57 protein-coding genes and 3 tRNA genes (1 of these 60 cut by a window edge) are annotated in these 56137 nt (G+C 70.5%); 29 read left to right on the top strand and 31 right to left on the bottom strand.

Features of this window, described 5'->3' with window-relative positions; genetic code table 11:
- On the top strand, nt 1-523 hold a 523-nt coding region (locus ABD213_RS10320; RefSeq protein WP_344327751.1), incomplete at its 5' end, for a hypothetical protein.
- A 250-nt stretch (nt 524-773) separates the two neighbouring features.
- On the opposite strand, the gene ABD213_RS10325 is transcribed toward ABD213_RS10320, so the two are convergent.
- A complete protein-coding gene (locus tag ABD213_RS10325) occupies nt 774-1820 on the bottom strand; it encodes a serine/threonine-protein kinase (RefSeq protein ID WP_344327756.1) in 1047 nt (348 codons plus the stop codon).
- Between the two features lie 83 nt (nt 1821-1903).
- Between ABD213_RS10325 and ABD213_RS10330 the strand changes: the two genes are divergently transcribed.
- Complete coding sequence (locus tag ABD213_RS10330; RefSeq protein ID WP_344327762.1) at nt 1904-2302, top strand: hypothetical protein; 399 nt, start codon at nt 1904-1906, stop codon at nt 2300-2302.
- 2 nt (nt 2303-2304) lie between these two features.
- Here the strand turns inward: ABD213_RS10330 and ABD213_RS10335 are convergent, their stop codons facing one another.
- On the bottom strand, nt 2305-2736 hold the full coding sequence (locus ABD213_RS10335; protein ID WP_344327767.1) for a hypothetical protein: 432 nt from the start codon (nt 2734-2736) through the stop codon (nt 2305-2307).
- Between the two features lie 62 nt (nt 2737-2798).
- On the opposite strand from ABD213_RS10335, the gene ABD213_RS10340 reads away from it, so the two are divergent.
- Nucleotides 2799-3155 carry a hypothetical protein gene (locus ABD213_RS10340; RefSeq protein WP_344327771.1) on the top strand — a complete coding sequence of 119 codons (357 nt, stop codon included), beginning with the start codon at nt 2799-2801 and terminating at the stop codon, nt 3153-3155.
- A gap of 363 nt (nt 3156-3518) precedes the next feature.
- Here ABD213_RS10340 and ABD213_RS15100 read toward each other — a convergent pair whose 3' ends face one another.
- Together ABD213_RS15100 and ABD213_RS10345 are read right to left on the bottom strand one after the other, a co-directional pair.
- Nucleotides 3519-3761, bottom strand: coding sequence for a helix-turn-helix domain-containing protein (locus tag ABD213_RS15100; RefSeq protein ID WP_425546052.1), 243 nt, complete (start codon nt 3759-3761; stop codon nt 3519-3521).
- A gap of 105 nt (nt 3762-3866) precedes the next feature.
- Nucleotides 3867-3949, bottom strand: a tRNA-Leu gene (locus ABD213_RS10345).
- Between the two features lie 126 nt (nt 3950-4075).
- Between ABD213_RS10345 and ABD213_RS10350 the strand changes: the two genes are divergently transcribed.
- The 6 genes from ABD213_RS10350 to pknB are packed head-to-tail and all read left to right on the top strand — an operon-like array spanning nt 4076 to nt 11252.
- Entirely contained in the window at nt 4076-4798 is a 723-nt protein-coding gene (locus tag ABD213_RS10350; RefSeq protein ID WP_344327772.1) for an FHA domain-containing protein, read from the top strand.
- Nucleotides 4798-5283 carry an FHA domain-containing protein FhaB/FipA gene (locus ABD213_RS10355; protein WP_344327775.1) on the top strand — a complete coding sequence of 162 codons (486 nt, stop codon included), beginning with the start codon at nt 4798-4800 and terminating at the stop codon, nt 5281-5283. The genes ABD213_RS10350 and ABD213_RS10355 overlap by 1 nt, the downstream gene beginning before the upstream one ends.
- Nucleotides 5284-5287: 4 nt before the next feature.
- Complete coding sequence (locus tag ABD213_RS10360; RefSeq protein ID WP_344327777.1) at nt 5288-6607, top strand: PP2C family protein-serine/threonine phosphatase; 1320 nt, start codon at nt 5288-5290, stop codon at nt 6605-6607.
- Nucleotides 6604-7989: an FtsW/RodA/SpoVE family cell cycle protein gene (locus ABD213_RS10365; RefSeq protein ID WP_344327781.1), complete on the top strand. Its 1386-nt coding sequence runs from the start codon at nt 6604-6606 to the stop codon at nt 7987-7989. The genes ABD213_RS10360 and ABD213_RS10365 overlap by 4 nt, the downstream gene beginning before the upstream one ends.
- Nucleotides 7986-9455: a peptidoglycan D,D-transpeptidase FtsI family protein gene (locus ABD213_RS10370; protein ID WP_344327786.1), complete on the top strand. Its 1470-nt coding sequence runs from the start codon at nt 7986-7988 to the stop codon at nt 9453-9455. Before ABD213_RS10365 ends, ABD213_RS10370 begins: the two co-directional genes overlap by 4 nt.
- Before the next feature lie 48 nt (nt 9456-9503).
- Entirely contained in the window at nt 9504-11252 is a 1749-nt protein-coding gene (gene pknB, locus ABD213_RS10375) for a Stk1 family PASTA domain-containing Ser/Thr kinase (protein ID WP_344327791.1), read from the top strand.
- Here the strand turns inward: pknB and ABD213_RS10380 are convergent.
- A complete protein-coding gene (locus tag ABD213_RS10380) occupies nt 11249-12007 on the bottom strand; it encodes a DUF881 domain-containing protein (RefSeq protein WP_344327793.1) in 759 nt (252 codons plus the stop codon). The two genes, pknB and ABD213_RS10380, sit on opposite strands and share 4 nt — an antisense overlap.
- A gap of 84 nt (nt 12008-12091) precedes the next feature.
- Here ABD213_RS10380 and ABD213_RS10385 point away from each other — a divergent pair, with 84 nt between their 5' ends.
- Nucleotides 12092-12556 (top strand): cell division protein CrgA, encoded by a 465-nt coding sequence (locus ABD213_RS10385; protein ID WP_344327796.1) that lies wholly within the window; start codon nt 12092-12094, stop codon nt 12554-12556.
- A gap of 85 nt (nt 12557-12641) precedes the next feature.
- Here ABD213_RS10385 and ABD213_RS10390 read toward each other — a convergent pair whose 3' ends face one another.
- A complete protein-coding gene (locus tag ABD213_RS10390) occupies nt 12642-13400 on the bottom strand; it encodes a rhomboid family intramembrane serine protease (RefSeq protein ID WP_344327799.1) in 759 nt (252 codons plus the stop codon).
- 79 nt (nt 13401-13479) lie between these two features.
- Nucleotides 13480-14010, bottom strand: a complete 531-nt coding sequence (locus ABD213_RS10395) for a peptidylprolyl isomerase (RefSeq protein WP_344327803.1) — start codon at nt 14008-14010, stop codon at nt 13480-13482.
- 224 nt (nt 14011-14234) lie between these two features.
- Between ABD213_RS10395 and ABD213_RS10400 the strand changes: the two genes are divergently transcribed.
- Nucleotides 14235-15011, top strand: a complete 777-nt coding sequence (locus tag ABD213_RS10400) for an enoyl-CoA hydratase/isomerase family protein (protein WP_344327807.1) — start codon at nt 14235-14237, stop codon at nt 15009-15011.
- Here ABD213_RS10400 and ABD213_RS10405 read toward each other — a convergent pair.
- The 5 genes from ABD213_RS10405 to ABD213_RS10425 are packed head-to-tail and all read right to left on the bottom strand — an operon-like array spanning nt 14998 to nt 19617.
- A complete protein-coding gene (locus ABD213_RS10405; protein WP_344327809.1) occupies nt 14998-15333 on the bottom strand; it encodes a DUF3817 domain-containing protein in 336 nt (111 codons plus the stop codon). The two genes, ABD213_RS10400 and ABD213_RS10405, sit on opposite strands and share 14 nt — an antisense overlap.
- A complete protein-coding gene (locus ABD213_RS10410) occupies nt 15330-16049 on the bottom strand; it encodes an SURF1 family protein (protein WP_344327811.1) in 720 nt (239 codons plus the stop codon). The genes ABD213_RS10405 and ABD213_RS10410 overlap by 4 nt, the downstream gene beginning before the upstream one ends.
- 1 nt (nt 16050) lies before the next feature.
- Nucleotides 16051-17325, bottom strand: a complete 1275-nt coding sequence (glyA, locus tag ABD213_RS10415; RefSeq protein ID WP_344327815.1) for a serine hydroxymethyltransferase — start codon at nt 17323-17325, stop codon at nt 16051-16053.
- 20 nt (nt 17326-17345) lie between these two features.
- Nucleotides 17346-17999, bottom strand: coding sequence for a response regulator (locus ABD213_RS10420; RefSeq protein ID WP_344327820.1), 654 nt, complete (start codon nt 17997-17999; stop codon nt 17346-17348).
- On the bottom strand, nt 17989-19617 hold the full coding sequence (locus tag ABD213_RS10425) for a GAF domain-containing sensor histidine kinase (RefSeq protein WP_344327825.1): 1629 nt from the start codon (nt 19615-19617) through the stop codon (nt 17989-17991). Before ABD213_RS10425 ends, ABD213_RS10420 begins: the two co-directional genes overlap by 11 nt.
- 324 nt (nt 19618-19941) lie before the next feature.
- Between ABD213_RS10425 and ABD213_RS10430 the strand changes: the two genes are divergently transcribed.
- From ABD213_RS10430 to ABD213_RS10460, 7 genes are all read left to right on the top strand, one after another.
- Nucleotides 19942-20805, top strand: coding sequence for an oxygenase MpaB family protein (locus ABD213_RS10430; RefSeq protein WP_344327827.1), 864 nt, complete (start codon nt 19942-19944; stop codon nt 20803-20805).
- Nucleotides 20806-20866: 61 nt separating this feature from the next.
- Nucleotides 20867-21283 carry a hypothetical protein gene (locus ABD213_RS10435; RefSeq protein ID WP_344327830.1) on the top strand — a complete coding sequence of 139 codons (417 nt, stop codon included), beginning with the start codon at nt 20867-20869 and terminating at the stop codon, nt 21281-21283.
- Entirely contained in the window at nt 21280-21678 is a 399-nt protein-coding gene (locus ABD213_RS10440) for a phage holin family protein (RefSeq protein ID WP_344327831.1), read from the top strand. The genes ABD213_RS10435 and ABD213_RS10440 overlap by 4 nt, the downstream gene beginning before the upstream one ends.
- Nucleotides 21675-21884, top strand: coding sequence for a DUF3618 domain-containing protein (locus ABD213_RS10445; RefSeq protein ID WP_344327834.1), 210 nt, complete (start codon nt 21675-21677; stop codon nt 21882-21884). The genes ABD213_RS10440 and ABD213_RS10445 overlap by 4 nt, the downstream gene beginning before the upstream one ends.
- A 21-nt stretch (nt 21885-21905) precedes the next feature.
- Nucleotides 21906-23993 carry an alkaline phosphatase family protein gene (locus ABD213_RS10450; RefSeq protein WP_344327837.1) on the top strand — a complete coding sequence of 696 codons (2088 nt, stop codon included), beginning with the start codon at nt 21906-21908 and terminating at the stop codon, nt 23991-23993.
- Nucleotides 23990-24769: an MBL fold metallo-hydrolase gene (locus ABD213_RS10455; protein WP_344327840.1), complete on the top strand. Its 780-nt coding sequence runs from the start codon at nt 23990-23992 to the stop codon at nt 24767-24769. Before ABD213_RS10450 ends, ABD213_RS10455 begins: the two co-directional genes overlap by 4 nt.
- Nucleotides 24762-25337, top strand: a complete 576-nt coding sequence (locus ABD213_RS10460; protein ID WP_344327843.1) for a DedA family protein — start codon at nt 24762-24764, stop codon at nt 25335-25337. Before ABD213_RS10455 ends, ABD213_RS10460 begins: the two co-directional genes overlap by 8 nt.
- Here ABD213_RS10460 and ABD213_RS10465 read toward each other — a convergent pair.
- From ABD213_RS10465 to gyrB, 7 genes are all read right to left on the bottom strand, one after another.
- Nucleotides 25321-25947: an MBL fold metallo-hydrolase gene (locus ABD213_RS10465; protein WP_344327848.1), complete on the bottom strand. Its 627-nt coding sequence runs from the start codon at nt 25945-25947 to the stop codon at nt 25321-25323. The genes ABD213_RS10460 and ABD213_RS10465 overlap by 17 nt on opposite strands.
- Nucleotides 25947-27035, bottom strand: coding sequence for an S-(hydroxymethyl)mycothiol dehydrogenase (locus ABD213_RS10470; protein WP_344327850.1), 1089 nt, complete (start codon nt 27033-27035; stop codon nt 25947-25949). The genes ABD213_RS10465 and ABD213_RS10470 overlap by 1 nt, the downstream gene beginning before the upstream one ends.
- Nucleotides 27036-27363: 328 nt before the next feature.
- Nucleotides 27364-27436, bottom strand: a tRNA-Ala gene (locus tag ABD213_RS10475).
- 145 nt (nt 27437-27581) lie between these two features.
- Nucleotides 27582-27659: transfer RNA gene (locus ABD213_RS10480), tRNA-Ile, on the bottom strand.
- A gap of 69 nt (nt 27660-27728) precedes the next feature.
- Nucleotides 27729-28487 (bottom strand): DUF3566 domain-containing protein, encoded by a 759-nt coding sequence (locus tag ABD213_RS10485; protein WP_344327853.1) that lies wholly within the window; start codon nt 28485-28487, stop codon nt 27729-27731.
- Nucleotides 28484-31060 carry a DNA gyrase subunit A gene (gene gyrA / locus ABD213_RS10490; protein ID WP_344327855.1) on the bottom strand — a complete coding sequence of 859 codons (2577 nt, stop codon included), beginning with the start codon at nt 31058-31060 and terminating at the stop codon, nt 28484-28486. The genes ABD213_RS10485 and gyrA overlap by 4 nt, the downstream gene beginning before the upstream one ends.
- 52 nt (nt 31061-31112) lie before the next feature.
- Complete coding sequence (gene gyrB, locus ABD213_RS10495; protein WP_344327859.1) at nt 31113-33122, bottom strand: DNA topoisomerase (ATP-hydrolyzing) subunit B; 2010 nt, start codon at nt 33120-33122, stop codon at nt 31113-31115.
- 220 nt (nt 33123-33342) lie between these two features.
- On the opposite strand from gyrB, the gene ABD213_RS10500 reads away from it, so the two are divergent.
- The gene (locus tag ABD213_RS10500) at nt 33343-34170 is read left to right on the top strand and encodes a phosphatase PAP2 family protein (RefSeq protein ID WP_344327863.1); all 828 of its coding nucleotides are present in this window, start codon (nt 33343-33345) and stop codon (nt 34168-34170) included.
- On the opposite strand, the gene ABD213_RS10505 is transcribed toward ABD213_RS10500, so the two are convergent.
- From ABD213_RS10505 to dnaA, 6 genes are all read right to left on the bottom strand, one after another.
- Nucleotides 34136-35128: a TIGR03885 family FMN-dependent LLM class oxidoreductase gene (locus ABD213_RS10505; protein ID WP_344327868.1), complete on the bottom strand. Its 993-nt coding sequence runs from the start codon at nt 35126-35128 to the stop codon at nt 34136-34138. The genes ABD213_RS10500 and ABD213_RS10505 overlap by 35 nt on opposite strands.
- 69 nt (nt 35129-35197) lie before the next feature.
- On the bottom strand, nt 35198-35716 hold the full coding sequence (locus ABD213_RS10510; protein WP_344327873.1) for a DciA family protein: 519 nt from the start codon (nt 35714-35716) through the stop codon (nt 35198-35200).
- Nucleotides 35709-36845, bottom strand: coding sequence for a DNA replication/repair protein RecF (gene recF / locus ABD213_RS10515; RefSeq protein WP_344327877.1), 1137 nt, complete (start codon nt 36843-36845; stop codon nt 35709-35711). Before recF ends, ABD213_RS10510 begins: the two co-directional genes overlap by 8 nt.
- Before the next feature lie 8 nt (nt 36846-36853).
- Nucleotides 36854-37783: a phosphogluconate dehydrogenase (NAD(+)-dependent, decarboxylating) gene (gene gnd, locus ABD213_RS10520; protein ID WP_344328317.1), complete on the bottom strand. Its 930-nt coding sequence runs from the start codon at nt 37781-37783 to the stop codon at nt 36854-36856.
- Nucleotides 37784-37805: 22 nt separating this feature from the next.
- Complete coding sequence (gene dnaN / locus ABD213_RS10525) at nt 37806-38948, bottom strand: DNA polymerase III subunit beta (RefSeq protein WP_344327880.1); 1143 nt, start codon at nt 38946-38948, stop codon at nt 37806-37808.
- A gap of 385 nt (nt 38949-39333) precedes the next feature.
- The gene (dnaA, locus tag ABD213_RS10530) at nt 39334-40851 is read right to left on the bottom strand and encodes a chromosomal replication initiator protein DnaA (protein WP_344327882.1); all 1518 of its coding nucleotides are present in this window, start codon (nt 40849-40851) and stop codon (nt 39334-39336) included.
- A 363-nt stretch (nt 40852-41214) separates the two neighbouring features.
- On the opposite strand from dnaA, the gene rpmH reads away from it, so the two are divergent.
- The 8 genes from rpmH to ABD213_RS10570 all read left to right on the top strand — a co-directional run bounded on the left by rpmH (nt 41215) and on the right by ABD213_RS10570 (nt 46090).
- Nucleotides 41215-41352, top strand: a complete 138-nt coding sequence (rpmH, locus tag ABD213_RS10535) for a 50S ribosomal protein L34 (RefSeq protein ID WP_344327887.1) — start codon at nt 41215-41217, stop codon at nt 41350-41352.
- A gap of 24 nt (nt 41353-41376) precedes the next feature.
- Nucleotides 41377-41700 (top strand): ribonuclease P protein component, encoded by a 324-nt coding sequence (gene rnpA / locus ABD213_RS10540; protein WP_425546053.1) that lies wholly within the window; start codon nt 41377-41379, stop codon nt 41698-41700.
- A complete protein-coding gene (gene yidD, locus ABD213_RS10545; protein WP_344327893.1) occupies nt 41697-41981 on the top strand; it encodes a membrane protein insertion efficiency factor YidD in 285 nt (94 codons plus the stop codon). The genes rnpA and yidD overlap by 4 nt, the downstream gene beginning before the upstream one ends.
- Nucleotides 41974-43023 (top strand): membrane protein insertase YidC, encoded by a 1050-nt coding sequence (gene yidC, locus ABD213_RS10550; RefSeq protein WP_344327897.1) that lies wholly within the window; start codon nt 41974-41976, stop codon nt 43021-43023. The genes yidD and yidC overlap by 8 nt, the downstream gene beginning before the upstream one ends.
- Entirely contained in the window at nt 43020-43502 is a 483-nt protein-coding gene (locus ABD213_RS10555; RefSeq protein WP_344327901.1) for a Jag family protein, read from the top strand. Before yidC ends, ABD213_RS10555 begins: the two co-directional genes overlap by 4 nt.
- Nucleotides 43503-43504: 2 nt before the next feature.
- On the top strand, nt 43505-44119 hold the full coding sequence (gene rsmG, locus ABD213_RS10560; RefSeq protein ID WP_344327906.1) for a 16S rRNA (guanine(527)-N(7))-methyltransferase RsmG: 615 nt from the start codon (nt 43505-43507) through the stop codon (nt 44117-44119).
- A gap of 109 nt (nt 44120-44228) precedes the next feature.
- Nucleotides 44229-45176 carry a ParA family protein gene (locus ABD213_RS10565; protein WP_344327910.1) on the top strand — a complete coding sequence of 316 codons (948 nt, stop codon included), beginning with the start codon at nt 44229-44231 and terminating at the stop codon, nt 45174-45176.
- Nucleotides 45176-46090: a ParB/RepB/Spo0J family partition protein gene (locus tag ABD213_RS10570; RefSeq protein WP_344327915.1), complete on the top strand. Its 915-nt coding sequence runs from the start codon at nt 45176-45178 to the stop codon at nt 46088-46090. Before ABD213_RS10565 ends, ABD213_RS10570 begins: the two co-directional genes overlap by 1 nt.
- Before the next feature lie 101 nt (nt 46091-46191).
- Here the strand turns inward: ABD213_RS10570 and trxA are convergent, their stop codons facing one another.
- The 5 genes from trxA to ABD213_RS10595 all read right to left on the bottom strand — a co-directional run bounded on the left by trxA (nt 46192) and on the right by ABD213_RS10595 (nt 52952).
- On the bottom strand, nt 46192-46515 hold the full coding sequence (gene trxA / locus ABD213_RS10575) for a thioredoxin (protein ID WP_344327918.1): 324 nt from the start codon (nt 46513-46515) through the stop codon (nt 46192-46194).
- A gap of 44 nt (nt 46516-46559) precedes the next feature.
- Entirely contained in the window at nt 46560-47540 is a 981-nt protein-coding gene (gene trxB, locus ABD213_RS10580; protein WP_344327923.1) for a thioredoxin-disulfide reductase, read from the bottom strand.
- 75 nt (nt 47541-47615) lie between these two features.
- Nucleotides 47616-49193 (bottom strand): protein kinase family protein, encoded by a 1578-nt coding sequence (locus tag ABD213_RS10585; protein ID WP_344327928.1) that lies wholly within the window; start codon nt 49191-49193, stop codon nt 47616-47618.
- Nucleotides 49194-49251: 58 nt separating this feature from the next.
- On the bottom strand, nt 49252-50880 hold the full coding sequence (murJ, locus tag ABD213_RS10590; protein ID WP_344327931.1) for a murein biosynthesis integral membrane protein MurJ: 1629 nt from the start codon (nt 50878-50880) through the stop codon (nt 49252-49254).
- Complete coding sequence (locus tag ABD213_RS10595) at nt 50880-52952, bottom strand: DUF6049 family protein (RefSeq protein ID WP_344327933.1); 2073 nt, start codon at nt 52950-52952, stop codon at nt 50880-50882. The genes murJ and ABD213_RS10595 overlap by 1 nt, the downstream gene beginning before the upstream one ends.
- 49 nt (nt 52953-53001) lie before the next feature.
- Here ABD213_RS10595 and ABD213_RS10600 point away from each other — a divergent pair, with 49 nt between their 5' ends.
- Together ABD213_RS10600 and ABD213_RS10605 are read left to right on the top strand one after the other, a co-directional pair.
- The gene (locus tag ABD213_RS10600; protein WP_344327935.1) at nt 53002-54441 is read left to right on the top strand and encodes a CCA tRNA nucleotidyltransferase; all 1440 of its coding nucleotides are present in this window, start codon (nt 53002-53004) and stop codon (nt 54439-54441) included.
- 193 nt (nt 54442-54634) lie between these two features.
- Nucleotides 54635-55570 (top strand): DUF808 domain-containing protein, encoded by a 936-nt coding sequence (locus tag ABD213_RS10605; protein ID WP_344327938.1) that lies wholly within the window; start codon nt 54635-54637, stop codon nt 55568-55570.
- Between the two features lie 171 nt (nt 55571-55741).
- Here ABD213_RS10605 and ABD213_RS10610 read toward each other — a convergent pair whose 3' ends face one another.
- Nucleotides 55742-56137, bottom strand: the 3' portion of a protein-coding gene (locus ABD213_RS10610) for an ABC transporter substrate-binding protein (protein WP_344327941.1). Its footprint extends 894 nt past the window's final position; only the last 396 of its 1290 coding nucleotides appear in the window; its start codon lies off the right edge, out of view; the stop codon is at nt 55742-55744.

Consider the following 56137-nt stretch of genomic DNA (forward strand, 5'->3'; position numbering starts at 1 on the left):
TCGCCAAGTCCCGCCTCACCATCGTCGCCACCGGCGGCACCGACATCGAGAAGGAGGACCTCCCAGCACTGACCGCCTGAACCCCGAGAGGGTCACGCAGCGCTACACCACTCCAGGGGACTTGACCGAGGGCCCGCGCGTCGAGCGGGATGCCTACGACGTGCTCGCGCCTGATGGAACTCGAATTGAGGTGAAGTCCTCGGCGTACGTCCAGGCTTGGTATCAGCAGAAGCCGTCGCTAATCAAGTTCTCCGGTCTCACTGGTCGAACTTGGGACTCAGGTTCGGGGTTCTCGACGGAGCGAGGATTCAATGCCGACGTCTACGTCTTCGCTCTTCAGACAGCACGGGACCAACGGGAGTACGACCCGCTTGACGTTGAGCAGTGGCGGTTCTATGTGCTGCCCCAGCATGTCCTGCAGGACCGTGGCTACCGTTCGATCGCTCTGTCCACGCTGATGTCTCTCACCGGTGGACCCGCCGAGTTCGGGGGCCTCGCCGAAGCGATCTCCGAGGCGCGATGACGAGCTGATCTCCACGCGGTCTCCGGGTTAGCCTTCGCAAGTGAGTAGCCCTAAGGATGATGTTGCCGCTCGTCTACGGCGGGCTCGGGTGGACGGCTTTCTCACATCGGGACACTCAGGCCTTGGGCTGGATTCGGAGAACAAGACCGACGCTCTTCCTGCGTCGCTCACACGGACCGCCATGATCAAGCAGCAGGCCATCCGTGATGAGAGCCGCGCCGGTTAGGTCCGTCGGAGGGCCAAGTTGGCTTCAGCGAAGATTGTCGAATGCCTCACGCAACTTCACCCGTGCTTTCGCGGGCGTCTGGGCGTCAGCACAAAGTCTCCGGAAGCGGAGCCCGCTCGGCTCGCGGCGGACATCAACCTTGTGATCAGTCCCAATGCTGTGGCACACGGCGATCTCTTGACCGTCCTTCAATCGGACCACCTTCCAGCAGGCGTGGTGTCCGGGGTGCTCCGCGAATCGGTGAACGGCGATGGTGGCACGGGGAAGACCGGCCAGTGCCCGATCGAAGTCGGCGGCTGAGCTGTAGCGCTGACCCGGGTCGACGTGGATTGCTGTTCGTATGATCTTTGCCAATGACCGAGATATTTGGGGCGCGAGGTCTCGAATGTCGGGCGGACCCGAAACGACCTCCTTCGTGTGACGGGTCGAGTCTCCGTCTGCCCAGAAGTCGAACGGCAGGCGACCTACCACCATGGCCCAGAGGGTGAGCCCTGCACTGTAGACATCTGAGCACACCGTGGCCATCGCTCCCGTGAAGAGCTCGGGAGCGCGGATGTCCGGGTCACCATGCGGTGGCGCCTCCCCGATTTCGTTCATGACGGCAGCCACCCCGAAATCTCCAATCTGGGCGTCGTCATTAGCCGTGAGGAAGACATTCGAAGGCTTGATGTCTCGGTGCAGCAGTCCGCGCTGATGACACAGTTCCAGGCCCTGGAGCATTCCCCGCACGAGGTGCACGGCGCGCGACGGATCGACGCCGTAAGGTCGGAGTGCCGCATGGGCGGTGCCATTCTCGGCAATCGCCGTCTCGATGTACGGCACGTCGACGTCGACATCCGCGTTGCGTACGTGGAGAATGTGGTCGCTCTCGAGGCGAGTGAGCAGAGTCGCTTCTCGCCACGCATCGGTCTGAGCGGTATTGAACATCAACTTGAGCGCGCTGGTCTGCCCTCTATTGTGATCGAAGACCCGCCAGACAATGCCGTACTTGCCACTGCCAAGAATCTCGATCAGTTCGTAACGGTCAGCGACGCGCTGCCCGATGAGGGCCTCTAGGGCAGGGTCTGACACGCCGGTAGCCTACGGTGAAACGCATGTCACAGGTAGTAGGTCTGAGTGTTCGCACGACCAAGGGGTGTCCGCACCTTCGTGGCGTGGTGATCGACGTGGATCGGCCCGGCGAGGTGGCTCGAAAGTTCGAGCACAAGGCAAGCGCGAGTGACGCGTCCGAGGACCAGTTGCATGCCCTTGGGACAGCACTGAACTCACAGCTGAAGGCACACGATGTCGTGGCAGTGGTCATCCGGGAGGCGGGCTACTCCCGCATGTCAGCGAAAGCTCACGCCTCGATGAAAAAGCGGTTACGGGGGGAAGGTGTAGCTCTTTCTCAAGCGCGACGACGCACAGAGAACGTCATCGTAAGCGACATCAATGCGCTGGCAAAACTCTGTGAGATGTCATCGAAGGACCTCGAAGCCGCGGCCGAGTCGATGTGCGGAGGGGACTGGAGAGAGGCCACCTCGTCGGCACTCGCTGCGCAGAGAATCGTCTAGGTTCAGTCAAACAGAATCAGGTCGTCGACCTGTCCGAATCGGTCGACGTCAATTGGTCCCGTCATATCTTTCAGCAAGGCAACAGCGACCCATATTGCTCCGGCCTCTCGCGCCGCCTTGACGCAATCCCGAATGAACATGCCGGTGACCGCCACTGCTTCGACGACTACGACCTTGTCAACAGCGCCTTCACGGAGAACTTTCTCATCCACCATGTTGACCTGGGGGTCGAGCATTGCTGCCCCGGCTAGGACGAGGTTTGCGCGGTCGCTTGCTCCGAGAACGTTCCGGCAGCCGATCCGCTCCGTTGCTTCGACAAGCCTGGTTGCCGCCGCACGAAGGTCACCGGGTGTATTCAGTTGGCGCTCGACCTGCTCCGCAGCGACGAGGCGTCGCGTGAAATCGACCCCGGCGGCAGAGCATGCAATCGTCATATCGGTAGCCTCCGTGGTGCGGATCGCGTGACGCGAAGTGCGTTACGTTCTAGCGTACGGGTATGAGCGGACATAATGATGGAACGGGCGAGGTGTTGTCCGCGATATTCAACAACTCCGCCTTTGCCGATGTGGCAGCAGCAGCCCACCGACTTCTCGCGCCGGGAACCGGGCGCGAACAGATCACCACCCGAATGGTCGCGTCCGCCACTGGTCGCTCTGACAGCGTTGTCCGCCCGGTGATGCTGAGACTCGTGAAGGCTGGCCTCCTCCAGATGGAGCCGAAGTCCGAAAACGGCCGAGGCGCGCAGTACTTCACGCGCACGCACTCAGAGCGCTGGCGTGCACTCATCGATCTCGTAGCCTCCGTGACCCAGATGCCTGCGGATCTCTACGAGGGTTCAAAAGACAGCGAGTGACATTCGGGGCGCACGGACAAGCGCTATCCGAGCCCTGCGGCACTCTGCACTCAGTCGACTTCAAGGTCCTTGGAGGTGGGTTCGGACGCAACGTTCCTGTACATCACTAGCGGCGTAACCGAGACGGAGAGACAGTGTGGCGCGGACGCCAAGTCGTTCTGGTCGACCAACACGGCCATCTGGTCGAAGAAGTCTTCCAAGACTCAACACTGTGCATCGCCTTCTCCATCGTCGATTCAACGCGGCGCATCGCCGGTGCCCTGCCTGAACACGGCTAGGCTCTGGGCTGACGATTCGAGTTGGCGTGTGGACCCCAAGAATGGACCACGATTCGAAGCAGCGCCTGTTTCGGGCCCTCAACCACTAGGACCGAAGGAGTTCGGAGAGAGGTACGCCCATGCCACCAGCGAGCCGATGCACAGTCGAAAGCTGAACGTCCAGCTGGCCAGTCTCGATCTTCGCGACGGTGACGCGATGGAGTCCCGAGATCTCAGCCAATTCGACCTGAGTGAGGCCCTGCTGCCGTCGCATCTCACGTACGCGAGCACCGAAGTCTCGAAGTAGACCGTCGGTCTCGGGCAGCCGCTTCGCACCCACCGCGCCCACCTCCTCGTGGAGCGAACAAGCCGCCTAAGACCACGCTGTCGCAGGTCAGAGACGGCTTTGATTCATTGATGAGATCGAGGGGTAATTCGTTGATTCACTCAGGGGTGCGCACGAGAGGATTCGAACCTCCACGCCCTTGCGGACACTGGCACCTGAAGCCAGCGCGTCTACCATTCCGCCACGTGCGCAACGACCCTTGCGGGCCAGTCGCCGAGTCTAACAGGATCGGCGACGCACCCGTACCGCCGGGCAGGCGGTGGGGGTGCCGATACCATTCCAGGGACCCCAGGACCGACACGGGAGGTGGGACGACGATGGCCGGTGTGCTCCAGCGCTTCGAGCAGCGCCTCGAGGGTGCCGTCACGGGCGCGTTCGCGCGCGCGTTCCGCAGTGCCGTGCAGCCCGTGGAGATCGCCTCGGCGATCCAGCGGGAGATCGACAACTCCGCGCACGTCCTCTCGCGCCAGCGGATGCTCGTGCCGAACGACTTCACCGTCGAGCTCTCCTCCCCCGACTACGAGCGCCTCGCGCCGTTCGGCGTCACCTTGCAGAACGAGCTCGCCGTGCTCGTGCAGGAGCACGTCGACGAGCAGCGGTACACGCTCGCCGGGCCGCTCGCCATCGCGCTGGAGGAGACGCCGCAGCTGCACACCGGTCGCTTCCGGGTCCGCAGCCGGACCAACGCCTCCGTCACCCCCGTCCGCGGACAGCGCATGACCGAGACCGCCGTCCGACGCTCCTCGGTGGTGCTCGAGGTCAACGGCCTCAAGCATCCGCTCGAGCCGCCCGGCGTCGTCATCGGCCGCGGGTCCGACGCCGACCTGCGCATCGACGACCCCGGCATCTCGCGCCGCCACGCCGAGATCAAGGTGCACACGTCCGGCGACGTCACCTCCGTCACCATCACCGACCTCGGCTCCACCAACGGTGTCGTCCTCAACGGTCACCGCGTGCAGACCGCGTCGGTCACGAACAACTCCGAGATCCGCCTCGGCAACACCACCGTGGTCATCCGCACCTCCGGCGAAGGGGCCTGATGTCCGAGCTCACCCTCACCCTGGTCAAGCTCGGCTTCCTCGCCGTGCTGTGGCTGTTCGTGCTCTCCGCCGTCTCGGTCATCCGCACCGACATCTTCGGCACCAAGGCGCCCGCGGCCAAGGCCGGCAGCGGCAAGGCAGCCAAGCCCGCCAAGGCCCCCAAGGAGAAGAAGAGTCGCCGCACCCCGCGCGGCACCCCGAACACGCTGCAGATCGTCTCCGGACCGAACTCCGGGCAGAGCGTCCCGCTCGGCGACGAGCCCATCCTGCTCGGCCGCGGCACCGACGCCGCCATCCGCCTCGACGACGACTACGTCTCCACGCGCCACGCCCGCTTCGCCACCAACGGCGAGCAGTGGTTCGTCGAGGACCTCGGCTCCACCAACGGCACCTACCTCGGCAGCCAGCGCATCACCACCCCCACTCCCATCGCCCTCGGCACCCAGGTGCGGCTCGGCAAGACCATCGTGGAACTGCGGAAGTGATCCGATGACCTCCCTGCGCCTCGACTACGTGGCCCTGACCGACGTGGGCCTGCGCCGCTCCACCAACCAGGACTCCGGCTACGCCAGCAACCGCCTCATCGCCGTCGCCGACGGCATGGGCGGCGCCGCCGCAGGCGACCTCGCGTCGGCCGAGACGATGAACATCGTCCGCGAGCTCGACCGCGACCTGCCCGACATCGACCCCCTCGACGCCCTCGGACGCGCCGTGGCCCACGCCAACCGTCGCCTCGGCGAGCTCGTGCGCGAGGACCCCGCCGTCGAGGGCATGGGCACGACGCTCGAGGCCATGCTGTGGGACGGCCACCAGTTCGCCACCGCCCACATCGGTGACTCCCGCGCCTACCTGCTGCGCGACGGCGAGCTCCACCAGATCAGCACCGACCACACCTTCGTGCAGAGCCTCGTCGAGGAGGGCAAGATCACGCCCGAGGAGGCGCGCGTGCACCCGCACCGCTCCCTCCTGCTGCGCGTGATGCTGGGCCGCGACGACAACGAGGCCGACCTCGACCGCTTCGAGGGGCGCCTCGGCGACCGCTTCCTGCTGTGCAGCGACGGCCTCTCCGACATGGTCGACGCCGACGTCATCGAGACCGTCCTGCGCGACAGCGAGACCATCGACCTCGCCGCCACCGAGCTGGTGCGCCTCGCGCTCGAGGCCGGCGGCCACGACAACGTCACGGTCGTCATCGGCGAGCTCGTCGACGCCGCGTCCGACCTCGACCCGCACCTGTCGTCCGCCGACGGCCGCCCCCAGCTCGTGGGCGCCGCCTCCGACGGCCCCCGGCCGCCGTCGGAGCACCGGATGGGTCAGTCCGAGGCGCCTGCGGCCATGAGCTCGACGCCGCGCGCCGTCGACCCCGAAGAGATCCGCTACGCCCCCCGGGAACCGTCGCGCTGGCGCTGGGTGCGCCGTGCCCTGGCCCTCGCCGTCGTCCTCGGCGTGCTCGCCGTGGGCGCGTTCTACGCCTACCAGTGGAGCCAGGACCAGTACTACGTCGCCGAGTCCGACGGGAACGTCGCCATCTACCGTGGCGTCCAGGTCGACATCCCGGGCCTCACGCTCTCCTCGGTCGAGGAGCGCACCGACATCCCCACCGACGAGCTCCCCGAGTTCACCGCGCGGCAGGTGCGTGCCGGCATCGACGCCACCGACCGCACCGACGCCGACCAGATCGTCTCCGACCTCGCCTCGTTCGTCCCCGAGCCGACGCCCAGCCCGACCCCGAGCCCCTCCCCCGACGCCGACGCCGACGCCGACGACGAGTCGCAGGCGGCCGGCGCGGGTGCGGTGGTCCGGCGATGAGCGCGCCCTCCACGCCCCTCGTCCCCCGCAAGCGCCGCGGAGCCGAGCTCGGCCTGACGGTGCTCGCCGTGCTCATCGGCGTCGGCGCCTACGTCGCCATCGGTCTCGGCGTCGAGGGCACCGTGCCGGCCGGCGCGCTCACCCTCGCCGGAGCGCTCGTCGCGACGGCCGTCGTCGGTCACCTCATCGTGCGTCGGCTCGCGCCGTACGCCGACCCGGTCCTGCTGCCCCTCGTCATCTGCCTCAACGGTCTCGGTCTGGCGATGATCTACCGCATCGACCTCGGCTGCGAGGGCTTCTGCCTCGGCGGCGCCTACCAGCCGCTGGTGAACAACCAGATCATCTGGACCGCGCTCGGCGTCACGCTGTTCTGCGTCGTCCTCGCCGTCGTGCGCGACCACCGACGCCTTCAGGCCTACACCTACACGTTCGGCATCGTCGCCATCGCGCTGCTGATCCTGCCGCTGCTGCCCGGCATCGGTCAGAACATCCGCGGTGCCCGCATCTGGATCAGCGTCGGACCGTTCAGCTTCCAGCCCGGCGAGGCCGCCAAGGTCGCGCTCGCGATCTTCTTCGCCGGCTACCTCGTGGTCAAGCGCGACGCCCTCGCGCTCGCCGGACGACGCTTCGCCGGCATCGACCTGCCCCGCGGCCGCGACCTCGGACCGATCGCCGTCGCCTGGCTCATCAGCATCGGCATCCTCGTCCTGCAGCGCGACCTCGGGTCCTCGCTGCTGTTCTTCGGCCTGTTCCTCGTGATGCTGTACGTCGCCACCGAGCGCCCCGGCTGGCTCGTCGTCGGCGGCACCCTGTTCGCCGTCGGCTCCTACCTGGGCTACCTGCTGTTCCCGCACGTGCAGGTGCGCGTCAACGCGTGGCGCGACCCGTTCGGCGACCCCGACGCCAACGGGCAGATCATCAACGCCCTGTTCGGTCTCGCACACGGCGGCATCCTGGGCCGCGGGTGGGGCCAGGGCAGCCCGGAGCTGACGCCCTTCTCCTTCTCCGACTTCATCGCGACGTCGCTGGGCGAGGAGATCGGCCTGACCGGGCTCATGGCGGTGCTCCTGATCTACGGTCTCGTGGTCGAGCGTGGCCTGCGGATCGCCCTGACGTGCCGTGACGCGTTCGGCAAGCTGCTCGCCGCCGGCCTCGCGATCTCCCTGGCGCTGCAGATCTTCGTCGTCATCGGCGGCGTGACCCGGCTCATCCCGCTCACCGGTCTCACCACACCGTTCCTGGCGCAGGGCGGCTCGTCGATCGTCATGAACTGGGCGATCATCGCGCTGCTGATGCGCATCAGCGACCAGACCCGACGCCCCGCGCCCGACGTCGCCCCCGTCGAGGCCGACGAGCAGACCCAGGTGGTGAAGCTGTCGTGAACAAGCCCATCCGCAATCTCGCCGTGGCCGCGCTCGTGCTCTTCGCCGCGCTGCTCGTCAACATCAACATCGTTCAGTTCGTGCAGGCCGAGAGCCTCAACGACCGCAACGGCAACCAGCGCGTCATCAACGAGGAGTTCTCCCGCGACCGTGGCGCCATCCTCGTCGCCGGCGAGCCCGTCGCCGAGAGTGTCCCGACCGACGGCCAGTTCCGCTTCCAGCGCGAGTACCCGGCCGCCGAGCTCTACGCCCCCGTCACGGGCTACTTCTCCTACATCTACGGCCGCGGCGCGCTGGAGAACTCCCAGAACCGCGTGCTCGCCGGCACCGACAACCGGCTCTTCGTGAACCGGGTCGTGGACCTGCTGGGCAACAAGCAGCCCCAGGGCGGCAGCGTCGAGCTGACCATCGACCCGCTCGCGCAGCGCACCGCCGCCTCCGGTCTCGCCGCCCTCGGGGAGAACACCAAGGGGGCCGTCGTCGCGCTCGACCCCCAGACCGGTGCCGTCCTCGCGATGGTCACCCAGCCGTCGTACGACCCCAACCGGCTCGCCAGCCACGACTTCGGGTCCGTCAACGACGCCTGGCAGGAGCTCACCAACGACGACGACCAGCCGATGCTCAACCGCGGGACCCAGCAGACGCTGCCCCCGGGCTCGGTGTTCAAGCTGGTCACGGCGGCCGCGGCGATGGAGGAGCTCGACCTCGACCCCGACAGCGACGTCCAGGGCGGCACCACCCTCTCCTTCCCCGGGATCGACTACGAGCTGCCCAACCAGGGCGGCGGCAACTGCGGTGGCAACGAGATCAGCCTGCGCCAGGCGCTCGAGGTCTCCTGCAACGTGAGCTTCGGCGACCTCGCCGGCGAGGTCGGCCAGGAGGCGCTCGCCGAGCAGGCCGAGCGCTTCGGCTTCGGCCAGGACGCGCTGTCCGGGCTGGCCACCAGCGAGAGCCGCTTCACCGCCGAGGGCACCGACCTCGAGGCGCCGCAGCTGGCGCAGTCCGGCATCGGACAGTTCGAGGTGGCTGCCACACCGCTGCAGATGGCGATGGTCGCCGCCGGCATCGCGAACGAGGGCGAGGTGATGCGGCCGTACATCGTCGACACGGTCCGTTCGCCCAACCTGCGGGTGCTGGAGGAGACCAGCCCGGAGTCGCTCAGCGGCGCGATGACCGAGGGCAACGCCCGCCAGCTCGCCAGCATGATGGTGAGCACCGTCGACTCCGGCACCGGCACCCCCGCGCAGATCCCCGGCGTCGACGTCGGTGGCAAGACCGGCACCGCCCAGTCGACGCCGGACCGTCCGCCCTACGCCTGGTTCGTGGCCTTCGCGCCGCAGGACGACCCGCAGATCGCCATCGCCGTGGTCGTGGAGTCCAGCGACACCGCGCGCAGCGACATCGCCGGCGGCCGTCTCGCCGGCCCGATCGCCCGCGACGTCATGCAAGCCGTGCTCGAGCGGTGAGAACACCGACCTTCCCCTCGCCCCCCACCCATCGGAGAGACTGACACCATGACCGACATCGGCGACACCCCGATCCGGCTCGGCGACCGCTACGAGCTCGGTGGACTGCTCGGACGCGGCGGCATGGCCGACGTCCGCATCGCCCGCGACCTGCGCCTGGGACGCACGGTCGCGGTCAAGCAGCTGCGGGTGGACCTGGCGACCGACGACACCTTCCAGGCCCGGTTCCGCCGCGAGGCGCAGTCCGCCGCGGCGCTGAACCACCCGTCGATCGTCGCGGTCTACGACACCGGTGAGTCCACCGACGCGCAGGGGCACCACATCCCCTACATCGTCATGGAGTACGTCGAGGGCAGCACGCTGCGCGACATCCTCAAGGACGACCGCAAGATCCTGCCCGAGCGTGCCCTCTCCATCACCGCCGACGTGCTCAGCGCGCTCGACTACAGCCACCGCAACGGCATCATCCACCGCGACATCAAGCCGGCGAACGTGATGCTGACGCCCACCGGTCAGGTCAAGGTGATGGACTTCGGCATCGCGCGGGCCATCGCCGACGCCTCCAGCGCCATGACGCAGACCGCTGCGGTCATCGGCACCGCGCAGTACCTGTCCCCCGAGCAGGCGCGCGGCGAGACCGTCGACGCCCGCTCCGACATCTACTCCACCGGCTGTCTGCTGTACGAGCTGCTCACCGGACGTCCCCCGTTCGTCGGCGACAGCCCCGTCTCGGTGGCCTACCAGCACGTCCGCGAGGAGCCCACTCCCCCGTCGCAGCTGAACCCCGACGTCACCGACTCCGTCGACAACATCGTCGCCAAGGCGCTCGCCAAGCGCACCGACGACCGCTACGAGAGCGCCGCCGACATGCGACGCGACCTCGAGCGGGCCGTCGACGGGCAGTTCATCGGGGCGCCGACGCTGGCCGCGACCCAGGTCGCCGGTGCCACCGCCGTCGCGCCGGCCGCTGCCGCCGCCCTCGCCGAGAACGAGGAGGAGGAGCCGAGAAACCGCCGCAAGTGGTGGATCATCGCGATCATCGCCGCGCTGCTGCTCGGCGCCCTCGCCTACGCCATCTTCCAGATGACGCGCCCCGAGCCCGTCGCCCAGGTCGACGTGCCCGACGTCGTCGGGCAGGAGCAGTCGTCCGCGGTCCGCATCCTGGAGGCCGAGGGCTTCGAGGTGATCACCGAGGAGCAGTCCAGCGCCGACGTGGAGAGCGGCAACGTCATCGAGCAGACGCCCGAGGGTGGGGCCACGGCCGACGAGGGCTCCGACGTCACGATCGTCGTGTCCACGGGGCCCGAGCAAGTCAGCGTCCCGAACGTCGTGAACCTCAGCTTCGAGGAGGCGCAGTCGGTCCTCGAGGGCGAGGGGCTGCAGGTCGAGCGCGAGGAACGCGACAGCGACGAGTCCGAGGGCACGGTGATCGCCACCAACCCGCCCGCGAACTCGTCGGTGAACGTCGGCTCGACGGTCACCGTGATCGTCTCCCGCGGGCAGATCACCGTCCCGGGCGTCGTCGGCCAGGGTGAGGACGCCGCGGTCGACGCGCTCGAGGGCGCGGGACTGGACGTCGACGTCACCGAGGACCCCAACTCCACCGCACCCGAGGGCCAGGTCGCGTCGCAGTCGATCCCCGAGGGCCAGCGCGTCCCGCCCGGCACGTCGATCACGATCGTCGTGTCCACCAACTCCGGCGAGGACGAGTCCGACAACGGCGACAACGGCAATGGGAACGGCAACGGCAACCCGGGGCTGGGCCTGCCCGGGGGGCCGCCGGACGAGCACGACTAGTCGATGTCACCGGGGTCGATGTCGTCCTGCAGCACCTGCGCATGGGTGAGCCGGAGCGCACCGTCGTGCCCGGGGACGCGCAACCGGTCCAGCGTGTCGATCTCCAGACCGAGGCCGTACTGCTCGACGTAACGCGAGTAGTTCGCCGCCTGCGGTGACGTGGAGATCGAGAAGTTCATCCCCGCGGAGTCACCCACCGCCTCGATGCGGTACGGCGGGGCGTACGGCACGCCGTCGATGACGACGGTGCTGCCCACGCACCGGATGCTCGTCGTCGACACGATCCGCTGTCCCTGCAGGGCGACGGCCTCGGCGCCCCCGGCCCACAGGGCGTTGACGAAGGCGCGGATGTCCTGCTCGTGGACCACCAGCAGGTTCGGGTCGACGTCATGGAAGGTGGTCTCGGTGGGGGCGTCGTCGAGCACGACCCGCACGCCCGGGCCGTCGGCGGGTCGTGTGCCGGCCGCGGCGCCCAGGGTCGCGCGACGCGCCAGGAGCTCGGCGAGCTCGGCACCTCCGTCGGCGGTGGCGGTCAAACGCTCCACCTCGCGCGCGAGGGACCGGGCGGAGTCGCGCTGCTCGGCGACCCCGGCCGCCCGGTCCGCCACGACCGAACGCAGGTCCGCTCCGGAGGGGCGCAGGTCCGAGCCGCCGGACGTGGCCGCCGCGGCGACGAACATCACCCCTGCGCCGGCACAGACGCCGAAGAGCACGACGCGACGGGCCACGCGTGCCGGCGCGACGCTGCTGCCCATCTGCTCCCCTCCCCGTGCGTGCCTGCGACTACGCTAGCGGGCGGATCGGCATCGCGTGTCCTCATCATCGACCAGGAGAAGTCCGTGGCCAAGAAGCCTTCACCCCGTCCGACGTCCGGCACCCCCCGTGGCGGGTGGCGCCACCCGGCGGCTCTCGTGCTGCTGGTCGTCGCCGTCGCCTGGGCCGTGGGCACGGTGTTCGCGACGACGTCGGCGAGCTTCCCGCGCGTCGGCGCCATCCCCGGCCTGTACGACCTCGGCCGGTGGAACTATGCCATCGCGGCCGTCCTCGGGTTCGTGGCGCTGTCGATCGCCGACCGGACCCGCCCGGAGCCCGCGCCGCGTGAGCCCGGCACGGTCGGCAACCGGTGGGCGGCTCCGGCGATGCTGACCTCAGCCCTCATCGGCCTGCTGTGGATCGTCGTCTTCTACACGATCCAGACCACCGACGTGGTCATCCCTTTCTACAGCGACCTCGGCAACTGGAACATCGTCATCGGGATGGGCTTCATCGTGGCGGCCTTCGGGTTCGCCATGAAGTGGGAGTGAATGACACCGGTGTTGTTCACAGGTGTGGACACTCCTGTGTGAAACCACACCGATGTGATCCGGGTCATACCTGCAGGTCAGCGGCTCAGGACAGCATCGCGGTCCGCACGACGACGGCCGCAACCACCCCGACCCAGACCGCGGCGAGTGCGAGGACCTGCACGAGAGTGCGGCGCTCCCGGGTCGGCAGCGCGATCGCCGCGCCCACCACCAGACCGGCCACGAACCCGCCCAGGTGACCCTGCCAGCTGATGTTGCCCTGCGTGCTGATGAGGGCGTTGATGGCGAGCAGGACCAGCAGGCCGCGGACGTCCTCGCGGGCTCGCACGAGCAGGACCAGCGCCAGGCCGAAGAGACCGAAGACGGCCCCGGAGGCCCCGACGGTGAAGCCGTTCGGCGCGGACAGCCAGTACACGAAGACCGACGCGACGACCGCCATCGTCACGTAGGCCACGACGAACCGCACCGTCCCCAGCGCCCGCTGGACGTACGGCCCGAAGAGGTACAGCGCGTACATGTTGAACGCGATGTGCAGGACGTTCGCGTGCAGGAACGCCGAGGTGATCAGCCGCCAGTAGGCGCCGTCGTCCACACCCCGCAGGAGCTCCCCGGCGCGCGGGTCGAACGACGTCACCGGCAGCATCGCCCCCTGGCTGACGAGGACGTCGAGCTGCAGGAGCTCGGTGAGCACGAAGACACCGAGGTTGATGGCGATGATCACCATCGAGACCACGCCGACCCGCGCCGAGACCTTCCCGCCGGCCAGGGTGCGGGGCTGGCGGACGGCCCGGTTGCCGTGGGCCACGCAGTCAGGGCACTGGAAGCCGACCGACGCCTCGTTCATGCACTCCGGGCAGATCGGACGCTCGCACCGCTGGCACGAGATGTAGGCGTCGCGCTCGGGGTGCCGGTGACAGTGCACGTCAGTCGGGCAGCGACCCCGAGATCGTGACCTTCTCGATCACCACGGGATCGAGCGGACGATCGAAGTTGTCGGTGCGGACCTTGGCGATCGCGTCGACGACGGCGCGACCGGCCTCGTCGGTCACCTCGCCGAAGATCGTGTGCTTGCGGTTCAGCCAGTCCGTCGGCACGACGGTGATGAAGAACTGCGAGCCGTTGGTGCCGGGCCCGGCGTTGGCCATCGCGAGCAGGTAGGGACGGTCGAAGCGCAGGTCCGGGTGGAACTCGTCCTCGAAGGTGTAGCCCGGTCCACCGGTGCCGGTACCCAGCGGGCACCCGCCCTGCAGCATGAAGTTGGAGATGACGCGGTGGAAGGTGAGTCCGTCGTAGAACGGCGTGGTCGCGACCTTGCCGGAGGAGGGGTCGAGCCACTCCTTCGTGCCCTGCGCGAGCCCGACGAAGTTCTCGACCGTCTTGGGAGCGTGATCAGGGAAGAGCTGCACCTCGATGTCACCATGGTTGGTGGTCAAGGTGGCGGTCACGTGGGCCACGGGGTTCCTCTCGTTGGGGGGACGTCCTCGATTCTCCCACGGCCCGCCACGGAAGACCGACCGAACCGGGCCCGGCGCGCCGACCGGTCCGTGGCCTACGGTGAACGCATGCGCCAGCACCCCCTCCGCACCCTCCTGGTCGCCGCACTCGTCGGCGTCGCCGCGCTCGCCTACCGCCGCGCCACCGCCGACCGCGGCGGCGTCTACGACCCGCAGGCCGTCCGGTGAACGTCGACCTCGCGCGCGACGAGCGTGGCGTCGCGACCCTGACGTTCAGTGCGCCCCCGGTGAACCTGTACTCCCTGGAGCTGCACGACGCCTTCGACACCGCCCTCGACGCGGTCGAGACCGACCCGCCCAGGGTGCTCGTCATCAGGGCGGAGGGTCGCGTGGTCTCCGGCGGCGTCGACGTGGCCCAGTTCCACGCGCGAGAGTCCCGCGAGGCCACGAAGCAGCTCTACGACCGGATGCTCGAGCTGCCGGACCGGGTCGCCGCTCTCGACGTGCCCACCGTCTTCGTCGCGCACGCGCTGACACTGACGTGGGCGCTGGAGGTCGCGCTCGCGTGCGACCTGGTCGTCGCCTCCGACAAGGCGAGGTTCGGCCTCGTCGAGCGCGTCATCGGCCTCACCCCGACGATGGGCGGCACCCAGCGGCTCGCCCAGCGCGCCGGAGTCGCCCGTGCGCGGGAGGTCGTCTTCACCGGCGACCTCTTCGACGCCGAGACCTTCGAGCGCTGGGACGTCGTCAACCGGGTGCACCCGGCCGAGGAGCTCGACGGCGCCGTCGACGCCCTGGCCGCCCACCTCGCGACCGGTCCGACGAAGGCGTTCGGCGCAGCCAAGCAGATCCTGCGTGCCCTCGAGTCGGACGGCCTGACGGAGGCGAACGCACGCACCACCACGATCGCGTCGGCCCTGTTCGAGACCGAGGACCTGCGCCACGGCATGGCGTCGTTCCTGGCCGACGGCCCGGGGAACGCGACGTTCAACGGACGCTGACGGCACCCTCGTCGACACGGAGACGCTGGGTCGCGCGGCGCTCACCCCAGAAGCTGAGCAGCGGGACGGTCGCGACCAGCATCGTCGTGATGGTGAAGCCGGGTGACCAGCGGTGTCGCCGCGACAGGACCGCGATGAGCACGAGCAGCACCATGAACAGCACGCCGTGCACCTGGTCGATGACCAGGAACGTGTCCGCGTGCCGGTACCAGAAGGATCCGGGGTCGGTGAACATCTTGCCGAAGAAGCCGGCGAAGACGACGATCAGGTTGACGCCCACGATCCAGGCGAGGACCCGGTAGGCCACGGCAGTCTTGCTCACGACTCCAGGCTAGTGGCCACCTGGTCGCGGCACATGCGCCACCACATGAACACGGCGAACAGCGCGAAGGCCCACCACTGCAGTGCGTAGGCGAGGTTCGTGAGGCCGACCGTCCACGAGACGTCCGGGGTCGGCTCCTCGGCGAGGGCGAGCCCGGCCCCGGTGTCCGACGTCGCGAGCGCGTAGCCCGGGTAGAGCGGTCGCCCGAGCTCGTTCAGCAACGCCGGCAGGCGGACCGAGCCGATCACCCGGTTGTCATCGAGCGCTGCGCCGTCACCCTCGCCCGGTCGCAGGATCGCCGTGAGGCTGGTCGGCTGCGCCGGGACCGGCGGCAGGTCCACGAGGTCCGGGCTGAAGCCACGCACCACCATGATCGCGTCGTCCCCACCGGCGACGACCAGCGGTGCGAGCAGCCAGAAGCCGCTGGTGTCGTCCTGGAAACGACCGGAGACCCACACCTGCTCGTCGGTGGTCGTGAACCGTCCCTCCACCACGACGCGCCGGTGGTCCTGGTCGGTGGTGAAGGGCTCCCCGCGCTGCCAGGCCTCGTCCAGCGGAACCGGGTCCATCGCGGCCCGCTCGACCCGCTCCTGGGACTGCTGACCCTCGTAGGAACCGAACTGCCAGACCCCGCCCGCGACGCACCCGGTCACGGCGACGACGAGCAGGAGGTGCAGACCGATCAGCTGCGGTCGGAACCAGGCCCGGAGCCCCACCTCAGGCGGTGAACGGCGTGACGTCCGGGTAGAGCGGGAAGCGCTCGGCCAGGACGGTGACCCGCTTGCGCAGGCCCTCGGTGTCGATGTCGCCGGGCTTGAGGGTCTCGGCGATGATGTCGGCGACCTCGGTGAACTCCTCGGCGCCGAACCCGCGGGTGGCCAGGGCCGGCGTCCCGATGCGCAGCCCGGACGTCACCATCGGCGGACGCGGGTCGTTCGGGACGGCGTTGCGGTTCACGGTGATGCCGACCTCGTGCAGCCGGTCCTCACCCTGCTGGCCGTCGAGCTCGGACTCTCGCAGGTCGACGAGCACCAGGTGGACGTCGGTGCCACCGGAGAGGACCTGCACGCCGACGGAGCGGGCGTCGTCGGCCAGGAGCCGCTCGGCGATGATCTGCGCGCCCTCGATGGTGCGGCGCTGGCGGTCGACGAAGTCCGGCTCGAGCGCCATCTTGAAGGCGACCGCCTTCGCGGCGATCACGTGCTCCAGCGGACCACCCTGCTGCCCGGGGAAGACCGCCGACTGCAGCTTCTTGACCAGCTCGGGATCGTTGCTCAGGATCGCGCCACCGCGCGGACCGCCGAGGGTCTTGTGGGTGGTGGTGGACACGACGTGGGCGTACGGCAGGGGGGAGGGGTGCAGGCCGGCCGCGACCAGCCCGGCGAAGTGCGCCATGTCGACCCACAGGTAGGCCCCGACCTCGTCGGCGATCTCGCGGAACGCGGCGAAGTCGAGCTGGCGCGGATAGGCCGACCAGCCGGCGATGATGACCTTGGGGGAGTGCTCGTGCGCGAGGGTGCGGACCTCGTCCATGTCGATCAGGCCGGCGTCGTCGACGTGGTACGGCACGACCTCGTACAGGCGCCCGGAGAAGTTGATCTTCATCCCGTGGGTCAGGTGCCCGCCGTTGGCGAGGTCGAGACCCATGATCGTGTCACCGTGGCGGGCGATCGCGTGCAGGACCGCGGCGTTGGCCGTGGCGCCGGAGTGCGGCTGGACGTTCGCGTACTCCGCGGAGAAGACCTGCTTGAGCCGGTCGATGGCGATCTGCTCGACCTCGTCGACGACCTCGCAGCCGCCGTAGTAGCGCCGCCCCGGGTAGCCCTCGGCGTACTTGTTCGTCAGGACGCTGCCCTGCGCCTGCAACGCCGCGACGGGCGCGAAGTTCTCCGAGGCGATCATCTCCAGTGTCGTCTGCTGACGGGCGAGCTCGGCGTCGAGCAGGCGGGCGACGTCGGGATCGAACGCGGCGAGCGACTGGTTGTGGTCCATGACCCCTAGGGTATCGGGCCTCAGCCGAGACCGGGGCCCTGACGGTGGCGCTGGATGAACAGCGCCGCCTGGGTCCGTCGCTGCAGGTTGAGCTTCGACAGCAGGGCCGACACGTAGTTCTTGACGGTCTTCTCGGCCAAGAACATCTCCCCGGCGATCTGCCGGTTCGTCATGCCCTCGCCGATGAGGTCGAGGATCCGGCGCTCCTGCGCGGTGAGCTCGGAGAGCGCGTCCGTCGGCTCGGGCGAGGACCGGATGCGGTCGAGGACCTGCGCGGTCACCGCCGGGTCCAGCAGGGACTGACCGTCGGCGACGGTCCGCACCGCCTCGAGCAGGTCGTTGCCGCGGATCTGCTTGAGCACGTAGCCCGCCGCGCCGGCCATGATCGCCGAGAACAGCGCCTCGTCGTCGTCGTAGGAGGTCAGGATGATGACCTGCACGCCGGGATCGGCGGAGCGGACCTCGCGGCAGACCTCGATGCCGGAGCCGTCCGGCAGGCGGGCGTCCAGCACCGCGACGTCCGGGCGCAGTCGGCCGATCTCGGACACGGCCTGCGCGGCCGTGCCGGCCTCGCCGACGACCTCGATGTCGTCGCTCGTCTCGAGCAGGTCCCTGATGCCGCGCCGGACGATCTCGTGGTCGTCGAGCAGGAAGACCCTCACCTCACCGGCCATGGCGAGCCTTCGGGACGCTCCAGCGCACGTTCAGGCCCCCACCGGGAGGCTCGGTGAACTCGCACGTGCCGCCGAGGTTCTTGGCGCGGTGGCGCAGATTGCGCAGTCCGTTGCCCATGAGCGCGTCGGGGTCCAGGCCGGTGCCGTCGTCGCGGACCTCCAGCACGATCTCGTCGGTGACGTCGAGGGTGATCTGCACCGCCGATGCCCCCGCGTGCCGGACGATGTTGGAGGTGGTCTCGTGCAGGACGGCGACGAGCTGCTCGGCCACCTGGGCCGGCACCTCACCCTCGACGTCGCCCTTGATCCACACCTGCGGGCGAAAGCCCAGCAGCCGCTCGGTCTCGCGGGCGACCGGGGCGATCTCCTCGCGCAGGACCATCGGCGAGGCGGGGGAGGTGAGGTCGAAGATGGTGCGCCGGATGTCCTTGATGGTCTGGTCCAGGCTGTCGACCGCGACGGCGAGTCGCTCGGCCGCCTCCGGCCCGACGGTCCGCGAGGTGCTGTCGAGCGTGAGACCCACCGCGAAGAGCCGCTGGATCACCAGGTCGTGGAGGTCGCGCCCGATGCGGTCGCGGTCCTCGAAGACGGCCAGCCGCGCCTGGCGCTCGCGGTCGCGGACCACCTGGATGGCCAGGGCCACCTGCTGGGCGAAGCCGCGGGCCAGCGAGGTGTCGAGGGACGCGGCGGCCCGTTCGTGCCCCTCGAACCACCCGAGGACCAGGACACCGGTCGCCGTGCCGATCGGGATCGGCTGGCCGTGGACGGCTCGCAGGTCCGGGAGGACGTCCAACGCCTTCGGCGGCACCGCGTCGTCCAGGCGGACGTCGAGGGTCGTGCGGTCCTCGCCGGACTCGGTGATCGCATCGAGCCACGGGACGGTCGTGACGCGACCGACGACGTCCCGGGTCATCCCGGTGACGGCTGCGACGACGAGCCGGCCGTCGTCGTCGGGGACGAGGATCGCGGCGACGTCCGCCTCGGCCACCGCCCGGGCGCGCTTCGCGATGGACTGCTTGACCCCCTCCCGCGAGATCGGCTTGAGCACCGAGGAGGCGATGTCGGCGGTGGCCTCGAGCCACGCGAGGCGCTTCTCCGCACTCTGGTGCAGCCGGGCGTTGTGGATGATCACGCCCGCCGCGCCGGCGAGGGCCACCGCGATCTCCTCGTCGGCGGCCGTGAAGGCCGACGCGGACCTCTTGTTGGTGAGGTAGAGGTTGCCGAAGACCTCGCCGTGGATGCGGATCGGGACGCCCAGGAACGAGCGCATGTCCGGGTGGCGCACCGGGAAGCCGGCGCGCTCCGGGTGGCCCTCGAGGTCGGCGACGCGGATCGGCTCCGGGCGGTCGATGACGATGCCCAGCAGGCCGCGACCCTCCGGAAGGGAACCGATCATCTGCTGGTGCGCCTCCTCGAGCCCGTGGACCGCGAACGTCCCCAACCGGCGGTTGGTGGTGCCGTCGAGCACCCCGAGGAAGCCGTACGTGGCGTCCACCAGCTCGCTCGCGGAGTCGACGATGCTCTGCATGGCGCCGTCCAGCGTCAGGTCGCTGGCCATCGCCACGACGGCGTCGAGCAGGCTCTGGAGCCGCTCGGACGGCACACTCCCTGCTCGCATGTCGATCCTCCCGGGGGTCAATGTAGCCCTCGGCGCCCAGGATCCGAGCCGTTTTGGGCAAAGGACGTCGGTCCCGTCGAACTCGGGACCTTTGCGGGACGTCGAACGTGCCGGATCGGCTCGATCGTGAGGCAGACTGGAGCCATCGATCGACACCGAGCTGATGAGGTTCTCCCAACCCGGCCGTCCTCTCCCGACGGCCCATTCTGACTCTCGGCGATCGGGGGCCGGTTCTCCCCCGGCCATCCGGGTGACGCCCCCGCCTCCGGGCGGGGGCGCGTCTGCTTGCCCGGCCGTTCGCGCGGAGACCGGCACACTGGACCCATGAACCTGCGCGGCTCCCTCGGCGACATGATCTTCGCCCGCGTGGCCGGCGAGGAGGGGCCGGCACGGCGTGAACGCATCCACCACGCTCCCGGACCCCGGCGGTTCGGACCCGGCTCGGCGATCTGGCGGGTGCACGCCGACGCCTCGATGTTCCCCGGCGGCATCCGTGCGCTGCTGCTGCAGTCGCTGCACCCCCTGGCGATGGCGGCGGTCGACCAGCACTCGGGCTTCCGTGGTGACCCCTGGGGCCGGCTGAACCGCACGAGCGCGTTCCTCGCCGAGACGACGTTCGGACGCACCGAGGACGCCGACCGTGCCATCGCCGTCGTGCGGGCCGTCCATGCGCGTATCGAGGGCGTCGCGCCGGACGGCCGGCCCTACCGGGCCTCGGACCCACGTCTCCTGCTGTGGGTGCACGTGGCGGAGGTGGACAGCTTCCTGCGCGCCCACGACCGCTACGGGGCGCAACCCCTCGACGACGCGGGGCGTGACGAGTACGTCGCCCAGACCGCGGTCGTCGGCCGGGCGCTCGGGGCCGAGGGCGTCCCGACGACCGTGGCCGAGCTCGACGAGGTGATGGCGTCGTTCCGCCCCGAGCTGGCCTCCACCCCGGCCGCGCGACGGACCGCGCGGTTCCTGCTCGTGCGTCCGCCGGTGCCGCTGGCCCTGCGCGGCCCCTACAGCCTCGTCGCCGCCGCCGGCGTCGGCCTCATGCCCTGGTGGACCCGCTGGCCCCTGCGCCTGCCGTGGCTGCCGATCACCGAGGCCACCGCGGTCAGGGCCGCCGGTGAGGTCGCGACCCGCACGATCCGGTGGGCGCTGCCGGCCGCCGACCCCGCCCCGGGTGGGACGCCGAGATGAGACATCGAGAGATCTGCGGCAGGATCGAGAGGACATCGTCGCCGAACAGGAAGTGATGGCCGTGAACAAGCTGTTGCTCGTGGCTGCCGGTGCCGCAGGATACGTCCTCGGCGCTCGTGCGGGCCGTGCCCGATACGAACAGATCCGACAGCACTCCGCCGAGGTGTGGAAGTCCGGTCCGGTGCAGCGAGGCGTCGACGACGTCACCGCTGCCGCCAAGCAGGGGGCCGGCGCCGCCGGCTCGAAGATCGCGGACGCCGCCAAGCAGGCCGGCTCCGCCGTGGTCGACCGTGTGAGCGGTGACGACGAGGCTCCGTCGTCCTCCGTCGACGACCTCCTCGCCGACGACGCGGCCGCCACGCCCGACCCGGCTGCGCCCGCGCCCGGGAGCGAGTCCGGCCCGTTGCCCCCGACCACGCCGACGGCGCCCGCATCGCCGCCCACCGCGGGCGACCTCGACCCGAACAAGAACCTGTGACCGGGCCGGAGCAGGACCGCAGCACCGGCGAGATCGTCGCGAACGTCGGCGAGGACATCGCCACGATCGTCCGCACGGAGATCGCGCTCGCCAAGGACGACCTCGCGCGCAGCGGCAAGCGGGTCGGGATCGGCGTCGGTGCCTTCGGCGCCGCGGGGGTCGTCGCGCTCTACGGGCTCGGCGCCCTCGTCGCCGCCGCCGTGCTTGGGCTGTCCGGTGTGCTCGAGCCCTGGCTCGCAGCCCTGGTCGTCGCCGCCGTGCTGTTCGTGGTGGCCGGGGTCGCGGCGCTGGTCGGCAAGCGCAGCGTGTCGACGGCGGGCGACCCGCCGAAGGAGCGCGTCGAGAGCGTCCAGGAGGACGTCGCCGCCGTCAAGGGACAGGAGAGGACCTCATGAGCACCGATCGTCAGGAGCTGGAGGACCAGCTCGAGCAGGCGCGCGAGAACCTCGTCCGCGACGTGGACGCGCTCGGGCAGAAGCTCGACGTCAAGTCCCGTGCCAAGGCCGCGGCCTCCGACGAGCGGGCTCGTCGCGCGGCCGTCGTGCTCGCGGCCACGGCCGTCGGGGTCGTCGGCCTCGTGCTCTGGCGGCGCAGCCGCTAGCGCCACCGTTACGCTCGGTCCGTGAGCGACGCGGACCGAGCCGGCTCGTCGGCACGCCGATGGCGTCTCCTGCGCCGCCGGGTGGCACGCTGGCGTCCCGGCTGGCGGTGGATCGGCGACGTCCTGCGGTCGTTCGTCGTCTCGTTCCTGGCCCTGACGCTCGCCCTGTGGGCCCTCCCCGGGACGCAGGTGACGCGCGGGACGGTCTCGGTGGCGGCTCTCGCCGTCGGCGTGCTGGCGGTCGGGGCACTGCTGCGGCCGTTGCTGACCTACGTCACCGTCATCACCGGAACGGTCGGGCTGCTCGTGGCCGGGCTGCTCGCCCAGGCGCTCGTCCTCTGGGTGGCCCTGGCCGTCGTCCCGACCGTCGAGCGGTTCAGCGTGGGCGAGGTGGTCCTGGCCGCCTGGGGTGCGGCCGTCGGTGGGGCGGCGATCAACTGGCTGTTCGACACCAGCACCGACGAGGCGTTCCTCGGACAGGTGCTCGGGCGGGCGGTCCGGGTCAACCACCGGCACCGCTCGAGCGGCCCGGCGATGCTCGTGGTGCAGCTCGACGGCGTGAGCGAACCGATCCTGCGGCAGGCGGTCACGGGCGGAACGATGCCGACCGTCGCGTCGTGGCTGCGCTCGGGTCGTCACGTGCTGCGGCCCTGGCACACCGGCATGCCCGCCACCACCCCCGCGGGCCAGGCCGTCCTGCTGCACGGCGACACCACCTCGGTGCCGTCGTTCCGCTGGTACGACAAGTCCGCCGGTCGCCTGGTCGTGACCAGCCAGCCGGCCGACGTCGCCGAGGTCGAGCGCCGACTGAGCACCGGCCGGGGGTTCCTCGCCGACGGCGGCGTCAGCATCTCCAACCTCTTCTCCGGTGACGCCCCGACCCGGTTGCTCACCATGAGCGACGCGCGGCTGCCGGGGGCCGACCGGGGTGCCGCGTCGTACGCCGTGGCCCGCACCGGCATGGCCCGCTCCATCGTCCTGTTCATCGGCCAGATGGTCACCGAGTGGCACCAGGGGCGCCGCCAGCGCCGACGCGACGTGGTCCCACGGGTCAAGCGCGGCAGCAGCTTCGTCTTCCTGCGCGGACTCACCACCGTTGTCCTGCGCGACCTGAACGTCGCCATGGTGGCCGAGCAGATGGCACGCGGAGCGGACGTGATCTTCGTCGACTTCGTCGACTACGACGAGGTCGCCCACCACGCCGGCCCGAGCCGCCCGGAGTCGATCAAGACCCTGGAGAGCCTCGACCGGGTGCTGCAGTTCTTCGCCGAGCTGGAGGCGGAGATCAGCCGCGACTACGAGATCGCGATCGTCTCCGACCACGGGCAGTCCCAGGGGATGACCTTCCGTCAGCTGACCGGGCGCACCCTGCACGACGTCGTGGCCGAGCTGGCCCGCCAGCCCGCCCGCGTGCACCACGACGACGACCCGGCCGAGCCGTGGGCACCGGCGAACGTCCTGCTGAGCAGCGCCGCCCGCGGCGACCGGGCCATGGCGATCGCGGCCCGCGGGGCCGGGCAACGTCGCGGCGGCGGTCTCGGTCCGGACGAGGGCGCCGGGGACGAGTCGATCGTCGTGGCGGCCTCCGGCAGCCTGGCGCACGTCTACCTCACCGACATGCCCGGCCGCGCTACCCGCGACGAGGTCCTCGCCCGCCACCCAGAGCTCTTGCGTGGGCTCGCGACCCACCCCCACGTGGGCGCCGTCCTCGTGCGCGACGAGGCCGAGCGCCTGCTCGCCGTCGGCGCCCACGGCTGGCGGGTCGTGCAGGCCGGGCGCGCCGTCGGCGGCGACGGGGTCGACCCGCTGGCGGTCTACGGACCGCACGCCGCCGACGACGTCGCCGGGCTGGACCAGCGCGAGCACGTGGGCGACCTCGTCGTGCTGGGCGCCTACGACCCCGCGATCGACGAGGTCGTCGCGTTCGAGGAGCTGGTCGGCTCCCACGGCGGGATCGGCGGTGCGCAGACCGAGGCGATGCTCGTCCACCCCGCCTCCTGGGACGTGCCCGACGCGAGCCCGCTCACGGGGCTGGACGTCCACGCGACCCTCGTCAGGCGCCTCGAACAGCTCGGCCTGCGCTCCGAGACCCAGCGGTCCCTGCCGTGACCGCTGCCGGGCTGTCCGTGACCTGGTGGGGCCACGCCGGCGTCACCGTCGAGTGCGACGGCGTGCGGGTGCTGACCGACCCGCTGCTCGTCGACCGCCTCGCGCACCTGCGCCGCCAGGCGCCGAGCGTCCCGGGCGATGCCCGACGGGCCGACGTCGTCCTCGTGTCCCACCTGCACGCGGACCACCTGCACGTCGGCTCGCTGCGCCAGGTCGACCCGCGGGCGACGCTCGTCGTGCCGCGCGGTGCCGCGACGCTCCTCGTGTCCCTGCCGCACCGGGTCGTCGAGGTGGCGCCGGGCGAGCAGGTCACCGTCGGGGACGTCGAGGTCCAGGTCCTCCCGGCCAGCCACGACGACCGTCGACACCCGGCCTCGTCGCTGCGGGCATCGGCCGTCGGCTTCCGCTTCACGGTCGGGGGCCGTTCGGTGTGGTTCCCCGGGGACACCGGTCCGCGGGCCGACCACGCCGACCTCCAGCCGGTCAACCTCGGCCTCGTGCCGGTCGGGGGGTGGGGACCGTCTCTAGGCGACGGTCACCTCACCCCCGAGCAGGCGGCCGACGCCACTCGTGCGGTCGGGTGCCGGTGGGTCCTGCCCGTGCACCACGGAACGCTGTGGCCGATGGGCCTGCGCCACCTCGACCCCGCGGGCTTCCGGCGCTGGTTCACCGAACCGGCGCCACGGTTCGCCACCCTGCTCGCCGACGACGACGTCGAGGTCGTGCGTGCGCGTCACAACACTCCGGTCGTGCTGGGGGTGGGCGACGATGAGTGAGGGTCTCGGCGTCGTCGGACTCCTGGCCCTGTTCGGGTTCGTGCTGCTCGGCTCGACGGTCCCGGTCGTCCCGACGGGTCCGGCCGTCAGTGCGGCCGCCGTCCTCGCCGGTGCGCACTGGTGGGAGGTCGCGCTCGTGGTCGTCGTCGGGGCGGGTGGTGCCTACGGCGGCGACCTCACGACGTTCGCGGTGCTCCGGACCGCTGGGGCGTCCCTCGCCCAGCGCGTGGGCTGGCTCCAGCGCGACGATCCCGAGGGGGCCCTCGCCCGCATCCGCGCCGGCATCGAGGCGCGGGAGATGAGGACGCTGCTCGTGTCCCGCCTGATCCCCGGCGGACGCGTCCCCGTGCTGCTGGCGGCCTCGCTCGGCGGCTACCCCTGGCACCGCTTCGTGCTCGCCGCGATCGCCTCGACGCTGCTGTGGGCGAGCACCTACACCGCCATCGGCCTGCTCGGGGACTCGCTGTTCGACGACCCGCAGCTCGCGGTCATCAGCGCCGTCGTCGGTGCCGTGCTCCTCACCGTCGTGCTCCAGGCGATCCAGCGCGCGCTCAGGAACCGCGCGTGATCCACTCCTGCAGGTGCGGGGCCTCGTCGCCGATGCGGGTGTCGTCGCCGTGGCCGGTGTGCACGACCGTGTCCGGTGGCAGGACCAGCAGCACGTCGCGGATCGAGGCGATGATCGTCTCGAAGCTGGAGTAGCTGCGCCCGGTCGCACCGGGTCCGCCGTTGAACAACGTGTCGCCGGAGAACAGGGCGCCCAGCTCCTCGGCGTACAGGCACGTGCTCCCGGGCGAGTGACCCGGGGTGTGGAGAGCCGTCAACGTCGTGCCCGCGACGCTGATCTCCTGGCCGTCGAGCAGCTCCTCGTCCGGCGGGGTGCCGTTCTCGACGTCCCACAGCATCCGGTCCGCCGGCGGGAACCACGTCGGCGCCCCGGTACGGCGCGCGACCTCCACGGCCGCGTTGACGTGGTCGTTGTGCCCGTGGGTGAGGACGACGGCCCTCACCGTGCGGTCACCCACGGCTGCCACGATCGCGTCGGCGTCGTGCGGGGCGTCGATGACCACGACCTCGGCGTCGTCGCCGACGATCCAGACGTTGTTGTCGACGTCCCAGCTGCCGCCGTCGAGCTCGAATGTGCCCGAGGTGACGACCTTCTCGATGCGGGCGGCCATCAGAGCTCCACCACCGAACGCAGCACGTCGCCGTGGTGCATCTTCGCGAAGGCCGCCTCGATGTCGTCCATGCCGATCCGTTCGGTGACGAAGGCGTCGAGGTCGAGCCTGCCCTGCTGGTAGAGGTCGACGAGCATCGGGAAGTCCCGGCTCGGCAGGCAGTCGCCGTACCAGCTGGACTTCAGCGACCCACCTCGGGCGAAGACGTCGATGAGCGGCATCTGCGGCACCGTCATGTCCGGCGTCGGCACGCCGACGAGGACCACCGTGCCGGCGAGATCACGCGCGTAGAAGGCCTGCTTCCAGGTCTCGGGGCGTCCGACGGCGTCGATGACGACGTCCGCACCGAAGCCGCCGGTGAGCTCCTGGACCGCCTCGACGACGTCGTGGTCGGAGGCGTCGACCGTGTGGGTGGCGCCGAGGCCGGTGGCCCACTCGAGCTTGCGGGGGTCGAGGTCGATCGCGATGACCTTCGCCGCACCGGCCAGGGCGGCTCCGGCGACGGCGGCCGCACCCACGCCACCGCAGCCGATGACCGCAACGGTGTCGCCGCGCTCCACGTGCCCGGTGTTGATCGCCGCCCCGAGCCCGGCCATCACGCCGCAGCCGAGGAGACCCACGGCGGCTGCGTCCGCGGTGGGGTCGACCTTCGTGCACTGGCCGGCGGCGACGAGCGTCTTCTCCGCGAAGGCGCCGATGCCGAGGGCGGGGGACAGGGCCGTGCCGTCCTCCAACGTCATCGGCTGCGCGGCGTTGTGCGTCTCGAAGCAGTACCAGGGACGACCGCGACGGCACGCGCGGCACTGTCCACAGACGGCGCGCCAGTTGAGGATGACCCGGTCCCCGGGCGAGACCTCGGTGACGCCGTCGCCGACGGTCTCCACCTCCCCGGTGGCCTCGTGCCCGAGCAGGAACGGGAACTCGTCGTTGATGCCGCCCTCGCGATAGTGCAGGTCGGTGTGGCAGACCCCGCACGTGAGCACCCGCACGACCGCCTCACCCGGCCCGGGGTCCGGGACGATGATGTTCTCGATGCTGACGGGTTCGCCCTTGGCGTGGGCGACGACGCCCCTGACGGTCTGTGGCATGGGCTGTCCTTCGATGGTGACGTGGGTCACCGTCGACGGTACCGGAGCTCTGCGCAGCGCGCGATGCCCATCGTGGCGGGCCTGTCGGCCGGAATCACACTGGTGTAGTTCTCCACAGCGTTGCCCACACCTGGGGACGACTACCGCTGGTCGAACGGGGTCATCGGCGCCTCGAGGTAGTCCTCGTGCGCCTGCCCGGCCTGCGGGATCCAGCGGATCGCCGACCAGGTAGCTCGCCGGGGGATCGGCCGCCGGTTGCGGCAACCCAGATCCTGCGGACCCGACGCCGCCGTACATGCGGTGGTGTCCACGCTCGGTCGAGGGAGGGTGGAGCTAAGGGGACTCGAACCCCTAACCCCCTGCTTGCAAAGCAGGTGCGCTACCAATTGCGCCATAGCCCCGTGGGGTGGGATCAGACCGGGTCGGTGGCCTGGGCCCAGGTGTCGGCGGGCTTGCTGCCTCGGCGGGTGAGCGCCCAGACGATGCCGGCGGCCGCGGCCGCCACGGCGAGGACCTTCTTCATGCTGCCTCCTGTGGCGGTTGCGGTGGTGGGCCTAGCTGGACTTGAACCAGCGACCTCTTCCTTATCAGGGAAGCGCTCTAACCGAGCTGAGCTATAGGCCCGCAACAGCGGTGAACGTTACCGCACGACACCCCACCCGCACGAATCGGGTCCCGTCGCGCGGAGGCCGCTCACCGGTCCTGGAAGGTGATGCCGATGCCACCCATCAGCTGCGCCGCCAGGTTGTACAGGTGCGCGGCGATCGTGGCCATCATCGTGAAGACGATGACGTTGATCGCCGACAGCACGAGCGTCAGACCCACGAGTCGCCCGAGCCCGAAGTAGTCGGTCAGGTCGAACCCGGCCTCGCCGTCGCTCAGCACCGTGGCGATGCTGCCGTTGAGCTGGTCCCACACGCCGGCGAGGTCGAGCACCACCCAGAAGATCGTGACCGCCACGACCGCCACGATCATCATGGCCACCGAGACGACGAACGCCAGCCGGGTGACCGACCACGGCTCGACGCGCACGAGCTGCAGGCGGGCCCGCCGCGCAGCAGCCGCCGCGTCGGACGTCGCAGCGGGCGCGGGCTTCTGCGTCGGTGCCGCCTTCGGCTTCTCCTGCACCGCCGGGATGACCGCCGTGGACTCGGCGGAGTCCTGGGTGGTCTTGGCGTAGTCACCGGCCGTGGGCGTGCGGGTCGGCGCGGTCCCCGCCGTCGGCTGCTTCGCGGGTTCGGAGGCGGGCGCCTTCTTCGCTGCCGGCTTCTTCTGCGGCGCCTTCGTGGCGGGTGCCTTCTTCTGCGGCGGCGACGTCGGCGCCTCCTTCTTGGCGCTGCTGCGCGAGGCCGGCGAGGCTCCCGTCGACGCGGGTCGGGCGGCACCCTTGGCTGGGCTCTTGGCGGGACCCCTGCTGGAGGAGTTCGCCGGCTCCTTGGCGTTGCTGGTCACTCGTCCTGCCCCTCGTCGGTCTGGTCCTCGGCCGCTGACGGCTCCGCCGCCTGGGCTTCGGCGTCGTCCACGGGGGCGATCTCGGTGTTGCGAGCGATCGTGACCACCCGATCGTCACCCTTGAACTTCACGAAGCTGACCCCCATCGTGCCACGTCCCTTGGCAGGAACCCCGGCGACGAGGCTGCGCGTGACCTGTCCGGATGCGGTGACGGAGATGACGTCGTCGGAGTCCTTGAGCACCAGACCACCGACGAGCTCACCGCGGTTCTCGGTGATCTGCATGGCCTTGATGCCGAGTCCGCCGCGTCCCTGCAGGCGGTACTCATCGATCGAGGTCTTCTTGGCGAAGCCGCCGTCGGTGACGGTGAAGACGTACAGCATGTCCTCGGCCGGCACCTCCTCGACGTCGACCGCGGCGTGCTCGCGACGGATGACGGTCATCGACAGCAGCGAGTCGTCGCCACGGAACTTCATGCCCGTGACGCCGGAGGTGGCCCGGCCCATCGGACGGAGCTGCTCGTCGTCGGCGCGGAAGCGGATCGCCTGCGCCTTCCTGGAGATCAGCAGGAGGTCGTCGTCGGTGTGCACGAGCTCGGCACCGATCAGCGCGTCGTCGTCCTCACGGAAGTTGATGGCGATGACGCCGGCCTGCCGCGGGCTGTTGTAGTCGGCCAGACGGGTCTTCTTGACCAGGCCCTTGCGCGTGGCGAGCACGAGGTAGGGCGCCTGGTCGTAGTCGCGGATCGCGAGGACCTGGGCGATCTCCTCGTCGGGCTGGAAGCTCAGCAGCCCGGCGACGTGGCCACCCTTGGCGTCGCGGCCCGCCTCCGGCAGCTGGTAGGCCTTCGTCCGGTAGACCCGCCCCGCCGTGGTGAAGAACAGGATCCAGTGGTGGGCCGTGGTCGGGAACAGGTGGTCGACGAAGTCGCCGTCGCGCAGCTGCGCACCGCGGACCCCCTTGCCGCCGCGCCCCTGCACCCGGTACAGGTCGGTCTTGGTGCGCTTGGCGTACCCCCCACGGGTGATCGTGACGACGACCTCCTCGTCGGGGATGAGGTCCTCCATGGACAGGTCGCCGTCGGCCGGGACGATCTGGGTGCGCCGGTCGTCGCCGTACTTGTCGACGATCGCCGCGAGCTCGTCGGAGACGATCTGGCGCTGCCGCTCCTCGCTGGCGAGGATGGCGCGGTAGTCGGCGATGAGCTCCTCCAGCTCGGCGAGCTTGTCGAGGATCTTCTGGCGCTCGAGCGCCGCGAGCCGGCGCAGCTGCATCTCCAGGATCGCGTTGGCCTGGACCTCGTCGATCTTCAGCAGCGCGATGAGACCCGTGCGCGCCTCCTCGACCGTCGGGCTGCGACGGATGAGCGCGATGACCTCGTCGAGCGCGTCGAGCGCCTTGCCGAGGCCGCGGTAGATGTGGGCGTCCTCCTCGGCCTTGCGCAGGCGGTAGCGGGTGCGTCGCTGGATGACCTCGATCTGGTGGCCGATCCAGTGGGTGACGAAGGCGTCGAGGCTGAGGGTGCGCGGCACGTCGTCGACGAGGGCCAGCATGTTGGCGCTGAAGTTCGTCTGGAGCTCGGTGTGCTTGTAGAGGTTGTTGAGCACGACGCGAGCGACGGCGTCCTTGCGCAGCTCGACCACGATGCGCCGGCCCACGCGCGAGCTGGACTCGTCGCGCAGGTCGGAGATGCCGTGGATGCGACCGGTGTTGACCAGGTCGGCGATCTTCTTCATCAGGGAGTCGGGGTTGACCTGATACGGCAGCTCGGTGACGACCAGCTGGATGCGTCCGCGGGTGTCCTCCTCGATGCCGACGACCGCCCGCATCGGCACCGAGCCGCGACCCGTGCGGTACATGTCCTGGATGCCCTTGGTGCCCACGATGAGCGCATGGGTCGGGAAGTCCGGACCCTTGACGCGCTCCAGCAGCGCCTCGAGCAGCTCCTCCTTGCCGGCCTCGGGGTGGGCGAGCGCCCACTGCACGCCGTCGGCGACCTCGCGCAGGTTGTGCGGCGGGATGTTCGTGGCCATGCCGACGGCGATGCCGGCCGAACCGTTGACCAGCAGGTTCGGGATGCGCGAGGGCAGCACCGACGGCTCGGAGGAACGGCCGTCGTAGTTCGGCTTGAAGTCGACGGTGTCCTCGTCGATGTCGCGGACCATCTCCATCGCGATGGGCGCGAGCTTGCACTCGGTGTAGCGCATCGCGGCCGCGGGGTCGTCGCCCGGGGAGCCGAAGTTGCCCTGCCCGGAGATCATCGGCGCCCGCATCACCCACGGCTGCGCCAGGCGCACGAGGGTGTCGTAGATCGCCGTGTCGCCGTGCGGGTGGTACTGACCCATGACGTCGCCGATGATGCGGCTGCACTTGGAGAAGCCGCGGTCGGGGCGGTAGCCGCCGTCGAACATCGCGTAGAGCACGCGTCGGTGCACGGGCTTGAGACCGTCGCGGACGTCCGGCAGCGCGCGGGAGACGATCACGCTCATCGCGTAGTCGATGTAGGAGCGCTGCATCTCCTCCTGCAGCTCGACGGGCTCGATCCGGTCGCGCTCGATGGGGGTGTCGGTCACAGGTCAGTCCTTGTCGGTGAGGTCGGACGGCACAGGGCGCAGGCGCACCGGGTCAGATGTCGAGGAAGCGGACGTCCTTGGCGTTGCGCTGGATGAAGCTGCGGCGCTGCTCGACGTCCTCCCCCATGAGCGTCGTGAAGATCTCGTCGGCCAGGGCGGCGTCGTCGAGGGTGACCTGGCGCAGCACGCGGGCGTCGGGGTCCATCGTGGTCTCCCACAGCTCGGAGTCGTTCATCTCGCCCAGGCCCTTGTAGCGCTGCACCGGCGCCTCCTTGGGCAGCCGGCGGCCGGCCTCGGCCCCGGCCTTCAGCAGGACGTCGCGCTCGCGGTCGGTGTACGCCAGCTCGTGCGGGGCGTTGGTCCACTTGATCTTGTACAGCGGCGGCTGCGCGAGGTAGACGTAGCCACCGTCGATGAGAGGCTTCATGAACCGGAACAGCAGCGTCAGCAGCAGGGTGGAGATGTGCTGGCCGTCGACGTCGGCGTCGGCCATCAGCACGATCTTGTGGTAGCGGAGCTTGGCGATGTCGAACTCGTCGTGCACGCCGGTGCCGAGCGCGGAGATGATGGCCTGCACCTCGGCGTTCTGCAGGATCTTGTCGATGCGCGCCTTCTCGACGTTCAGGATCTTCCCGCGCAGCGGGAGGATCGCCTGGGTCCGCGGGTCGCGGCCGCCCTTGGCCGACCCACCGGCGGAGTTGCCCTCGACGATGAAGACCTCGCACTCCTCCGGCGAGCGGCTCGAGCAGTCGGCCAGCTTGCCGGGCAGGCCGCCGGAGCCGAGGAAGCCCTTGCGGTTGCGCGCGAGGTCGCGGGCCTTGCGGGCCGCGAGGCGTGCGCTCGCGGCGTCGATCGCCTTGCGGATGATGGTCTTGCCCTCGCCGGGGTTGCGCTCGAGCCAGGCGGCGAGCTCCTCGTAGACGACCTTCTGCACGAAGCTGCGAGCCTCGGAGTTGCCGAGCTTGGTCTTGGTCTGGCCCTCGAACTGGGGCTCGGCGAGCTTGATGGAGATGATCGCGGTCAGGCCCTCGCGGATGTCCTCCCCGGAGAGCTCCTCCTTGCCCTTGAGGAGGTTGTTGGCGTCGGCGAACCGCTTGACCGTGGAGGTGAGCGCCGTGCGGAAGCCCTCCTCGTGGGTGCCGCCCTCGTGGGTGTTGATCGTGTTGGCGAAGGTGTGCACGGACTCGGAGAAGGAGTCGTTCCACTGCATCGCCAGCTCCAGCGACAGGCCGTTCGCCTCGTCGTCGCGCTCGATCGAGATGACCTCGCGGTGGATGGGGGCCTTGGCGCCGACGTTGATGTGGTTCACGTAGTCGACGAGGCCGCCGTCGAAGCGGAACCGCGCCTCGCGCTCGACGTCGTCGGTGCCGTCGGCGTCGTCGATGCCGAGGTCCCGGTCGTCGCGCAGCCTGATCTCCAGGCCCTTGTTGAGGAACGCCATCTCGCGGAAGCGGGACTTGAGCGTCTCGAAGGAGTACGTCGTGGACTCGAAGATCTCGCCGTTGGCGTAGAAGACCTGGGTCGTGCCGGTCTCGTCGGTGGCCTCGCCCTTCTCGAGCTCGGCCGTCGGCACGCCGTTGTCGAACGTCTGGCGCCACACGAAGCCGTCACGGCGGATGGTGGTGTGCATCGTGGTGCTGAGCGCGTTGACGACCGAGATGCCGACGCCGTGCAGACCGCCGGAGACCTTGTAGCCGCCACCGCCGAACTTGCCGCCGGCGTGCAGCGACGTCATGACGAGCGTGATGGCGGGGATCTTCTCGGTGGGGTGCATGTCGACCGGGATCCCTCGGCCGTCGTCGGTGACCCGGACGCCCCCGTCGGCCTGGAGCACCACCTCGATGTGGGTGGCGTGACCGGCCAGCGCCTCGTCGACGGAGTTGTCGACGACCTCGTACACGAGGTGATGCAGGCCGCGCTCGCCGGTCGAGCCGATGTACATGCCGGGACGCTTGCGCACCGCCTCCAGGCCCTCGAGGACCTGGATGTTGCTGGCGTCGTAGCCTCCCTCGGCCGGAGCGGGGGTCTCGTTCGGGACGTCGGGCTCGGGAGTGGAGGTCACCGATCCAGTATACGGGCGATTGTGTGGCTCCCAGGGACCGGTGCTCCGACGATGCGTCGGTGTCGGCGCCCAGGATGGCCACTCAGCGGGCCAGGAGGCGGCCTCTGCCGTCCGAACGACCCCCGGTCCTGGCCCCTGATCGTCCGCGGGGGGTGCGAGTCGGTCTGCGGGTCCCCGGCCAGGGTGGTCCCCCTTGACCCGCTCCGGCATCGTGGAAGGGGTGAACGCCGTCCTCGTCGAGCGCCCCGCTCCTCGTGCCCAGACCGACCGTCGCGCCGTCGGGATCCGGCTGCTCGTCGCCCTGGGATCAGTGGTCTCGCTGACCGTGCTGGCCTGGTTCGTGCTGCGCACGGGCGTCGGACAACGGTGGGACGACGGCGCGATGACCACGGTCGTGGCCGGGCGTGACACCAGGCTGACCGTACTGAGCCTCCTCGGTCGCGTCTCGATCGGGACGATCGTCGTCGTCGCGACGGTCTGCGTGCTGCTGGCTCTCGCGCAGGGGCGTCTCGCCGCGGCCGCCGCGGCGCTCGTCGTGCTCGCGGGCGCCAACGTCACGACACAGGTGCTCAAGCACGGCGTGCTCGAGCGCGTCGACGGCTACGTCCAGGCGCCGAACAGCTTCCCCAGCGGACACACCACGGTCGTGGCCGCCGGTGTCGCGGCGCTGCTGCTGGTGGCGCCGCGCGTCCTCACGCCGCTCGTGGCGTTCGCGGGCTCGGCGGCGATCACGCTCACCGCCTGCTCGACCATCGTGGCCGGCTGGCACCGACCCGCCGACGTCGTGGGATCGGTCCTCGTGGCGCTCGCGTGGGCCGCCTTCGCCGCGCTCGTGACGGGGGGCGCCCGCCGTCGCGTCCCAGGGTGCTGGCTCGGCGCCCTGACCGGCGCAGGTGTCGGGCTGCTCGCGCTCGTCGCGATCGGCGTCCGTCCGGCCTACGGCTGGAGCGGCTTCGCCGAGGCAGCCGTCGTGCTGGGCTCGATCGCGCTCGCCGTCGGCGTGTTGGTGGCCCTCATGGGCCTCGTGGTCCCTCGCGCGAGGACCTGAGCGCGGGGAGCAGCTCGTGCTCGGCGACCTGCAGGAACGGGGCCTGGTCCTGGCCGACGTGGTGCAGGTAGACCTCGTCGAAGCCGAGTGAGACGAGCTGGAGCAGCCGTTCCGCCAGGTCGGGGACGGAGTCCGAGACGAGCACGGCCTCGGCGACGTCGGAGTCCGGCACGTCGTGTCCGTGGGCGTCGAGCTCCTGCGGCGTCGCGGCGTCGTAGTGCAGCACGGTCGGCAGCGCGTGGTTCTGCCACTGGTCACGGGCGATCTCACGGGCCAGCGTCATCGTCGGCGCGAGGCACACGTGGACCTGCAGCGCGACCGTCCCGGTCCCCCCGGCGTCGCGGTACGCCCGGACGACGTCGCGCACCACGTCCACGTCGTCGTTGACCGTCACGAGCCCGTCGGCCCACGACGCGGCCCGCTCGGCGGTCGCCGGTGTGAGGGCTGCGCCGACCAGCCGAGGTGGCGTGCTCGGACGGGAGTAGACCTGGGCCCGCTCGACCCTCACGTGCCCGCGATGGGTCACCTCGTCACCGGCGTGCAGGCGACGCACGACGTCGACGCACTCCTCGAGCCGTTCCTGGCGCACGTCCTTCGGCGGCCACGGGTCGCCCGTGACGTGCTCGTTCATGTTCTGGCCCGACCCGAGCGCCATCCAGAAGCGACCGGGGAACATCTCGGCGACGGTCGCCGAGGCCTGCGCGACGACCGCCGGGTGGTAGCGCTGCCCCGGGGCGGTGACCGTCCCGAAGGTCAGGTCGGTCGTCGCGAGCGCGGCCCCGAGCCACGTCCAGGCGAAGCCCGAGTGACCCTGGCGGACCGACCAGGGGGCGAAGTGGTCCGAGCACATCGCCATGTCGAAGCCCGCTCGCTCGGCGGCCTGCACGTCGCGCAGCAGCTGCGACGGCGCGATCTGCTCGTGGGAGGCGTGGAACCCGTAGGCGGGAGGAGTGCTCATCCCTCTCCGTTCTACGCACGTCGAGGATCGTTCGCATCTTCGCGGTCCCGGTGCCGGGGGCGGGCCGTCTCAGCCGTACGTGTCCCGCGGACCGCGACCACCACGCACCGACCGGCTGCCGCGCTTCCACGACGGTGCCCGCGGCCCCGTCACCTCGATGCGGACCACCGTGCCGTGCCCGAGCTCCTCGTTGAGCCTGGCCACGAGCCGGGGAGCGAGCAGGCGCAGCTGCGTCGCCCAGGCGGTGGAGTCGGTCCGCACGTGCAGCACCGCGTCGGTGAGCTCGGTGACCGTGGTGTGCTCGGCCACCTCCGGACCGACGATCGCCGCCCAGTCGCTGAAGACCCGCTGCTCGGAGAGGCGGACCTCCCAGCCCTCCGCCCGGACCAGGTCACCGAGGACGTCGGTCAGCGGCACCGGGTCCTCGCGGGCACCGCGCCGCGGGGACGGTGGCGGCCTGCGCCGCGCCACCGGCCGGGCCGCCGGACCGTCGCGGTAGGAGTCGGCCACCCTGCGGGCGAGCGCGAGGGGATCCGGTGCCGGGTCCTGCTCCGGCGACTCGGCCGGCGGCTCGGGCGGCTCACTCATCGGCACTCACCGTGCCAGCGTGCACCCGGAACCGCCGTCCGAGCAACGCTGCGGGCACGTCCGCGGCGACCGCGGCGGTGATGAGGACCTGCTCGGCGGGCTCGACCAGTGCCGCGAGCTGGTCCCGCCGACCTTCGTCGAGCTCGGCGAAGACGTCGTCGAGGATGAGGACGGGGTCGTCGTCGTCGTCCTCGCGCAGCACCGTGAACGAGGCAAGGCGCAGGGCAAGGGCGAGGGACCAGGACTCGCCGTGGCTGGCGTAGCCCTTGGCGGGGAGGACGCCGATGTCGAGCTGGACGTCGTCGCGGTGCGGTCCGACGAGGCTGATGCCGCGGTCGCGCTCGTCCTGGCGCCGGTCCTGCAGACCCGCGTGCAGGGCCTCGGCGACGTCGTGCGGGGAGGCACCGGCCAGGGGCGTGGAGGGCCGGTAGGTCGTCGTGATGCGCCGCCGGTCCTCGGCGGCCGACGCGGCCACCGTGAGGTAGGCCTGCTCGAGGTGCGGTCCGAGGTCCTCCAGCAGGGCCAGGCGCGCCGAGACCAGCTCACCGCCGAGCGCGCAGAGCTTGTCGTCCCACAGATCAAGTGTCGACAAGTCGGCATGTCGATTCGATCGGGCAGACTTCAACAGCGTGTTGCGCTGCTTGAGCACCCGTTCGTAGTCCGCCTTGACACCGGCGAGTCGTGGAGCCCGCAGCACCACGAGGCCGTCGAGGAACCGACGGCGGTCCGACGGGTCACCCTTGACGAGCGCGAGGTCCTCGGGCGAGAACGTGACGGTGCGCAGGATGCCGACGAGGTCGCGCACCCGGGGGAGCGCGCCTCTGTTGACGCGCGCCCGGTTCGCCCGACCCGGCGTGATCTCCAGCTCCAGCAGGGCGGCACGGTCGCCGCGCTGGACCTCGGCGCGGACCACCGCGCGCTCGTGCGGACCGTCGGCGCCGGCCCGCACGAGCGGGGTGTCGGAGGAGACGCGGTGGGAGTCCAGGCGGGAGAGGTAGTCGATCGCCTCGACGAGGTTCGTCTTGCCCTGGCCGTTGGCGCCGATGAAGGCGGTGGGACCGTCCGTGAGGTCGATCTCGACCTCACGGTAGGAGCGGAAGTCGTGCAGGGAGAGCCGAGTGACGTGCATCCGCCTGCTCAGGCGTCCGCAGGATCGTGCCCGGTCTCCTTGGCCGCCTGCACCGCGTGCCCACCGAACTGCTGACGCATCGCGGCCACCGCCTGCATGGCCGGGGACTCGTCCTGGCGGGAGACGAACCGGGCGAAGAGCGACGCTGCGATCGTCGGAGCGGGCACGGCGTGGTCGATCGCCGCCTCGACCGTCCAGCGTCCCTCGCCGGAGTCCTCGGCGTAGCCGCGCACCTTCGACAGCGACGGGTCCTCCTCCAGCGCGTTCACCAGGAGGTCGAGCAGCCACGACCGCACCACGGTGCCCTCGCGCCAGGAGTCGAAGACCTCGGTCACGTTGTGCACGAGCTCGGCCTTCTCCAAGAGCTCGTAGCCCTCGGCATAGGCCTGCATCATGGCGTACTCGATGCCGTTGTGGACCATCTTGGAGAAGTGGCCGGCCCCGACGCCACCGGCGTGCACGAAGCCGGACTCGCCCTCGGGACGCAGCGCGTCGAAGACCGGCTGGACGATCGCGATGTCGTCCTCGCGGCCGCCGGCCATCAGGGCGTAGCCGTTCTCCAGGCCCCACACGCCGCCGCTGACGCCGCAGTCGACGTAGCCGATGCCCTTGCGGGCGGCGAGCTCGGCATGCTTCTCGTCGTCGGTCCAGCGGGAGTTGCCGCCGTCGACGATGACGTCGCCCTCGGAGAGCAGGTCGATGAGCGCCTCGACCGTGCTGCGGGTGACGTCGCCGGCGGGCACCATCACCCACACCACCTTGGGCGACGGCAGGGCGTCGACGAGGTCCTCCAGCGAGTCGACGTCGCTGACCTCGGGGTTGCGGTCGTAGCCGGTGACGGTGACGCCGTGCTTGCGCAGGCGGGTGCGCATGTTCCCGCCCATCTTGCCCAGTCCGATGAGTCCGAGGTGCATGGCTCTCCTTGAGGTCGGTGTGATCGGGGGGCGATCGGGGGACCGATCAGCTCTGCAGCCGGACCGGCATGATCAGGTAGCGGAAGGCGCCGTCGGGATCGTCACCGACCTCCTTGACGCCGGAGAGCGCCGCCGGCTTGGTGTGCTGGGTGAACGACAGGTGCACCACCGGCTCGGACATCACGCTCAGCCCCTCGAGCAGGTAGCTGGGGTTGAAGCCGATCGAGATGTCGTTGCCCTCGATCGTGGCACCGATGGACTCCGAGGCCTGGGCCTCGTCGCCGCTGCCGGCCTCCAGCAGGAGGGCGCCGTCGGCGAAGGTGAGCCGCACCGGGGTGTTGCGCTCGGCGACGAGGGCGACGCGCTTGACGGCGTCGATCAGCTCCGCCGTGGAGACGTGCGCGACGGTCTCGGCCTGGGCCTGGAACAACTGGCGCACGCGCGGGAAGTCGCCCTCGAGCAGTCGGGTGGTGGTGCGGCGGGTGCCGTTGCCGACCGTGCCCTCGAACCCGATGAGGCCGTCGCCGTGCTCGGCGGTGGCGACGGCGATCGTGACGTCGGTGCCGGCCACGAGGGAGCGCGCCGTCTCGCCGAGGACCTTGGCGGGCACGAGCGCGTGCGCCGAGGCGTCGCTCGCCTCGGGGAACCAGGTGAGCTCGCGCAGGCTGGCGCGGAAGCGGTCGGTGGCCATGAGCGAGATCGTGGACCCCTCGAGCTCCAGCCGGACACCGGTGAGCAGGGGCAACATCTCGTCACGTCCCGCGGCAGCGGACGCCTGGGCGACCGCCGTGGCGAACTGGTCGGCCTTGATCGTGCCCGAGGCGGTGGGCATCTCGGGCAGCTGCGGGTACTCCTCCACGGGCATCGTCTGCAGGCTGAACTTCGCGCTGCCGCAGGTGACGCGCACCTTGGTGCCCTCGAGGGTGACGTCGACCGGCTTGGCCGGCAGGGACTTGACGATCTCCGAGAGGAGGCGGCCCGAGACGAGTGCCCGACCGTCGTCGGCCACCTCGGCCGGCAAGGTGGCGCGCGTCGAGGTCTCGTAGTCGAACCCCGACAGGGTCAGTCCGTCACCGGCGGTCTCGATCAGCAACCCCGCGAGGACCGGGACGCTGGGACGGTTGGGGAGGCTGCGCGCGGTCCAGGCGACGGCGTCGGCGAAGGTGTCGCGATCGATGCGAAATCTCACGGGCAGGCCTCTCGGGCGTTGGGGTGGACGACATGAATCCTGCCACGCCTGGGGTCGGGACACGAAGGCTGTGGTTCGCGCTGCTCGTTCATCCACACCATGGCGTCCCGGTGTACTTCGAGCAGGAGGATGACATGAATACGTCTCGTCGTCGTAGTAGGCAGTGTGGACGTCGTGGAAATCGCTCATCGGCGCAGGTCAGACGGCGTGTCGGCCCGTGGACGGGCTGGGGGAGCAGCGGTGCACGGACGCAGCGGGCCTGTTGACGGCCACGACTCGTTCACATCGGGTTCACACGCGAGTCGTCGTCGTCCACCGACAGGACGCGGTTGCCCACAGGTTCGTCCCCAGCTGTGTGGAGCCGTCGAGGAGCGCCAGCGACGGCTCAGGACTGACGCGCCTGGGCCTTGATGCGGTTCGTCAGCTCGGTGACCTGGTTGAAGACCGCGTGCTTCTCGTTCATGAGCTTGCGGATCTTGCGGTCGGCGTGCATGACGGTGGTGTGGTCGCGACCGCCGAACTCCCGACCGATCTGCGGCAGCGACATGGCGGTCAGCTCGCGGCACAGGTACATCGCGATCTGGCGTGCGAGGACGAGGTTGCGGCTGCGGTTGGCGCCGCAGAGGTCGTCGATCGTCAGCTCCGAGTACGCCGCCGTCTGCGCCATGATCATGCCGACGGTGATCTCCGGCTCCTCGCCCTCGGCGACGAGGTCCTTCAGGACGATCTGCGCGAGCTGCATGTCGACGGTCTGGTTCTGCAGGTTCGCGAACGCCGTCGCGCGGATGAGTGCGCCCTCGAGCTCGCGGATGTTGGTCTGCACCTTGCTCGCGATGAACTCCAGGACGTCGGCCGGCGCCGTCAGCTTCTCGAGGGCGGCCTTCTTGCGCAGGATCGCGATGCGGGTCTCGAGGTCGGGCGGGAGCATCTCGGTCTGCAGGCCCCACTCGAACCTGTTGCGCAGCCGCTCCTCCAGCGTGCGCAGGTTCTTCGGCGGGCGGTCCGAGGTCATCACGATCTGCTTGTTCTCGTTGTGCAGCGCGTTGAAGGTGTGGAAGAACTCCGTCTGGGTCGACTCCTTGTTCTCCAGGAACTGGATGTCGTCGACCAGCAGGACGTCGATCTCGCGGTACTTCTGGCGCAGCGCCGCGGTGCGGTTCTCGCTGATCGCGTTGATGACGTCGTTGGTGAACTCCTCGCTGTTCACGTAGCGCACCCGCGAGGAGGGGTAGAGGTTGAGGACGTAGTGCCCGATGGCGTGCAGCAGGTGGGTCTTGCCGAGACCGGACTCGCCGTGGATGACGAGGGGGTTGTAGGCCTTGCCCGGAGCCTCCGACGCGGCCACGGCCGCGGCGTGGGCGAAGCGGTTCGACGAGCCGATGACGAAGTTCTCGAACAGGTACCGCGGGTTGAGGCGTGCCTCGACGGCGCCACCGCGGCGGATCTGGACGGGACGGGGCTGGGCCCAGCTGGGCACGAAGTCGTCGTCGCCGTCCAGGTCGGCGTCGTCGGCGTCACCGTCGGTGTCACCGTCGGTGGCGTCGCCCTCCACCACCCCAAGATCGCTTTGTCGACTTGTCGTCTCATCGACGTTCGCCTGGTCCTGCGTGTCGGGGCCGCGCGGTGCCGGCACGGACTCCGGCCGGGGCTCGTCGATCGTGACGATCAGGCGCACCTCGCGGCCGACGCGGGCGGTCAGCTCGTGCTCCAGCGCCGGACGGACGCGCGACTCCAGCTGGGCACGCGTCAGGTCGTCGGCGACACCGATGATGAAGATGCCCTCGTGCAGGCTGATCGGCGCGGCGTTGTGCGCCCATACCCGCGCTCCCGGGGAGAGCGTGTCGACCGCTGCGGTCCACAACGTCCCGAGATCAGGGGTCGCCCGTTCTTGGGCATCGGTCATCTGCTCTCCCGGAGATGTCTGGTCCACAACGTTGTCCACAGTATGTGCAAAGAGTCGTCGGCCTGGAGGCCGAGGGTGTCGCAGGTGTGGAAAACGCGGTAAGCGGCGACGCTAGCAGCGTCGGTCAGCCCGGATCAAGCGGTTCGGCCGATTGCCCCTCCCGATCCCGGCGTGTCGGATGGACCCCACGGCCGCAGGCAGGCTAAGGATGTGGGTTTGACCCTGTGCCGGTGGGCCCCGTACCGTGGGGTGGTCGTCCACACGACCGGCGTCGCATGCGCGCGCCCGGGCCGCTGTCACGGGCGACTCCCCCGTACTCGAGCGCGGATCCCCTGCCCGCGCCCCATGTGAGGAAATCGAACAGTGAGCAAGCGGACCTTCCAGCCGAACAACCGTCGTCGCAGCAAGAAGCACGGCTTCCGTCAGCGCATGCGCACGCGTGCCGGCCGCTCCATCCTGGCCGCTCGTCGGCGCAAGGGTCGCGCCAACCTCTCGGCCTGAGCCGTGCTCGGGCGCGCCCACCGCATGAGCGACGGGCGTGACTTCGCGGCGACCGTCCGCCGGGGCCGCAAGGTGGCCCAGCCGCTGCTCGTCGCGCACGTTCGCGCAGGGACCGACTCGCAGACCCGGGTCGGTCTCGTCGTGTCCAAGGCCGTCGGCTCGGCCGTGGTGCGCAACCGCGTCAAGCGCCGCCTGCGCCATCTCATGCGCGCGCGGCTCGCCGACCTGCCGCCCGGCACCGACGTCGTGGTGCGAGCTCTTCCGCAGGCGGCCGACGCCACCTCGCAGCACCTCGGCGAGCAGCTCGACGTCGCGATCGCCCGCTCGCTCGCCGGGGCCCCGCGGTGAAGCACGTCCTGATCGCGCTGCTGCGCGTGTACCGCTTCGCCATCAGCCCGATGTACGGGCAGGTCTGCCGGTACCACCCGTCCTGCTCGGCCTACGCCCTGGAGGCGGTGCAGGTGCACGGCTCCGTGCGCGGCTCGTGGCTGGCTGTGCGACGGTTGGGCCGATGCCATCCCTGGGCCGCCGGCGGGCTCGACCCCGTGCCGCCGCGGCGCCGCCGTTCCCGTTCTGACTCGGTGACCGACACCTCCGAGACCGACCTCCCCCAGGAGATTCATGCTTGACTTCTTCGGCTCCATCGGATCGCTGATCATGACGCCGCTGTACTACGCGGTCTCGGGCATCCTCATCCTCTGGCACGAGCTGTTCATCCTGCTCGGCCTCGACGCCGCCTCGGGCTGGTCGTGGGCGCTGGCGATCGTCTTCCTGACGATCACGATCCGCACCTTGCTCATCCCGCTGTTCGTCAAGCAGATCAAGAGCCAGCGCAACATGCAGATCCTGCAGCCGCAGATCCGCGAGCTGCAGAAGAAGTACGGTCACGACCGCGAGCGCATGACGCAGGAGCAGATGAAGCTGTGGAAGGAGACGGGCACGAACCCGTTCGCCTCCTGCCTGCCTCTCATCCTGCAGATGCCGGTGTTCTTCGCCCTCTACCGCGTGCTGCAGCAGGCCTCGGTGAACGGCGCCGAGGGTGCGAGAGGCTTCCTCAGCGGCGAGCAGGCCGAGCTGCTCCAGGAGGCGGTGCTGGGCGGTGCTCGCATCGCCGACACGTTCCTCAACGCCGGTCAGACCGGCGGCGACGCCCTCCCGACGCGGATCCTGACGATGGTCCTCGTGGTCGTCATGTGTGTCACGCAGTTCATCACCCAGCGTCAGCTGATGGCCAAGAACATGCCCAAGGAGGCGCTCGAGGGACCGTTCGCCCAGCAGCAGAAGATCCTGCTGTACGTCCTGCCCTTCGCCTTCGCCGTCGGTGGTGTCTTCTTCCCGCTCGGCGTGCTCATCTACTGGACGACGACGAACTTCTGGACGATGGGTCAGCAGTTCTACGTGATTCGCAACAACCCGGTGCCGGGGACGCCCGCCTTCGCCGCCAAGCAGGAGCGCGACCGCAAGAAGGGCAAGCTCGTCGAGGAGAAGACCCCCGAGCCCGAGGCGCGCCCGACGGTGCAGCGCAACCAGCAGAAGAAGCTCACCCGCGAGCAGCGACGCAAGCTCGCCGCGCAGGAGCGCGCCGGCCAGGACCGTCCGGCGAAGAAGCCGACCGGTGAGCGTCGCCCGAATCCCAACGCAAGCAAGAAGAAGGGCCCCAAGAAGCGATGAGTGACGAAGCGATGACCGATGCCCGCCGGCTCGAGGTCGAGGGAGACGCGGCGGCGGACTTCCTGGAGGAGCTGCTCGACATCGCCGATCTCGACGGCGACATCGACATGGACGTCGAGGGCGACCGCGCCGCGGTCTCGATCGTCGGTGGCGACCTCGCCCACCTCGTCGGCCTCGAGGGGGAGGTCTTGGAGGCCCTCCAGGAGCTGACCCGTCTGGCTGTCCTGCGCACGACCGGCGAGCGCAGTCGGCTGATGCTCGACGTCGGCGGCCACCGCGCGCAGCGCCGCGAGCAGCTGGTGAAGATCGCCCGGGACGCCGTCGCACAGGTCCAGGACGGTGCACCGTCGGTCGCTCTGGAGCCGATGTCGCCGTTCGAGCGCAAGGTCGTCCACGACGCTGTCGCCGAGCACGGACTGCGCAGCGAGTCCGACGGAGCGGACACCACGCGGCACGTGGTGGTCCTGCCGGCGCACTGATCGTGGTTTCACGTGAAACACCGCCGGACTCCGCAGCGGCGACCTTCGGCGCCCGGCTTCCGCTCATGGAGCGGTACGCCGACCTGTTGGCCGGGCCGGGAGTCGACCACGGCCTGATCGGCCCGCGCGAGGTGCCACGCCTGTGGGACCGACACCTGACGAACTGCGGCGTCGTGCTGCCGCGGGTTCCTGCGAACGCGTCGGTCGCCGACGTCGGGTCCGGCGCTGGTCTGCCGGGGCTGGTGTGGGCCATCGGTCGTCCGGACCTGCAGGTCACCCTGATCGAACCCCTGTTGCGACGCACTCGGTTCCTCGACGACGTCGTGGCCGCGCTCGGCCTGTCGAACGTGCAGGTGGTGCGTGCGCGCGCCGAGGAGGTCGAGCAGACCTTCGACGTCGTGACGGCGCGAGCCGTGGCCCCGCTGGAGAAGCTGGCCAGGTGGTGTCTGCCGCTCGTGCGTCCCGGTGGCGCCCTGCTGGCCTTGAAGGGACGGACCGCGGAGGAGGAGGTGGCCTCGGCACGGCGCGTGCTGGGTCGACTCGGCGCCACCGACGTGCGCGTGGCGACCTACGGCGACCTGGAGATCCCGACGACAGTCGTCGAGGTCACCACGTGACGCGCGGATCTTGCGCGCGGACGGGGTCGGATGTTTCACGGGAAACATCGCACGCCGCGTCGGGACCGTCGGACGTCGTGGGCGCTCGACATGGAACGATGGAGCCATCATGACCACGCAGCCGCCCTCGGCCCACAGCTACACCGGTAGCGGTGGGCTCGACGACGACACCACGCCGCTCGCCGCCGAGGCGCGTGACCACGTCGAGCTCGCTCGACGTGTCGAGGCCACGGCCGAGCTGTCCCGACCGACGTCGACGCGCATCTTCGTCGTCGCCAACCAGAAGGGCGGCGTCGGCAAGACGACGACGACCGTGAACGTCGCGGCCGCACTGGCGGCCAAGGGACTGCGGGTGCTCGTGATCGATCTCGACCCGCAGGGCAACGCCTCCACGGCGCTCGACATCGAGCACAGCGAAGGGACGCCGGGGACGTACGAGGCCCTCGTGGAGGGCACCGCCCTGGACCGTCTGGTCTCGCCCTGCCCGGACTTCCCGGCGTTGACCGTCCTGCCCGCCTCCATCGACCTGGCCGGAGCGGAGATCGAGCTCGTCTCGCTCGTCGCGAGAGAGACGCGGCTGGACCGGGCCCTGCAGGCGCACCTGGAGGAGCGTGAGCGCGCCGGCGATCGCATCGACTACGTGCTGATCGACTGCCCACCCTCCCTCGGCCTGCTGACGATCAATGCCCTGGTGGCGGCCCGCGAGGTGCTCATCCCCATCCAGTGCGAGTACTACGCGCTCGAGGGTCTCGGGCAGCTGGTCCGCAACATCGAGCTCGTGCGGGCGCACCTGAACCCCCGGCTGGACATCACGACGATCCTGTTGACGATGTTCGACGGGCGGACGCGTCTGTCGGCCGGTGTGGCCGAGGAGGTCCGTCGTCACTTCGGGGACAAGGTGCTCGCCACGGCGATTCCGCGGTCGGTGCGCATCTCCGAGGCGCCGAGCTACCAGCAGAGCGTCCTGACCTACGACCCGAGCTCCTCGGGTGCCCTGTCCTACCTCGAGGCCGCGCGCGAGATCAGCGAGGCGGCCGCCCCAGTGAAGGAGTCCTGATGGCGTCACGACGAGGTCTCGGCCGGGGCCTGGAGTCCCTCATCCCCTCGAGCCCGGTGGAGGCTGCCGAGGCGGGTCTGCAGGAGGTCGAGGGCGCGTCCTTCGCCGAGCTGCCCGTCGGCTCGATCACGCCGAACCCGCGCCAGCCCCGCAGCGTGTTCGACGAGCAGGACATGGACGAGCTCGTCCACTCCATCAAGGAGGTCGGGCTGCTCCAGCCGATCGTCGTGCGCAAGGTCGACGACACGGGCGGTCAGGCTGCCTACGAGCTCATCATGGGCGAGCGGCGGTGGCGGGCGACGCAGAAGGCCGGACTGGAGACCATCGGCGCGATCGTCCGCGAGACCAGCGACGACGACCTCCTGCGCGACGCCCTCCTGGAGAACCTGCACCGCTCGCAGCTGAACCCGCTGGAGGAGGCGGCGGCCTACCAGCAGCTGCTCGAGGACTTCGGGTGCACGCAGGAGGAGCTCGCCGACCGGATCGGACGCTCGCGCCCCCAGGTCACCAACACCTTGCGCCTCATGAAGCTCCCGCCGGCGGTGCAGCGTCGCGTCGCGGCCGGTGTGCTGTCGGCGGGCCATGCTCGAGCGCTGCTCGGCGTGGGCAACGCCGAGGTGCAGGACCGCCTGGCCGCGCGCGTGGTGGCCGAGGGCATCTCGGTGCGGGCACTGGAGGAGATCGTCAAGTTCGGCGCGGGGGAGGACGAGCCGCGCAGCAGCACGCGCACGTCGGGTCGCAGCGTCACGGCACCGCGCCTCGCCGACCTCGCCGCGCGGCTCTCCGACCGGTTCGACACGCGCGTCAAGGTCGACCTCGGCAAGTCCAAGGGCAAGATCTCGGTGGAGTTCGCGACGATCGACGACCTCGAGCGCATCGTCGCTCTCATGGACCCGGGTCCCCAAGCCCAGTAGGCAAAGCTACAAGTCGTCAAATCGCTAAAGGGATTTGTCGACTAATAGACAAGAACCCCGCCGGTCGTGACCGGCGGGGTTCTTCTCGTGGTGACGACGACTCAGGCGTACTCGCTGAGCTCGTTCAGGATCGCGGACTTGGGCCGGACGCCGACGATCGACTTCACGACCTCGCCCTTGTAGTAGAGGTTGATGGTCGGCAGACCGGTCACGCGGTACTGCGCGGGCGTGACGGGGTTGGCGTCGGCGTCCATCTTCACGACGGTCAGCGCCTCGCCCTTCTCCGCGGCGATCTCCTCGAGGATGGGAGCGAGCTGGCGGCACGGGCCGCACCAGCTGGCCCAGAAGTCGACGAGCACGGGCCCGTCGGCCTGCAGCACCTTCTCCTGGAAGTCGGCATCGGTGACGGCGGTGATCTCGGGCATGGTTCTCCTCGGTCGTGCTGGTGGTGTGGGGGTCCGTGTGGTGGTCAGTCGGCCCACTGGGCCATGGCGACGCCTGGTTCGGGACGTCCTGCGGCGTCGAGGTCGGCGAGGTAGCGCTCGGCGTCGAGGGCGGCCGAGCAGCCGGTGCCGGCGGCGGTGATGGCCTGGCGGTAGCGGTGGTCGACGAGGTCGCCGGCGGCGAACACGCCGGGCAGGTTGGTGGCGGTGGTCCCGGCCTGGGTCAGGACGTAGCCGTCGTCGTCGAGGTCGACCTGCCCGGTCAGCAGCTCCGAGCGGGGGTCGTGACCGATCGCGATGAACAGTCCGGTCGCGTCCATGCGGCGGGTTTCGCCGGTCACGGTGTCGCGCAGCGTGAGCGCCTCGAGCTGGTGCTCACCGATGATCTCGGCGACCTCGCTGTTCCAGGCGATGTCGAGCTTGTCGTTGGCGAAGGCGCGGTCCTGCATGATCTTGGACCCGCGCAGCGCGTCGCGGCGGTGGACCAGGGTGACCTTGGCCGCGAACCGGGTCAGGAACAGCGCCTCCTCCAGGGCGGAGTCACCGCCACCGACGACGACGATGTTCTGCTCGCGGAAGAAGAACCCGTCGCACGTCGCGCACCAGGAGACACCGTGACCGGAGAGCCGGTCCTCGCCCTCGAGGCCGAGCTTGCGGTAGCCCGAGCCCATCGCGAGGACGACCGCCCGAGCACGGTAGGTGGTGCCGTCGGCCAGGGACACCGTCTTGACGTCCCCGGCGAGGTCCACCGCGGTCACGTCGTCGGAGATCAGCTCGGCACCGAACCGCTCGGCCTGGGCGCGGAACTTGTCCATCAGCTCCGGACCCATGATGCCGTCGGGGAAGCCGGGGAAGTTCTCCACGTCGGTGGTCGTCATCAGCGCACCGCCCGCGGTCACCGAGCCCTCGAAGACCAGCGGCTCCAGGTTCGCCCGCGCGGCGTAGACCGCGGCGGTGTAGCCCGACGGGCCCGACCCGATGATGATGAGGTTGCGAACGTCGCTCATGACCTGCCTCTCGCGTGGTGTCACCTGGCACAACGAAGTGTAGGGGCGTGGCATTCCCCCACCTCGAGCGCGCCGTCAGCGGACGCCGCGCACCGAGATCTCGCGGATCTCGCCGCGGTACTCGTTCGTGCCGACCTGCGGCAGCCGCTGCAGCCACACGACCACCTGACGCGCGATGACGTCGTCGGGGAACGTCACCGTGACGTCGGCCCCGGCGTCCTCGATGGAGGTGATGCGACGCAGCCCCTCGGTGGAGTTCGGCAGGTCCGAGGCCGCGGTCGAGGCGAAGACCGTCAGGTCCGTGCCCTCCCCGGCCAGGGCGATCCGCATCGACGTGACCTCCCGCGGCGAGCCGAGGTCGACCACGAGCCCGACGCCGTCCTTCAGACCGCCGAGCCGGGCCTGGTTGAAGTACGTCGACGTCCGCCACCCCGTCGCCGGATCGCCGTCGACGACGTTGCCGACCTGGTCGGGATTCTCCTCGCCGTCGGCCCCCTGGGGATCGAAGTCGAGGACCTGCTCGATGGGCAGGGTCGTGACCTCACCACTGACGGCGTCGCCAGCACCGCGAGGTCCCTCCTCCAGCGTGCCGCTCAGGCCACCGAGGGCCAGGACCGCGATGAACACCGCCAGCGCCAGGGCACCGACGACCCCGAGCAGCACCAGACCGCGGTCGCCACGGGTCGCGCGCCGCGCCCGGGCGCGACCACGCTCGAGCGTGGTGGGCGGCGCCGGCTCGAACGCCTTGGGCCGACGCCGCGGCGGCTCGAGCCCCGGTGGTGGACCGGCGGGCTCGACGACCGGGTCGACCCGGATCAGGTCGGGCGAGGAGATCTCGGTCGGCTCGTCGACGGCCGCGTCGGTGCTGGAGGCGGCGACGCGACGCAGGGACATCGCGACGTCGGCCGCCGTGAGGCGGGTCTCGGCCGACCCGCTGGACTCGGCGAGGATCCGGCCGCAGAGCGTGTCGATCGTCGGTGCCACGCCGGCACGCACCTGACGGGGCCGCAGGAGCCGGCCGTGCCGGGTCGGTGCCGACCGGAGCTGGTCGACGTGACCCCCGGGCCAGCGTGCCGTCACGCAGGCGTAGAGCAGCTTGCCGACCGCCTGCACGTCGCGGCGCTCGTTGTCGAGCAGTCCCTCACCGGTGTCGCCCTGGCCGACCGGGGCGAGGGCGGTCGCGACCCCGAGTCCGACGATGCGGACCGCGCCGGACTCCTTCAGCAGGACCTGGTGCGGCGTGAGACGCCGGTGGTACATGCCCTTCGCGTGGGCGTGCGCCAGTGCCTCGGCGACGTCGGCCACGACCTGCGCCGAACGGCGACTCGGCATGGGGGACTGGGCGAGGACCTGGTCGAGCGGCATCGCACGGGCCCACTCGCGCACCACGACGTCGTGGCCCAGCTCGCCGGTGACGAGGTCGAGCACGCGCAGGAACCGCGGGTCCGAGACGACGGTGGAGCGACGTGCCGCCTCCAGGAAGTCCGCGGCGCGGGCGTCGTCGCTGGGGAGCATCTCGAGGCCGACGTTGCGCTTCAGCAGGGTGTCGTGGGCCCGCCAGGTGGTCGCCCCGAGGCGGTCGGTGACGAGGTCCTGCAGCACGTACCGGCCGTCGAGCACGTCGCCCGAGACCAGCGTCCGTCGCTCCGTCATGTCCGCCTCTCCTCGCCTGCCCCCATCGTAGGAGGCCGGAGGTGGCACGCGTGGCCCGTCATCGACGGCGCAGGACGGTGGTCAGCACGTGGCGGACCTCCTCGAGCCGCACGGCCGTGGCGGCGCCGACGAACGTGGCCGCTCCGACGGCTCCGGCGCCGGCGAGCACCAGCAGGGACCCGACCGGGGTGTCGGCACGGACTCCCGCCGTCGACAGGCCCCAGCGGGCGGCCAGCATGAGCACGGCGGTGACCAGCAGTGCCAGGGCGAGCCGCACGAAGAAGCGCAGCGTCTCGGCGTCGACGACCGGCGCGACGGAGCGCGAGAAGACCACGAGCGCGACGACCGCACCCACCAGGTAGGCGATCCCGTAGGCGAGGGCCAGCATCTGGGCCACCCGCCCCGGCTCGACCAGCGACGTCAGCAGCACGGCGGCCGCGATGTTCGTCGCCGCGACGGCGACCTGGATGAAGAACGGGGTACGGGTGTTCTCCGCGGCGTAGAACCCGCGCAGCACCACGAAGTGCACGCAGAAGGCCACCATGGCGGGGGCGAAGGCCGCGATCGTCCAGCCGACGACCTCGGTGTCCCCGCGCAGGGTCGGGACGAAGCCGAGCACGCCCGCGGCCGGACCGCCGAGCACCGCGACGGCGAGGGCGATGGGCGCGATGATCGCCAGGGTGATCCGCAGCGTCCGTCCCAGCTCGCGCCCCATGCGTCGGTGCTCGCGATCGGCGGCCAGGGCCGACAGCGTCGGGATGACGGCCGTCGCGAGGGAGACGGTGATGACGCCGTGGGGCATCTGCGAGACGAGGAAGCCGATCTCGTAGACGGCCGTGCCGGCGCCGGTGACGCCCTCGAGCGCCGCGCGGGCCGTGCCGGCGTTGCCGAGGCGCTGGATGACGATGAAGGAGACCTGGTTGGCGACGATGAAGCCCAGCGTCCAGGCGCCGAGACGCAGCGTGTGACCGAGGCCCGTGCCGCGGAAGTCGAAGCGCAGCCGGATCCGGAACCCCGAGCGGCGCAGGAACGGCAGCAGCGTCAGCGTCTGGGCGACGATGCCGGCGGTGGACCCGAGTCCGAGCAGCAGCGCCTCGGACGTGGTGAAGCCGTCCTCGCCGTTGGACGTGCCGAAGACGACGATGTAGACGCCCAGCAGCGCGCACGCGACGGCGTTGTTGACCACCGGCGCCCACATCATCGGACCGAAGTAGCGGCGGGCGTTCAGGACCTGCCCGATGAGCACGAACGCCCCGTAGAAGAAGACCTGCGGCATGCACAGGGCCATGAGCAGCATGCCCGACTGGAGCTGGTCCGACAGCTCCGGCTCGAACAGCCTGCTGCTGAAGACGAGGCGGGACAGCAGCGGGATGAGCGCGATCAGCACCACGGTCGCGGTGAGCAGGGCGACGAGACCGAGCGTGATGATGCGGTGGGCGTAGGCGTCGCCCCCGTCGGCGTCGCGCTTCATCGCGCGGACCAGCTGTGGCACGAGCACGACGTTGAACAGGCCGCCGGCGACGAGGATGTAGACGGCGTTCGGGATCGTGTTGGCGATGTTGAAGAGGTCGGCGTTCAGCGCGATGCCGATCGTCGCGGCCAGCAGCACGAGCCGGACCAGGCCCGTCAGGCGCGAGACGATCGTGCCGAGGGCCATCCACATGCTCGCCCGGGCGACGTCGGACATCAGGTGGGCCTCCGGTCCGGTGCGTCGAGATCGGCGCCGCGGACCTGGCGTCGGCCCGTGGTGAAGCGGCGCAGCAGCGCCAGCACGACGAACACGGTGGCCGCGCCCATGGCGACCCACACGGCTGCACCGACGCGACTGGAGCGGACGTTGAAGACCGCCGGCTCGCCGAAGGTGGCGCCGTCGCCGGCCAGCAGGACGGCGCTGAAGGTCGACGAGCTCTGCTCGCCGACGTCGACGTTGACGGTCAGGGTGCGCCGCTCGCCGGCCTCGACCGTCACGGGATCGACGTCGGGCAGGCTGAGCCGGGGATTGGTGGAGCTCAGTCGCAACCCGACCTCGATGGCGTCGTCGGTGCCGTTGGTGACGGTGATCGGGAAGCTGCCCTCGGTGCTGGAGAGGGTGACCGCCGGCGGGCCCTCGACCGAGATCGAGGTGAGGTCCGAGCGGGCGGACCGGGCGAACGCGCGGGCTGTCGCGACGCCCTGGTCGGCGTGGTCGCGCCACGTGACGCTGACCAGCTCGGCGGCCCTCGCGGACCGGGTCTGGAGCAGGCGGGTGTCGTCGACCAGGAGCGCGGCCAGCGACGACGTCGCCTCCAGGGCCTGGGCGACGCTGCGGACCTGTGCCGGGTCGACGGGGGTGGCGCGGGTCTGCCCGGCGACGTCGCCGCGGTAGCCCGAGCGCGGACTCGTCATCAGGGTCTCGAGGTCGACCGGCCGCACGAAGTCCGGGTCGAAGGCGGCGGCGAGGTCGGCCGTGGCCGTCGTCGGGCCGGGGTCCCACGTCGGGTCGATGACGGCGACGGCGTCGGCGCGCGACGTGGCGCTCGCGGAGCGCTCGAGGGAGCTCAGGGCGGACTCGGCGAGCAGCCGCTGGCGCACGGTCGTGACGGTGCGCGCTCCTGGCAGTCCCTCGTCGAGACCGGACGCGACGAGCAGCGGGACCGGACCGGCGGTGGTGTCGGTGAGCAGCACCGAGCCGAGTCGCGGCTCCCAGTCCGGCAGCGCCGACCGCTGGACCATGACGGGACGCTCCCCGTCGCCGCGGACGGCGGCCAGGAGGGACTCCGTGACGCCGCCGGCCGTCGGCCAGGTGACCGTCCGCCCGCTCAGGCCGAACCGGTCGAGAGCCGTGATGGTGGCCCGGTCGACGGCGCCGGAGACGATCTCGCCGTCGTCGGCGCCGGCGAAGGCCAGCACGTCGGGGCGGGCGTAGCCGAGGACCCAGCACGTGACGCTGCGCCCGAGCTCGACGAGGTCGTCACGTGCCTGGGCGGCCGCGGCGCGCTGGGGGTCGGTCAGGGTGACGTCCTCGGGGAGCCGTCGGCCGTTCGCGAGGTCGTCGAGCGCCACGAGCAGGGCGGGGTCGACGACGACGGTGAGACCGGCCTCGGGCACCGACCGTGCCAGGTCGAGGAGACGGCGCAGCTGACCGCCGTCGGAGACCCGCTCGACGAGGTCGAGCGGCGCCACGTAGCCGGAGGTGGTGCGACGGTCGGGCATGACGAACGGCACCACGAGCCCGGTGGGGGTGGTGGTGCCCGCGTCCACCGACGGCAGGAAGGTCGTGGCGCGCCCGATCGCCGTGCCCGAGCGCGAGCCGTCCTCGGCCGTGCCGAGCAGCTGGACGCCTACCGGGTAGACCCCCTCGGCGCCGGTGATGTCGAGGACGTCGAACGGCACGCGGACGCGGAACGCGAGCGTGGCGCCGGGGGCGAGGGTGCCGAGCTCGTCGATGGACTCGAGGTCGACGCGGCGCTCGCCGGTGTAGGAGGTGCCGCTCTCGACCGCCGCGGTGATCTGCTGGCGGGTGGTGAACGGGGTCCGCGGGGCGACGAGGTAGGCCTGCACGCTCGTCCACTCCTGCTCGCCGCGGTTCGTGACGGTGCCGGAGAGGGTGACGGTGTCGCCGTCGGTGAGCACCGCAGGGGACAGTCCGGAGATCGTGACGTGGAGTCGGGGCTCCTGCGCCTCGGTGGCGGCCTGCGCCGGACCGGCGACGGCCAGCGCCACGAGGAGCGCCGCTGCCGCGAGCAGGGCGGCGCCCAGCCCTCTGCGCGGTGACGTCACTCGCACATCGTAGAGGGGCCGCCTCGGGCCCCGCGTAGACTCCGTGCCCGTGTCCGGTCCCGAAGCCACCGTCCTCGACGTGAGCGCCCTGCTCACGCGCCACGAGGTGCTGCGCGAGCTGGGCGAGCGCTTCGAGGCCGCCGGGCACGAGCTGGCGCTCGTCGGCGGTCCGGTCCGCGACGCGCTGCTCGGTCGCGCCGTCTCCGACCTCGACCTGGCGACGTCGGCCAGGCCGGAGCAGGTGGAGTCGTTGGTGTCCGGGTGGGCCGACGCCGTGTGGGACGTGGGACGTGAGTTCGGCACGATCGGCCTGCGCAAGGGCGACGACACCGTCGAGATCACGACCTACCGCACCGACGCCTACGACCAGGACTCCCGCAAGCCGACGGTCGCCTTCGGCGACACGCTCGAGGCGGACCTCTCGCGTCGCGACTTCACGGTGAACGCGCTCGCGGTGCGCCTGCCCGGTGGGGAGTTCGTGGACGCCTTCGGCGGCATCCCCGACCTCGCGGTCGGGCGGCTGCGCACACCGGTCGGCGCGGAGCAGTCCTTCGACGACGACCCGTTGCGGATGATGCGCGCCGCGCGGTTCGTCGCGCAGCTGGGGTTCACCCCCTCCGACGACGTCGTGGCCGCCATGACCGCGATGGCCGACCGGCTCGAGATCGTCTCCGCCGAGCGGGTGCGCGAGGAGCTCGTCAAGCTGGTCTGCGGTGCCCACCCGGTGGCGGGGCTGCGCCTGCTCGTGGAGACCGGTCTGGCCGAGCGGGTGCTGCCCGAGCTGCCTGCCCTCCGGCTCGAGCGCGACGAGCACCACCGGCACAAGGACGTCTACGAGCACTCCCTGACGGTGCTCGAGCAGTCCATCGACCTCGAGCACCGGCTCGCCGGTGACGACCAGCCCGCACCGGCGGACTTCGTGGTGCGGTTCGCCGCGCTCATGCACGACGTGGGCAAGCCGCGGACGCGTCGCTTCGAGGACGACGGGACCGTCACCTTCCACCACCACGACGTCGTCGGCGCCAAGATGACCCGCAAGCGGATGCGCGCGCTGCGGTTCAGCAACGACGTCACGGACGCGGTGTGCCTGCTCGTGGAGCTGCACCTGCGCTTCCACGGCTACGGCACGGGCCAGTGGACCGACTCCGCGGTCCGGCGCTACGTCCGCGACGCGGGCGACCAGCTGGAGCGTCTGCACATCCTCACCCGTGCCGACTGCACGACGCGCAACAAGCGCAAGGCCGCGCGCCTGCAGCGCACCTACGACGACCTCGAACGACGCATCGCCGAGCTGTCCGAGGCCGAGGAGCTCGCCTCGATCCGTCCCGACCTCGACGGGAACCGGATCATGGAAGTTCTCGGCATCGGTCCGGGCCGCGAGGTCGGCGAGGCGTACCGCTTCTTGCTGGACCAGCGCATGGAGCACGGTCCCCTGGGCGAGGACGCCGCCGCGGACCTCCTGCGGACGTGGTGGGCCGCCCGGTCCTGACCACCGCCTCGATGATTCCCAAGAATTCATGGGAATCGGGGCGACGTGCCTGACTTGGCACGGCTTCGTGGCGCTTGTCGGGTGTTGCGACCCGACCCTAGTGGGGGTATTCCGTGCTGGGCTGACGATTCCCATGAATTCATGGGAATCTGGTGGACGGACCACAGCGGTCCGCCCGTAGAGGAGGACCCCGATGGCCGGTGGACTGGTGGCACTGCTGGACGACATCGCGGCGCTGACGCGTCTCGCGGCGGCCTCGGCCGACGACGTGGGTGCGGCGGCCGGCCGGGCGAGCGCCAAGGCGGCCGGAGTCATCGTCGACGACGCCGCCGTCACGCCGCGCTACGTCCAGGGTCTGGCGCCGGAGCGGGAGCTGTCCGTCGTGGCGCGCATCGCGAAGGGCTCGTTGCGCAACAAGCTGCTCTTCATCCTCCCGGCCCTGCTGCTGCTCAGCCAGTTCCTGCCGTGGGTGCTGACGCCGCTGCTGATGCTCGGCGGCGCCTATCTGTGCTTCGAGGGCGCGGAGAAGATCTGGGAGAAGGTCGCCGGGCACGAGAAGCAGGAGGTCCCGATGTCGGCGATGGGTTCCGAGCGCGAGGACCAGGTCGTCAGCGGTGCCGTGCGCACCGACTTCATCCTGTCGGCGGAGATCATGGTCATCTCCCTCAACGAGGTGGCCGCCGAGACCTTCTGGTCGCGCGCCGTCATCCTGGCCGTCGTGGCCCTCGGGATCACGGTGCTCGTGTACGGGGTGGTCGCGCTGATCGTGAAGACCGACGACGTCGGGCTCGCCCTGGCGGAGCGCTCGTCGACGGTGGCGCAGAAGGTCGGGCGCTTCCTGGTGCGGGCGATGCCGAAGGTCCTGTGGCTGCTGACCGTCGTGGGCGTCGCGGCGATGCTGTGGGTCGGCGGGCACATCCTGCTCGTCGGGATGGACGAGCTCGGGGTGCCGTGGATCTACGACGCCGTCCATCATCTCGAGGAGGCCGTCGCGGGCGCGATCGGCGTCGCCGAGGGCCTGTGGACCTGGCTCACCAACACGGCCGTCTCCGCCCTGCTCGGCCTGGCCGTCGGTGCGGTCGTCGTCGCCGCCCTGCACCTCCTGCCCCGCCGCCGAGCCGCCCACTGATCGTTCCTGCCACCGTCGGAAGCAACCCATGGTCGAGGCCGGGAAACCTGGAGAGAGACGGATTCCCAGGAGACCCTGGGAATCGGGCGTTCGCGGCGCGACGACGAAGGGGCCCGGCGAGCGATGCTCACCGGGCCCCTCGTCGTGGACCCGAGGGTCCACTCGCTCATCTCACTGCAGGCTGAAGCAGGGCGCCGAGAAGTCGTACGCCTCGGCCGTCGGGCCCACGGTCAGGTCCTGCTCGATGGAGACGCCGCTGGGGGCGTCCTGGTCGACCGTGCTGATGACGCTGGCACGGTAGGCGGCCTCGTTCGGGTCACCGGTGGTCTGGCCGGCCTCCGGGGGCAGCATGCCCTCGTAGTCGACCTCCTCCAGGTTCCCGGCGGCCTCGACGAGCGACTCGCGAGTGATCTCGCCGCTCTCGGCAGCCTGCTCGAGCGCGGCCAGCAGGCCGTAGCTCCACACCCAGCCGGCGGTGTAGCCGTCGGACGGCGTGACGTCGCCGATGGCCTCACGCATGGCCTCGTGGCCGGGCGTGTCGGTGCCGAACGGACCCCACGGTCCGGC

The sequence above is a fragment of the Aeromicrobium halocynthiae genome (genome assembly GCF_039531385.1).
In the GTDB taxonomy this organism is placed as follows: Bacteria; Actinomycetota; Actinomycetes; order Propionibacteriales; family Nocardioidaceae; genus Aeromicrobium; species Aeromicrobium halocynthiae.

Excerpts from the sequence above, each read along its gene's own strand:
- ABD213_RS10335 (WP_344327767.1), bottom strand. The coding sequence starts at position 2,736 with ATGACGATTGCATGCTCTGCCGCCGGGGTCGATTTCACGCGACGCCTC.
- ABD213_RS10340 (WP_344327771.1), top strand. The coding sequence starts at position 2,799 with ATGAGCGGACATAATGATGGAACGGGCGAGGTGTTGTCCGCGATATTC.
- ABD213_RS10350 (WP_344327772.1), top strand. The coding sequence starts at position 4,076 with ATGGCCGGTGTGCTCCAGCGCTTCGAGCAGCGCCTCGAGGGTGCCGTC.
- ABD213_RS10355 (WP_344327775.1), top strand. The coding sequence starts at position 4,798 with ATGTCCGAGCTCACCCTCACCCTGGTCAAGCTCGGCTTCCTCGCCGTG.
- ABD213_RS10360 (WP_344327777.1), top strand. The coding sequence starts at position 5,288 with ATGACCTCCCTGCGCCTCGACTACGTGGCCCTGACCGACGTGGGCCTG.
- ABD213_RS10365 (WP_344327781.1), top strand. The coding sequence starts at position 6,604 with ATGAGCGCGCCCTCCACGCCCCTCGTCCCCCGCAAGCGCCGCGGAGCC.
- pknB (WP_344327791.1), top strand. The coding sequence starts at position 9,504 with ATGACCGACATCGGCGACACCCCGATCCGGCTCGGCGACCGCTACGAG.
- ABD213_RS10380 (WP_344327793.1), bottom strand. The coding sequence starts at position 12,007 with ATGGGCAGCAGCGTCGCGCCGGCACGCGTGGCCCGTCGCGTCGTGCTC.
- ABD213_RS10390 (WP_344327799.1), bottom strand. The coding sequence starts at position 13,400 with ATGAACGAGGCGTCGGTCGGCTTCCAGTGCCCTGACTGCGTGGCCCAC.
- glyA (WP_344327815.1), bottom strand. The coding sequence starts at position 17,325 with ATGGACCACAACCAGTCGCTCGCCGCGTTCGATCCCGACGTCGCCCGC.
- ABD213_RS10420 (WP_344327820.1), bottom strand. The coding sequence starts at position 17,999 with ATGGCCGGTGAGGTGAGGGTCTTCCTGCTCGACGACCACGAGATCGTC.
- ABD213_RS10425 (WP_344327825.1), bottom strand. The coding sequence starts at position 19,617 with ATGCGAGCAGGGAGTGTGCCGTCCGAGCGGCTCCAGAGCCTGCTCGAC.
- ABD213_RS10430 (WP_344327827.1), top strand. The coding sequence starts at position 19,942 with ATGAACCTGCGCGGCTCCCTCGGCGACATGATCTTCGCCCGCGTGGCC.
- ABD213_RS10445 (WP_344327834.1), top strand. The coding sequence starts at position 21,675 with ATGAGCACCGATCGTCAGGAGCTGGAGGACCAGCTCGAGCAGGCGCGC.
- ABD213_RS10460 (WP_344327843.1), top strand. The coding sequence starts at position 24,762 with ATGAGTGAGGGTCTCGGCGTCGTCGGACTCCTGGCCCTGTTCGGGTTC.
- ABD213_RS10465 (WP_344327848.1), bottom strand. The coding sequence starts at position 25,947 with ATGGCCGCCCGCATCGAGAAGGTCGTCACCTCGGGCACATTCGAGCTC.
- ABD213_RS10470 (WP_344327850.1), bottom strand. The coding sequence starts at position 27,035 with ATGCCACAGACCGTCAGGGGCGTCGTCGCCCACGCCAAGGGCGAACCC.
- ABD213_RS10505 (WP_344327868.1), bottom strand. The coding sequence starts at position 35,128 with ATGAGCACTCCTCCCGCCTACGGGTTCCACGCCTCCCACGAGCAGATC.
- ABD213_RS10510 (WP_344327873.1), bottom strand. The coding sequence starts at position 35,716 with ATGAGTGAGCCGCCCGAGCCGCCGGCCGAGTCGCCGGAGCAGGACCCG.
- recF (WP_344327877.1), bottom strand. The coding sequence starts at position 36,845 with ATGCACGTCACTCGGCTCTCCCTGCACGACTTCCGCTCCTACCGTGAG.
- dnaA (WP_344327882.1), bottom strand. The coding sequence starts at position 40,851 with ATGACCGATGCCCAAGAACGGGCGACCCCTGATCTCGGGACGTTGTGG.
- rnpA (WP_425546053.1), top strand. The coding sequence starts at position 41,377 with ATGAGCGACGGGCGTGACTTCGCGGCGACCGTCCGCCGGGGCCGCAAG.
- yidC (WP_344327897.1), top strand. The coding sequence starts at position 41,974 with ATGCTTGACTTCTTCGGCTCCATCGGATCGCTGATCATGACGCCGCTG.
- ABD213_RS10555 (WP_344327901.1), top strand. The coding sequence starts at position 43,020 with ATGAGTGACGAAGCGATGACCGATGCCCGCCGGCTCGAGGTCGAGGGA.
- ABD213_RS10565 (WP_344327910.1), top strand. The coding sequence starts at position 44,229 with ATGACCACGCAGCCGCCCTCGGCCCACAGCTACACCGGTAGCGGTGGG.
- ABD213_RS10570 (WP_344327915.1), top strand. The coding sequence starts at position 45,176 with ATGGCGTCACGACGAGGTCTCGGCCGGGGCCTGGAGTCCCTCATCCCC.
- trxA (WP_344327918.1), bottom strand. The coding sequence starts at position 46,515 with ATGCCCGAGATCACCGCCGTCACCGATGCCGACTTCCAGGAGAAGGTG.
- trxB (WP_344327923.1), bottom strand. The coding sequence starts at position 47,540 with ATGAGCGACGTTCGCAACCTCATCATCATCGGGTCGGGCCCGTCGGGC.
- ABD213_RS10585 (WP_344327928.1), bottom strand. The coding sequence starts at position 49,193 with ATGACGGAGCGACGGACGCTGGTCTCGGGCGACGTGCTCGACGGCCGG.
- murJ (WP_344327931.1), bottom strand. The coding sequence starts at position 50,880 with ATGTCCGACGTCGCCCGGGCGAGCATGTGGATGGCCCTCGGCACGATC.
- ABD213_RS10605 (WP_344327938.1), top strand. The coding sequence starts at position 54,635 with ATGGCCGGTGGACTGGTGGCACTGCTGGACGACATCGCGGCGCTGACG.